53 protein-coding genes and 1 pseudogene (2 of these 54 cut by a window edge) are annotated in these 57,671 nt (G+C 39.7%); 23 read left to right on the forward strand and 31 right to left on the reverse strand.

The window, feature by feature from the left end; translation table 11 throughout:
- The 7 genes from PZE06_RS03500 to PZE06_RS03530 all read right to left on the reverse strand — a co-directional run.
- On the reverse strand, nt 1–865 hold the 5' portion of the coding sequence (locus tag PZE06_RS03500; protein ID WP_150915290.1) for an ABC transporter substrate-binding protein. 725 nt of this gene lie to the left of the window's left edge; only the first 865 of its 1,590 coding nucleotides appear in the window; its start codon is at nt 863–865; its stop codon lies off the left edge, out of view.
- Between the two features lie 128 nt (nt 866–993).
- A complete protein-coding gene (locus PZE06_RS03505) occupies nt 994–1,986 on the reverse strand; it encodes an oligopeptide/dipeptide ABC transporter ATP-binding protein (RefSeq protein ID WP_150915289.1) in 993 nt (330 codons plus the stop codon).
- Nucleotides 1,964–2,950, reverse strand: coding sequence for an ABC transporter ATP-binding protein (locus PZE06_RS03510; protein WP_150915288.1), 987 nt, complete (start codon nt 2,948–2,950; stop codon nt 1,964–1,966). The genes PZE06_RS03505 and PZE06_RS03510 overlap by 23 nt, the downstream gene beginning before the upstream one ends.
- A gap of 12 nt (nt 2,951–2,962) precedes the next feature.
- Nucleotides 2,963–3,823: an ABC transporter permease gene (locus PZE06_RS03515; protein WP_225310651.1), complete on the reverse strand. Its 861-nt coding sequence runs from the start codon at nt 3,821–3,823 to the stop codon at nt 2,963–2,965.
- Nucleotides 3,824–3,834: 11 nt separating this feature from the next.
- Nucleotides 3,835–4,803 carry an ABC transporter permease gene (locus PZE06_RS03520; protein ID WP_150915287.1) on the reverse strand — a complete coding sequence of 323 codons (969 nt, stop codon included), beginning with the start codon at nt 4,801–4,803 and terminating at the stop codon, nt 3,835–3,837.
- An 87-nt stretch (nt 4,804–4,890) separates the two neighbouring features.
- Complete coding sequence (locus PZE06_RS03525; protein WP_150915286.1) at nt 4,891–5,625, reverse strand: IclR family transcriptional regulator; 735 nt, start codon at nt 5,623–5,625, stop codon at nt 4,891–4,893.
- 569 nt (nt 5,626–6,194) lie between these two features.
- The gene (locus PZE06_RS03530; RefSeq protein WP_150915285.1) at nt 6,195–6,917 is read right to left on the reverse strand and encodes a Crp/Fnr family transcriptional regulator; all 723 of its coding nucleotides are present in this window, start codon (nt 6,915–6,917) and stop codon (nt 6,195–6,197) included.
- 234 nt (nt 6,918–7,151) lie between these two features.
- On the opposite strand from PZE06_RS03530, the gene PZE06_RS03535 reads away from it, so the two are divergent.
- From PZE06_RS03535 to PZE06_RS03580, 10 genes are all read left to right on the forward strand, one after another.
- Nucleotides 7,152–7,601 carry a c-type cytochrome gene (locus PZE06_RS03535; protein ID WP_150915284.1) on the forward strand — a complete coding sequence of 150 codons (450 nt, stop codon included), beginning with the start codon at nt 7,152–7,154 and terminating at the stop codon, nt 7,599–7,601.
- Nucleotides 7,602–7,716: 115 nt separating this feature from the next.
- The gene (nosZ, locus tag PZE06_RS03540) at nt 7,717–9,591 is read left to right on the forward strand and encodes a Sec-dependent nitrous-oxide reductase (protein ID WP_150915283.1); all 1,875 of its coding nucleotides are present in this window, start codon (nt 7,717–7,719) and stop codon (nt 9,589–9,591) included.
- Between the two features lie 230 nt (nt 9,592–9,821).
- The gene (locus PZE06_RS03545) at nt 9,822–10,388 is read left to right on the forward strand and encodes a hypothetical protein (protein ID WP_150915282.1); all 567 of its coding nucleotides are present in this window, start codon (nt 9,822–9,824) and stop codon (nt 10,386–10,388) included.
- A complete protein-coding gene (nosD, locus tag PZE06_RS03550) occupies nt 10,385–11,701 on the forward strand; it encodes a nitrous oxide reductase family maturation protein NosD (protein WP_150915281.1) in 1,317 nt (438 codons plus the stop codon). The genes PZE06_RS03545 and nosD overlap by 4 nt, the downstream gene beginning before the upstream one ends.
- 14 nt (nt 11,702–11,715) lie before the next feature.
- Nucleotides 11,716–12,513, forward strand: a complete 798-nt coding sequence (locus PZE06_RS03555) for an ABC transporter permease (RefSeq protein ID WP_150915280.1) — start codon at nt 11,716–11,718, stop codon at nt 12,511–12,513.
- A complete protein-coding gene (locus tag PZE06_RS03560) occupies nt 12,510–13,175 on the forward strand; it encodes an ABC transporter ATP-binding protein (RefSeq protein WP_150915279.1) in 666 nt (221 codons plus the stop codon). Before PZE06_RS03555 ends, PZE06_RS03560 begins: the two co-directional genes overlap by 4 nt.
- Nucleotides 13,172–14,068, forward strand: coding sequence for a FixH family protein (locus tag PZE06_RS03565; protein ID WP_150915278.1), 897 nt, complete (start codon nt 13,172–13,174; stop codon nt 14,066–14,068). Before PZE06_RS03560 ends, PZE06_RS03565 begins: the two co-directional genes overlap by 4 nt.
- Nucleotides 14,069–14,194: 126 nt before the next feature.
- Nucleotides 14,195–14,926 (forward strand): ABC transporter ATP-binding protein, encoded by a 732-nt coding sequence (locus PZE06_RS03570; protein WP_150915277.1) that lies wholly within the window; start codon nt 14,195–14,197, stop codon nt 14,924–14,926.
- On the forward strand, nt 14,923–15,948 hold the full coding sequence (locus PZE06_RS03575; protein ID WP_150915276.1) for an ABC transporter permease: 1,026 nt from the start codon (nt 14,923–14,925) through the stop codon (nt 15,946–15,948). Before PZE06_RS03570 ends, PZE06_RS03575 begins: the two co-directional genes overlap by 4 nt.
- 55 nt (nt 15,949–16,003) lie before the next feature.
- On the forward strand, nt 16,004–16,654 hold the full coding sequence (locus tag PZE06_RS03580) for a TetR/AcrR family transcriptional regulator (protein ID WP_150915275.1): 651 nt from the start codon (nt 16,004–16,006) through the stop codon (nt 16,652–16,654).
- Between the two features lie 278 nt (nt 16,655–16,932).
- Here the strand turns inward: PZE06_RS03580 and PZE06_RS03585 are convergent, their stop codons facing one another.
- From PZE06_RS03585 to PZE06_RS03595, 3 genes are all read right to left on the reverse strand, one after another.
- On the reverse strand, nt 16,933–18,009 hold the full coding sequence (locus PZE06_RS03585; protein WP_150915274.1) for a PQQ-dependent sugar dehydrogenase: 1,077 nt from the start codon (nt 18,007–18,009) through the stop codon (nt 16,933–16,935).
- A 130-nt stretch (nt 18,010–18,139) separates the two neighbouring features.
- A complete protein-coding gene (locus tag PZE06_RS03590) occupies nt 18,140–18,991 on the reverse strand; it encodes an HAD family hydrolase (protein ID WP_150915273.1) in 852 nt (283 codons plus the stop codon).
- Nucleotides 18,992–18,998: 7 nt separating this feature from the next.
- Nucleotides 18,999–19,676 (reverse strand): DNA alkylation repair protein, encoded by a 678-nt coding sequence (locus tag PZE06_RS03595; RefSeq protein ID WP_225310650.1) that lies wholly within the window; start codon nt 19,674–19,676, stop codon nt 18,999–19,001.
- 144 nt (nt 19,677–19,820) lie between these two features.
- Between PZE06_RS03595 and PZE06_RS03600 the strand changes: the two genes are divergently transcribed.
- Genes PZE06_RS03600 through PZE06_RS03610 form a run of 3 tightly spaced genes read left to right on the forward strand, consistent with a single transcriptional unit; the run spans nt 19,821 to nt 23,090 of the window.
- The gene (locus tag PZE06_RS03600; RefSeq protein ID WP_191963188.1) at nt 19,821–20,597 is read left to right on the forward strand and encodes a MerR family transcriptional regulator; all 777 of its coding nucleotides are present in this window, start codon (nt 19,821–19,823) and stop codon (nt 20,595–20,597) included.
- Nucleotides 20,566–22,356 carry an ABC transporter ATP-binding protein gene (locus PZE06_RS03605; protein ID WP_150915270.1) on the forward strand — a complete coding sequence of 597 codons (1,791 nt, stop codon included), beginning with the start codon at nt 20,566–20,568 and terminating at the stop codon, nt 22,354–22,356. The genes PZE06_RS03600 and PZE06_RS03605 overlap by 32 nt, the downstream gene beginning before the upstream one ends.
- Nucleotides 22,356–23,090 carry a CPBP family intramembrane glutamic endopeptidase gene (locus tag PZE06_RS03610; protein WP_150915302.1) on the forward strand — a complete coding sequence of 245 codons (735 nt, stop codon included), beginning with the start codon at nt 22,356–22,358 and terminating at the stop codon, nt 23,088–23,090. Before PZE06_RS03605 ends, PZE06_RS03610 begins: the two co-directional genes overlap by 1 nt.
- Before the next feature lie 45 nt (nt 23,091–23,135).
- Here the strand turns inward: PZE06_RS03610 and PZE06_RS03615 are convergent, their stop codons facing one another.
- The 10 genes and pseudogenes from PZE06_RS03615 to PZE06_RS03660 form a co-directional block, all read right to left on the reverse strand.
- Complete coding sequence (locus tag PZE06_RS03615) at nt 23,136–24,140, reverse strand: ABC transporter ATP-binding protein (RefSeq protein WP_150915269.1); 1,005 nt, start codon at nt 24,138–24,140, stop codon at nt 23,136–23,138.
- Nucleotides 24,141–24,154: 14 nt separating this feature from the next.
- Nucleotides 24,155–24,772, reverse strand: a complete 618-nt coding sequence (locus PZE06_RS03620; RefSeq protein ID WP_225310649.1) for an ABC transporter permease — start codon at nt 24,770–24,772, stop codon at nt 24,155–24,157.
- A 1-nt stretch (nt 24,773) separates the two neighbouring features.
- Complete coding sequence (locus PZE06_RS03625) at nt 24,774–24,962, reverse strand: hypothetical protein (protein ID WP_225310648.1); 189 nt, start codon at nt 24,960–24,962, stop codon at nt 24,774–24,776.
- Between the two features lie 4 nt (nt 24,963–24,966).
- Nucleotides 24,967–25,647, reverse strand: a complete 681-nt coding sequence (locus PZE06_RS03630; RefSeq protein ID WP_225315184.1) for an ABC transporter permease — start codon at nt 25,645–25,647, stop codon at nt 24,967–24,969.
- 280 nt (nt 25,648–25,927) lie between these two features.
- Nucleotides 25,928–27,019 carry a PRK06851 family protein gene (locus PZE06_RS03635; protein ID WP_150915268.1) on the reverse strand — a complete coding sequence of 364 codons (1,092 nt, stop codon included), beginning with the start codon at nt 27,017–27,019 and terminating at the stop codon, nt 25,928–25,930.
- Nucleotides 27,020–27,096: 77 nt separating this feature from the next.
- Nucleotides 27,097–27,576, reverse strand: a complete 480-nt coding sequence (gene ybaK, locus PZE06_RS03640) for a Cys-tRNA(Pro) deacylase (RefSeq protein ID WP_150915267.1) — start codon at nt 27,574–27,576, stop codon at nt 27,097–27,099.
- Between the two features lie 38 nt (nt 27,577–27,614).
- Nucleotides 27,615–28,511 (reverse strand): annotated as a pseudogene (locus PZE06_RS03645) (NAD(P)/FAD-dependent oxidoreductase).
- 65 nt (nt 28,512–28,576) lie between these two features.
- Entirely contained in the window at nt 28,577–30,310 is a 1,734-nt protein-coding gene (locus PZE06_RS03650; RefSeq protein ID WP_150915301.1) for an ABC transporter ATP-binding protein, read from the reverse strand.
- Between the two features lie 13 nt (nt 30,311–30,323).
- Nucleotides 30,324–32,045 carry an ABC transporter ATP-binding protein gene (locus PZE06_RS03655; protein WP_150915266.1) on the reverse strand — a complete coding sequence of 574 codons (1,722 nt, stop codon included), beginning with the start codon at nt 32,043–32,045 and terminating at the stop codon, nt 30,324–30,326.
- 401 nt (nt 32,046–32,446) lie between these two features.
- Entirely contained in the window at nt 32,447–32,779 is a 333-nt protein-coding gene (locus PZE06_RS03660; RefSeq protein WP_150915265.1) for a MerR family transcriptional regulator, read from the reverse strand.
- Nucleotides 32,780–33,005: 226 nt separating this feature from the next.
- Here PZE06_RS03660 and fbpA point away from each other — a divergent pair, with 226 nt between their 5' ends.
- The 3 genes from fbpA (at nt 33,006) to PZE06_RS03675 (ending at nt 35,270) form a co-directional block, all read left to right on the forward strand.
- Complete coding sequence (gene fbpA, locus PZE06_RS03665) at nt 33,006–33,179, forward strand: Fur-regulated basic protein FbpA (protein WP_150915264.1); 174 nt, start codon at nt 33,006–33,008, stop codon at nt 33,177–33,179.
- Nucleotides 33,169–33,321, forward strand: coding sequence for a hypothetical protein (locus PZE06_RS03670; RefSeq protein ID WP_191963186.1), 153 nt, complete (start codon nt 33,169–33,171; stop codon nt 33,319–33,321). Before fbpA ends, PZE06_RS03670 begins: the two co-directional genes overlap by 11 nt.
- 773 nt (nt 33,322–34,094) lie before the next feature.
- Entirely contained in the window at nt 34,095–35,270 is a 1,176-nt protein-coding gene (locus PZE06_RS03675; protein WP_150915300.1) for an MFS transporter, read from the forward strand.
- 118 nt (nt 35,271–35,388) lie between these two features.
- Here PZE06_RS03675 and PZE06_RS03680 read toward each other — a convergent pair whose 3' ends face one another.
- A complete protein-coding gene (locus PZE06_RS03680; protein WP_150915263.1) occupies nt 35,389–36,942 on the reverse strand; it encodes a BCCT family transporter in 1,554 nt (517 codons plus the stop codon).
- 213 nt (nt 36,943–37,155) lie between these two features.
- On the opposite strand from PZE06_RS03680, the gene PZE06_RS03685 reads away from it, so the two are divergent.
- Nucleotides 37,156–37,731 carry a TetR/AcrR family transcriptional regulator gene (locus PZE06_RS03685; RefSeq protein ID WP_150915262.1) on the forward strand — a complete coding sequence of 192 codons (576 nt, stop codon included), beginning with the start codon at nt 37,156–37,158 and terminating at the stop codon, nt 37,729–37,731.
- Nucleotides 37,732–37,996: 265 nt separating this feature from the next.
- Nucleotides 37,997–40,117 (forward strand): MMPL family transporter, encoded by a 2,121-nt coding sequence (locus PZE06_RS03690; protein ID WP_150915261.1) that lies wholly within the window; start codon nt 37,997–37,999, stop codon nt 40,115–40,117.
- Nucleotides 40,118–40,176: 59 nt separating this feature from the next.
- On the opposite strand, the gene msrA is transcribed toward PZE06_RS03690, so the two are convergent.
- The 3 genes from msrA to PZE06_RS03705 are packed head-to-tail and all read right to left on the reverse strand — an operon-like array spanning nt 40,177 to nt 43,443.
- Nucleotides 40,177–41,133, reverse strand: a complete 957-nt coding sequence (msrA, locus tag PZE06_RS03695) for a peptide-methionine (S)-S-oxide reductase MsrA (RefSeq protein ID WP_150915260.1) — start codon at nt 41,131–41,133, stop codon at nt 40,177–40,179.
- A gap of 11 nt (nt 41,134–41,144) precedes the next feature.
- Nucleotides 41,145–42,086 (reverse strand): aminoglycoside phosphotransferase family protein, encoded by a 942-nt coding sequence (locus tag PZE06_RS03700; RefSeq protein WP_150915259.1) that lies wholly within the window; start codon nt 42,084–42,086, stop codon nt 41,145–41,147.
- Nucleotides 42,064–43,443 carry a sigma 54-interacting transcriptional regulator gene (locus PZE06_RS03705; protein ID WP_150915258.1) on the reverse strand — a complete coding sequence of 460 codons (1,380 nt, stop codon included), beginning with the start codon at nt 43,441–43,443 and terminating at the stop codon, nt 42,064–42,066. Before PZE06_RS03705 ends, PZE06_RS03700 begins: the two co-directional genes overlap by 23 nt.
- 405 nt (nt 43,444–43,848) lie before the next feature.
- Here PZE06_RS03705 and PZE06_RS03710 point away from each other — a divergent pair, with 405 nt between their 5' ends.
- Entirely contained in the window at nt 43,849–44,772 is a 924-nt protein-coding gene (locus tag PZE06_RS03710) for a proline dehydrogenase family protein (protein ID WP_150915257.1), read from the forward strand.
- A gap of 419 nt (nt 44,773–45,191) precedes the next feature.
- Nucleotides 45,192–46,673, forward strand: coding sequence for a sodium/proline symporter PutP (gene putP, locus PZE06_RS03715; RefSeq protein WP_150915256.1), 1,482 nt, complete (start codon nt 45,192–45,194; stop codon nt 46,671–46,673).
- Nucleotides 46,674–46,714: 41 nt separating this feature from the next.
- Here putP and PZE06_RS03720 read toward each other — a convergent pair whose 3' ends face one another.
- Complete coding sequence (locus PZE06_RS03720; protein WP_225310647.1) at nt 46,715–48,475, reverse strand: methyl-accepting chemotaxis protein; 1,761 nt, start codon at nt 48,473–48,475, stop codon at nt 46,715–46,717.
- Nucleotides 48,476–48,708: 233 nt separating this feature from the next.
- Between PZE06_RS03720 and PZE06_RS03725 the strand changes: the two genes are divergently transcribed.
- The 3 genes from PZE06_RS03725 to PZE06_RS03735 all read left to right on the forward strand — a co-directional run bounded on the left by PZE06_RS03725 (nt 48,709) and on the right by PZE06_RS03735 (nt 52,821).
- On the forward strand, nt 48,709–50,448 hold the full coding sequence (locus PZE06_RS03725) for a sensor histidine kinase (RefSeq protein ID WP_150915255.1): 1,740 nt from the start codon (nt 48,709–48,711) through the stop codon (nt 50,446–50,448).
- Complete coding sequence (locus tag PZE06_RS03730) at nt 50,448–51,179, forward strand: LytR/AlgR family response regulator transcription factor (RefSeq protein ID WP_150915254.1); 732 nt, start codon at nt 50,448–50,450, stop codon at nt 51,177–51,179. The genes PZE06_RS03725 and PZE06_RS03730 overlap by 1 nt, the downstream gene beginning before the upstream one ends.
- 190 nt (nt 51,180–51,369) lie before the next feature.
- Nucleotides 51,370–52,821, forward strand: coding sequence for a carbon starvation CstA family protein (locus PZE06_RS03735; RefSeq protein WP_150915253.1), 1,452 nt, complete (start codon nt 51,370–51,372; stop codon nt 52,819–52,821).
- Between the two features lie 218 nt (nt 52,822–53,039).
- Here PZE06_RS03735 and PZE06_RS03740 read toward each other — a convergent pair whose 3' ends face one another.
- The 6 genes from PZE06_RS03740 to treC all read right to left on the reverse strand — a co-directional run.
- Nucleotides 53,040–53,336 carry a ferredoxin family protein gene (locus tag PZE06_RS03740; RefSeq protein ID WP_191963185.1) on the reverse strand — a complete coding sequence of 99 codons (297 nt, stop codon included), beginning with the start codon at nt 53,334–53,336 and terminating at the stop codon, nt 53,040–53,042.
- A complete protein-coding gene (locus tag PZE06_RS03745; protein WP_150915251.1) occupies nt 53,336–54,631 on the reverse strand; it encodes an FAD-dependent oxidoreductase in 1,296 nt (431 codons plus the stop codon). The genes PZE06_RS03740 and PZE06_RS03745 overlap by 1 nt, the downstream gene beginning before the upstream one ends.
- Nucleotides 54,624–55,649, reverse strand: a complete 1,026-nt coding sequence (locus PZE06_RS03750; protein WP_150915250.1) for an electron transfer flavoprotein subunit alpha/FixB family protein — start codon at nt 55,647–55,649, stop codon at nt 54,624–54,626. The genes PZE06_RS03745 and PZE06_RS03750 overlap by 8 nt, the downstream gene beginning before the upstream one ends.
- Nucleotides 55,649–56,476, reverse strand: coding sequence for an electron transfer flavoprotein subunit beta/FixA family protein (locus PZE06_RS03755; protein ID WP_150915249.1), 828 nt, complete (start codon nt 56,474–56,476; stop codon nt 55,649–55,651). The genes PZE06_RS03750 and PZE06_RS03755 overlap by 1 nt, the downstream gene beginning before the upstream one ends.
- Before the next feature lie 303 nt (nt 56,477–56,779).
- Entirely contained in the window at nt 56,780–57,496 is a 717-nt protein-coding gene (gene treR / locus PZE06_RS03760; protein ID WP_150915248.1) for a trehalose operon repressor, read from the reverse strand.
- 15 nt (nt 57,497–57,511) lie between these two features.
- Nucleotides 57,512–57,671, reverse strand: partial view of an alpha,alpha-phosphotrehalase gene (treC, locus tag PZE06_RS03765; protein ID WP_275791629.1) — the 3' end only. Its footprint extends 1,559 nt past the window's final position; the window shows 160 of its 1,719 coding nt (coding positions 1,560–1,719); its start codon lies beyond the right edge, outside the window — the gene reads right to left on this strand; the stop codon is at nt 57,512–57,514.

Below are 57,671 nucleotides of genomic sequence, written 5' to 3' on the forward strand. Positions count from 1 at the left end.
TGAACACTAAATATTGTCGCGAAGGCCATACCTTAGACTCCCCTTCAATATTCGGATCATTTTTCATTTTCTCAATTTCCGAACTTGGAGGAGAACCTCCAAAAACATCTACCTCACCATTGTAAAAGGCTTGTACCAATGTATTTGGATCAGGGATAATCGAAAAAACTAACCTATCTACATAAGGCACTTGCCCAAAATATTCATCATTTGGCTCTAAAGTAACATTCACACTTGTTGTGTACTCAGAAAATTTAAATGGCCCGGTTCCGATCGGTTCAATATTTGTTCCAGAATCCCAATTCTCTCCACTATAGACATGCTCAGGAAGAATAAAAGTGGCATACCAGGCTAAATACCCTAAAAATGTAGCGTCTGGATTGGACAATTTTATTACGACCGTATTGTCATCCGGAGTGCTAACCTCTTCCATACTCTTTAAGTTTGAAACTGCATAGCCATTATTATTTTTAATTGAATCTAAGGTGAATTTAACATCAGCTGAAGTAAAGTCTTTCCCATCATGCCATTTTACATTTTCATTTAAATGGAAGGTAATTTCAGTTCCATCATCATTAAATTCCCATCTTTCTGCTAAATCCGGAATGATTTCTTGGTTATTATTTAGCTTCACTAATCGGCTAAAAACATTTTGAGCAATTGGGTATAGAAAGTCATCTGCTCGAGCGTCTGGATTAAAAGTTTGCGGGTCTCCAGCGAGGCCGACAATTAATGTGTCCCCTCCACTTGAACCACTTTCAGAATTACCTTCGTTCCCTTGCGTTTCATTCGTTCCACCACTACAACCAGCGATAATTCCAACAAAAAATACGAAGCTTATAAATAGTAAAAATCTCTTCTTCATTCATCAAAACTCCTTTTAATCTGTATTTAGATGGAGAAACGCAATTTTATTCACACCTCTCCAGTTCTAACCGCCATTTTGAATTGTTTTAGATAAAAGCTTATTTTTTAAAGAATGCTTGGTTCAATCTATTCATTAATAAAAGGACAACTGACATAATGGCCATTACCAATATGTGTTGACTCTGGGTCTTCATGTTTACAGGATTCTCTACTTTGATAACATCTAGGAGCAAACCGACAGCCTGGGCCCATATTAATTGGTGTGGGCGGTTCTCCCGCTATTTGAATAATTTGTTGATTTTCAAAGGAGTCTAATTGAACGGAGTTGGAAATTAACGCACGTGTATACGGATGCTGGGGGTTATGCATGACTTCATCAGTAGGACCAGTCTCCACAATACGTCCTAAATACATTACTGCAACTCTATCGGAAATATATCGTGTTGTCGTAATATCATGACTGATAAATACCATTGCTGTATTTTCCTGTTTACATAAGTCTGCGAGCATGTTGATAATATCTGCTCTAATTGATACATCTAACATTGAAACTGGCTCATCAGCAACGACAAACATTGGTTCAAGCAACATTGAAAGCAGGATTGAAATTCGTTGCAATTGTCCACCTGATAATTCATGTGGATATCGGTGCAAGTATTCTGTCGCTGGTTTTAACCCTCCTTTTTCTAGCAAGTCGATGCACATGGCCAGCCGTTCATCCTTGCTTTTACCGATATTATGCAATTTCATCGTACTGACAAGAACTTTAGCAATTGTGTATCTTGGATCAAAAGTATCAAATGGGTTTTGAAAAATCATTTGTGCTGTTCTTCGAAATGCCAGAGGGTCTTGTTTGAATAAATTTTGAGAAGGAACTCCGTTAATGCTTATTGAACCTGACGTCGGCTCCTCCAGTTTTACTAAAATTCTCCCTAAAGTCGATTTACCACAGCCGCTTTCGCCAATAACACCTAAAATCTCACCTTTATTTAATGAAAAACTTACACCATCGACCGATTTGATATCCTGATTTCTGTGCTTTTTTCCTCTTTGTTTGTAATACTTGTACACATTTTTTACGGAAATAGCTTTATCCTCAGCTGTGATTAACGTTTGCATGTTCCATACCTCCTACAAGGTGGCAAGCCACTCGATGATTACCAGATAATAGCTCTTCAGTTGGTTTTATTTGATAACATATATCTGTTGCAAATTCACAACGATTAGCAAATATACAACCTTGAATAGGAACACTTAAATCGGGTAAAGCCCCTGCAATGCCTCGTATGTTTTTCTTTTCTCCTTTAAAAGTAGGGATAGACTTTAGAAGGCCTTGAGTATAAGGATGTAAAGGATTAACTAAAACGTCTTTTACGTATCCAAACTCCAATATATTCCCTGCATACATAACTGCTACTTTCTTACATGCTGAAGCTACCACTGACATATCATGCGTAATCATAATACGAGTTAAGTTTAGCTCCTTTTCAAGCTCTTTTATTTCAGATAAAATTTGACCTTGAGTTACCACATCTAATGCCGTTGTTGCTTCATCTAAAATCAACAATTTAGGATTGTGCATTAAGCTCAGTGCAATCGATACTCTCTGCATCATCCCACCTGACAGTTCATGAGGATAAAGTTCATATACTCGTGGCGGCAGATTCACCATTTCTAGTAATGAAATCATTTTCTCTTTAAGCTCTTTTTTGGAAATCTTGCTTTCATGTATTCTATAAATATCAGACATCTGAGTTCCTATTTTATGGACTGGGCTGAGAGCATTCATTGATTTCTGAAACACAACAGCCAAATCCCTCCACCTTATCCTCCTTATTTGTTCGTCTGTACAGTGAAATAAATTATTCCCGTCTAAAATGACCTCCCCTTCTATTCTGGCAATTCTTTTTGGTAATAATTGCAATATTGCCATTACTAATGTAGATTTACCTGATCCCGACTCTCCCACAATACCTATGGAATCCTGTTCTTCAACAGAAAGTGAAATATTGTTTACAGCTCTTGTAATCTTATCTTTTGTATGGAAGGTTACTGTGAGGTTCTTAATTTCTAAAATAGACATATTGCTCACCACCTAATTTTGATCATGAAGCTTAGGACTAAGCACACGATTAAGCCCGTCGCCAATTAAATAAAATGATAGTACAGTGAGTACAACGACAATTCCTGCAAAAGTCGATATCCACCAAGCAGATGTCATATATTCACGGCCGTTATATATAATTTGCCCCCAGCTGACTACATTGGGATCTCCAAGCCCTAAAAAGCTGAGGCTTGCCTCCGTAAGAATTGCTCCAGATATGATCATGGTTGTATTGGCTATAATCGGAAATATCCCATTAGGAATAATATGTTTTAATAGAATTTTCCATTTCTTTTCTCCAATAGAATAAGCCCCCATAATGAATGTTCTTTCTCTTAATGACATAGCCTGCGCTCTCATAAGACGCGCATTACCAACCCAACTTGTTAATCCGATAATAAGCATGACGTTTATGAGACTGCTTCCAAACAGGGCAACAACGATCAAAATCAGGAAGAAAGTCGGCATCATCAAAAATATGTTGTTTACTTCTGTTAGCAATCTATCAATTTTGCCTCCGAAAAAACCAGCTATACCGCCTAGCAATGTTCCAATAACCCCTGAAATGAGTGCGGCCACAATTCCGATCATTAATGAAGTGCGAGTGCCATAAATTATCATGCTAAATACGTCACGTCCTAGTCCATCTGTGCCGAGGTAATGGGTTGAACTTGGTGCGGCTACCATTTCATCCCCTAATGAATATGGATCATGCGTTGCGAAAACCGGAGCAAATATGGAAACAATTAATAATAGGATTAATAAAATAGCTCCTACTTTTAATTGTTTAATTTCATTAATTTTGTTTGTGTATTTTTTAAAAATATTCTGATTATTATTCTTAATCTCCAAAATAAACCACCTCACTTACTGTATCTTATTCTAGGGTCAATAAACGCATATAGAACATCAACTACAATCATCGTCACAGCCACCGATATTGAAAGCACAAGATAAATTCCCATCAATAGTGGATAATCTCTTCGTGAAATTGCATTTAGCATGAAACTTCCCATCCCTGGCCATGAAAATACAATTTCAATAATAGCTACCCCAGTAATCATGTATGCAATCGTGATTCCAAACACAGTAATGGTCGGTAAAATTGAATTTTTCAATACATATTTATTGAATATTCTGCTTTCTTTCATTCCAGTTGCTCTAAGAGTTGTGACAAAATCCTCTGACATAACTTGAATAACAGAAGAACGAGTGATCCTAAAGAAGTATGGAATACTAAGTAATGTTAGTGTAGTAGCAGGAAGGAACATATGGTGTAAAATATCTATGTAGTATGCAATTCCTGAATGATTTGCACGTAAATCAATCATTCCTGAGGTTGGAAAGATTCCTAACCAAGAAGCGAATAGTAGAATAAACATCATCCCCAACCAAAAACTCGGCATAGAATCGAATAGATAAGATAAGCCAGAAAGCAAGTTGTCCAATTTTGAACCGGGGCGTCGGGCACAATATATGCCTAATATGGTACCGATTAGCAAAGCGAATATCGCTGTTGTAAGCGTGAGCATAAGGGTAGGTCCTATTCTTTCCGCAATCATTTCACTTACGGGACGCCCGCTTAAAATGGACTCTCCTAAATCTCCACCGGCAAGGGTTCGAAGATATGTTAGAAATTGAACACCTACAGAATCATTTAAACCGTATTTCTCTCTTAATGCCTCTTCCATCTCTGGTGAAGGACTATCTTGCCCTGACAAAATACTGATAGGATCTCCTGGAGCGAGCTGTATCAGCATAAAGTTAAGGAAAATAGCAACAAAAATAATAAGTATTCCTGTAAAGCTCCTACGAATAATAAAACTCCCCACACCATTACCCCCTTTAGCCAATTCAGATAAGAAATGTACTTATTTTTCCGTTGTACGGAAAGTGTTTCCATTTTTATAGCAAATTTTTTATCCACCCAATCGAGCAGATATTTCATCAGCACATCGAATTACAGCATTGCTTAATTCGGCTATTCTTTTTTCACTTAAATCATGACTAAGAAGTCCAATACTAATGGCCCCTGCCACTTGATTATCAAACCCCTTTATTACGGCAGCGATTGAGACAGTTCCCTCTGTTTTCTCTGCAAAACTAATACTATATCCTTCACTCTTTATTTGCTTTAAGGTTTCAAAAAATTCCTTTTGCTCTTCTTTAGTCTGCAATAATTTAGCTAGTATCTCTTCTACCTTAGAAGGATCCATATGAGCCAGCATTACTTTATTAGGAGCACCAATATTCATTGGAATTCGTTCTCCAAGGTTTTCAACTATCCTCACCTTCATAGGACTATCAATTCTTTCAATTGGAAAAGAGAAATAATCGTTTGGGATACTTAGATAAACGCTTTCCTTAACCTCATAGGAAAGCCTCTCCATAATTGGCCTTGCAATTGTTCTTAAATCCATTTTTTCTAGTTGCAGCAAGCCTATTTCTAACCATCTTGGTCCAATTAAATATCTTTTAGTATCAATTGATTGTGTGATTAGCTTATGCTCTACTAAAGTCCCAATCAGCCTGTGCGTCGTACTTAATGGCAATTTTAAATTCTCCGCAATTTCGCTAATTTGCCAACCTTTTTTGCTATTGTCAGAGAGTAAAAGATAAACAATTTCTAATGCTCGATTTACCGATCTTGTCATTTTTAACCACCATATCATTTCTTATTATTTTTAGAGTATTTAGAATTTTATAAAATAATATCACTAAAAACTCTTGTGAGCAACTAAAATTTTCTAATAATTCAAAATTCGTTGTAAAGATTGAAGCTCGGCTTATTAAGTAACCCTACGCTTCCCTATTAATAGAACCCTACTTCATAACGTAACTCTATTTATTACAATCATTTTATTTCAATTAAGTTCATCTGTCTTACAATTTGTCAGGTCATCTGACACAGTTTTTTAGAATGTTATAAGCGTCATTACGCTTGAATTTTATATTGGAAATTATAAAAAAGCGAATAATAACAAGCTGTTTGACAGTGCTTGCTTTATTCGCATTTTCCTTTATCCAAATTTCCAATATCTAAACAGTGGGAGCCCAAGCGCGATTAAAACGAATCGAGATTTCTAGTCAAGGGGGCGAAATGATTGTAGGAGAATGTTCAACTTTATTTTCCAAAGGAAAAGCAACATTTCGTTTATCGAGCTTCTTGCCTCGAAATCTATGTTCTTAATGAGCACTCCCTTTCTTCAACAATCTACCGTTTCTACATTAATTTATTTTTATAAACTGCACAGAACTTACACCAATCAGTAATAATGATATGTTTTTGTTTTATATCAATTAAGCCCTCTTTTCTTAGCTTTGAAAAAACGCGACTTACACTTTCTCTTGATGTGCCAATCAGAGTAGAAAATTCCTGAATCGTTAACGGAAGTTCAATGTACATTCGATTACATCGATTGGCCCCAAATTTCTCCGCTAACCGCTCGAGCATTTTCATCGTTTTCGTATAAACATCAAGAAGGGCAATATCTCTCATAATTGAAGTAAGATCTCGGAGAGTCTCACCCATATATCGAATCATTTGCACTGCCAACTCTGGATTTAATAATAATTCTTGTTCAAAATCCTCTGTGCTAAGAAAATAGATTTCGCCAGGTTTAATCATTGTTCCTGTGGCTGGATAGGTGAGGTCGCCATAATTAAATAAACATGCTTCAGCAAAAATATCCCCTTTTTTCTTCATACAAACAATGAGTTCGTTCCCTTGTTCATTTTGTTTTGTAAGCTTCACCATGCCTGAATGGACGAAAAATACTCCTTTAGCTCTTTCGTATTCAGATATAATTTTATCGCCCTTATTAAATGACATCTTCTTGATTCGCTTATCAATTATTTGCAAAGACTGTGGCGGCAGATCTTTAAAAACCTCTACTTTACTTAAAAATTCATGAATTGCGGAAACCTCCGTGCTCTGATTTTCCATCTCAAATCCCCCCTTATAGATTTACTCCTATTCTAGAGAATCCAATTCAACAAGAATGTGTAAAATATCACATTTATTCTCTTATTTCCCGTGATATTAAAAATCGTTCATTGGAGTTTCACAAAACCTTCACAAAGAGGCTTCTTTCATGTGAAGTGAATCACACCTGACAATATCACTGACGGATAGGATAAATTTGTAATGAAAATACCACTTTGCAAAGGGGGAGAGCTTTTGAAGACATCCATTATTCACTTTGTCATAAGCGCCATCATCGGTCTTGGCCTAGGTTATCTTGTGTATGACATCATCCTCGACAGCAGTGATGAAGATACTGTGCTAACACAAGAACAAGCTACTGATCAGACTGCTGCTGTAGAAGAGGAAGATGAAGAAGTCGAAACACCCGATGTTGAAAACGTTTCCAACGAAGAGAATATACTTCAAACAAAAGGCTGCATTGGCTGCCATGCCGTGGAAGGGCTGAATCTTCAAGGTGGAGTAACCGGACCGGACTTGTCCAAAGCCTATAGTGAAGTTGAAGGGAAACACGGGAAGCCACTTCAGGAATTTTTAAAAGAGCCAACCTCTGCCGTCATGTCATCCGTGATCGGCGGGAGCCCTTTATCTGCTGAAGAAATTGACCAAATTGTCGAGGAGTTAAAAAAAGCAGCAGAACAATAATTTTTAACATCTGTACTCATCTGTGCCTCATCAAAAAACGCTTTCAAGGAAGGAATTTACATTTTTAATGAAGACTGAGCACCGAAACGATTCATAAAAAGGAAGGTGTTTTACCATGAAGAAATGGATACCTGCTGCATCCGGGCTAGCCGCCGGTTTCTTAGCCGCAACCGTATTTTTTGCTGACTTCTCTACTGGTCCTAGCGGCTCAGCAACCTCTGATTCAGCTAATAAAACGAATGCAGAGAAGGTCTATGTCCCATTTGGAGAAAAAGACGAATACTATTTATTTGCCTCCGGTGGACATTCTGGGCAAATGTTCATTTACGGAGTTCCATCGATGCGCCACATCCGCACTGTCCCGGTATTTTCACCCGATTCTGCAACTGGCTACGGCTTTGATAACCATACGAAAGAGTTAATGGGAGATTATTCGTGGGGAGATCTCCATCATCCCGCTTTCTCGGAAACTGACGGAGATTATGATGGCAAGTATATGTTCGCTACCGATGTCGCCAATAGTCGTGCTGCCGTCATGGATTTAAAAACGTTTACTGTAAAAGATATTATGAATGTTCCGAATACCTCTGGCCCGCACTGTGCTGCTTTTGTCACACAAAACACTGAGTATATGTTCCTTCCAACTCGTTTTTCTGTACCAATTGGAAGCGAATATGCAGACCTTGATAACTATAGTGAACAATACCGTGGTGTCATGTCTGCTGTAACATTTGATGAAGAGAAGGAAAAGTTGGATATTGCCTATCAAGTAGCCTTGCCACCATGGTCTTATGACTTATCTGATGCCGGTAAAAAAATGTCTGCCGATTGGGCCGTTATGACAACTTACAATACGGAAGAAGCAACAACAAATCTAGAAATTAATGCTTCTCAAGCCGATCGTGACTACATCGTATTGTTCAACTGGAAGGAGCTTGAACAGAAGATAGCCGCCGGAGAATATGACGAAGTGACAGGCCAAAAAATGATCTTCCCAGAAAAGCATAAAGGTGGTATTTACCTAGTTCCTGTTGCGAAATCACCTCATGGCGTAGACGTTACACCAGATGGGGAACACTTCATTGCTTCGGGTAAGCTTGCTCCAGCGATGACGGTTTTCTCCTTTGAAAAAGCTTTTGCTGCGATTGAGAACGGCGATTTTGACGGAGAACGTAACGGAATTCCTATTCTTAAATATGAATCTGTTATGGAACGAGAAGTTAATCCTGAAAACGCTCTTGGTCCGCTTCACACTCAATTTGATGATGAAGGGATGGCCTATACAACCATGTTTATTTCATCTGAAATTGTTAAATGGGATCCAGCTACAGGTGAAACATTAGACCGTGTTGCGGTGCAATATTCTCCTGGACATTCAGTTGCTGCTGAAGGAGATACTGTCGCACCAGATGGCAAATATATTATTGCCCTTAACAAAATAGCAAAAGACAGCTATTTATCAGTAGGGCCTTCACATCCAGAATCCATGCAGCTAATCGATTTAACAGGGGACAAAATGGAAGTGATCCAGTCGGCACCTGTCAATCCTGAGCCACATTACGCGCAAATGATAAAAGCGGATAAAATCAATACGATTACCGTATATGATAAAGACGAAAGCAATCCAAATGCAATTTATAACCAAGAAGATGCAAAGATCGTCCGCAAAGGCAATGAAGTTCACGTCTATGGGATCGCTATGCGTTCCAAATTTATTTTTGATGCTAATGCGAAACGTCCTGACGTGATTGAAGTAAATGAGGGAGATAAAGTCGTTATTCATCTTACAAATATAGACTTTGACCAGGATATCACCCATGGCTTCGCGATTAATCAATATGATTTCAATATGGAAGTTCAACCTGGACAGACCAATACGATTGAATTCACAGCAGACAAAGCAGGAACATACCCACTTTATTGTACGAACTTCTGCTCTGCCTTGCATCAAGAAATGTCAGGCTATTTCCTCGTGAAGCCGAAAAACTAAAAAAGCGAGATGTTATTAAATTCCGTTTTTTAGAATAGGTTCTGTGCTAGGTAAAACGTTTATTGGCTCATTTCGTGCGAAACATTGATTTCACTCGCCTTCACGTATACCGAAAATGAGTCAATAACCAACACTGACATATTGTATAGCCTTAAACAAAAAAGGGGCAGCATTTAAACGATTAGCGCCCCTTTTATAAAATGGGTAGTCACTAGAAAGAAGTGTTTGCAATGAAAGGAAAACAGCTTTCTCGATTCTCATCAATTTTAATGATTATCTCTGCCATATTAGTCATGTTAGCGTTGTTCTTCCCATGGTGGAGAATGGAATTTTTCGCTCCTCAATACCCCGAAGGACTAAATATTATTGTTTACCCTGATCACCTTGAAGGGGAGTTGGAGCAAATTAACGGGTTGAACCATTATATTGGCATGGCCCAGTTTAATGAGGAAAGCTTTCCAGAACTAAACTATCTTCCTTATCTCATTGGCGGGCTTTCCATACTCGTACTACTCGGCGCCTTCATTCGTAAAAAAGCTTATTTAATAAGCCTCATCGTTATTTTTCTTATTGGTGGTGCAGTCGGCGTATGGGATTTATGGGCAGCCCTTAAGGAGTATGGAACCAACTTAGATCCAATGGCTCCAATTGAAATGGAACCATTTGTCCCACCGATCATTGGAGAAAATGTCATCGCCAACTTTACAACCTATAGCCTATTAGGAATCGGTGCTTATTTAGTCATCGCAGCCTTTATTTTGCTGCTGATTCCTTTATGGAAGGATCGAAAACAATGAAAAAGCTGACGTTCTTATTCTTCATCATGTCCATCATTCTCCTTTCTGCCCCTCGTTCAAGCTTGGCGGAAGATGATCTACAACAAATGATCGATGCCCTCCACGACGGAGACACACTGGAGTTAGAAGATAAGACGTACGAAGGAAATATTATCATCAAAAAATCAATAGAGTTAATTGGGAAAAAAGGAACCGTTATAAGAGGGGATGAAAGCGGAAATGTCATTTCCATTGAAGCTCCCCATGTAAAGATTCGCAATATGACCGTGTCAGGCAGCAGTATGAATCGCAATAGCTCTGAGGAATACGCAGGAATAAAGATTTATTCTAATCATAATGTGATTGATTCAGTAACGATTAAACATTCCTTTCACGGTATTTACTTAAGTCAAGCTCATCATAATCGGATTGAAAATAGTCACATTACAGGACTTGGCAAAGGGGAGATTGCCAATCAAGGGAACGGGCTTCATATCTATTACGCAAACGATAATATTCTACAAAACAACGTGATTAAAGGTTCAAGAGATGGCATGTTCTTTGATTATGCCAACCGCAATGAAATTCTTTATAACTCCATAAGCGAAACACGCTATGGTCTTCACTATATGTATTCTGATGATAATGTTTTTGAAGGAAATACGTTTACGATGAATACCGGCGGCGCCGCCATTATGCATTCCAACGGAATTAAGCTTGAGCAAAATGAGTTTATTTTTAATTATGGACATAAGTCCTTTGGACTCCTGTTATTATCATCCCGAGACACGCTCATTCAAAATAACACCTTTTTTCTCAATCAAAGAGGACTATATATCGATCAGGCAACAGGGAGTTTAGTGAAAAATAACCGAATCATTAAGAACCAAGTTGGGATCGAATTATGGGCAAGTTCAAATGAGCAAATTTTTACCTTAAATGAAATTAATGAAAATACCATTCCTGTTGCTAGCCTTGGTGGGGAAGGGAGAAATAGCTGGAGTGAAAATGGCATCGGCAATAACTGGGGGCGCTCATTTCCTATGATCGATTTAGATCAAGACGGGATCGGTGATGAAGAGGTGCGCTATCAATCTTCACTCCATCAATTAATTGAAGATCAAGAGCTTGTTTATCTCTTTTTACAAAGTCCTGCTATCGCCGTTTATGAGAAGCTGAATCAGTTTCTCCATAAAGAGAAAACGATGTTTACCGATCCTTATCCGCTCGTGACAAAGCATGAAAGGAAACAAGCATCACTCATTCTCATTGGGGTGCTTGCCATCTCATCCGGCCTATATATTTATCGCCGTTACAAAAAGAGACTATTATAAGGGAGACATCCACTATGCATTATATTTGGAAGGAATGGAAGGAAAACATAAAAGGAAAAGGGCTTTGGCTGGCCTTTGCGCTCATTATTCTCGTTTCAATTAGTTTATTGTTCCGTTCCTCTGCTCTTTCCTTTGATCAAGGATTCTATATTCACTTGATTAATTTATTTGATGCATTCGTCTATTTCATCCCGATATTATGCCTTTTTTTAGGGGCCTTTTCCCTATTTCAGGAAAAAGAACAAAAAACATTGATCATGCTCTTAACAAGAGGAGAGCGCTTTACAGGCTTTCTATGTAAAAAAAGCGTGGCGATTCAATCGGTATTATTAGGGCCGACTGCTCTATGGTTCTTTCTCTACTTGATTCCGTTAAAATTTTATTTTCAAATAGATGGCGCTGCCTACCTTGCATTCTTGTTCACCATCACAAGTCTTATTCTCGTCTTCACCCAGCTTGGAGTCTTCGTTGGGAGCATCAGCCGCTCCAGAATGCAAATTGTTGGCTTCGTGATCGCCATCTGGTTCTATTTTTTCTTCTTACACGATTTTCTCTTATTATCATGGTTAAGTAACGTTACCTATGATAATGTGAAACTCTTTTCTAGCTTTTATTTCCTAAACCCGTTGCAAGCTGCAAGAATTTACCTTGAATCAGCATTCGGCGTTTACTCCTTTGAGCATATGTCTAAGCTACTTCAATCATTCATGTGGTTAAAGCCGTCTTTATTTTTAATCGGCAATGTTGTACTCGGAATATTGTTCTCGTTTGGAGCTGGAGTTGTTTTTCAACGAAAGGAGGGCTCACAATGATTGAAGTTGCCCATCTCTATCAATCGTTTGGAAAAAGAACAGTCCTTCAGGATGTTCACTTAAAAATAGAGAAAAATGAAATATGTGCTCTCGTTGGGCGAAACGGGGCTGGGAAATCAACTTTTATTAATAGTCTTCTCGGAATTCTTCCTAGCAAAAAGGGGACAATCAGAATCAACGGCAAGAAAAAAAGGGGTATAAGCAGCGAAATTGCTTATCTTCCAGAAAAATTCTTGCTCTATCAATCTTTAACAGGACTGGACAATATGCGGTTTTTTGCCAGAAGCATTTCTCGAACCTACGATGAGAAACGAATGGAAGAGCTCTTAAAATCCGTCAACCTTTGGGAGGAACGAAATACGATTATCGAGGAATATTCAAAGGGAATGCTGCAGCGGCTTGGACTCGCAGTGACGCTCTATCAAGATTCACAAATCCTCGTCTTAGACGAACCGACAAGCGGTCTTGATCCAATTGGAAGAAAAGAAATTTTGGATACGTTGAAGTCTTTGCAAAATAAAACGATTTTAGTATCTTCCCATCATTTAGATGAAATTAAACAGCTATGTTCACACGTCGCTTTTTTAGAGAATCAGCAAATCTGTAAATACACTGTTGCAGACTTTCTACTAACACAAAAATTAGGAGAGAATGGACCATGAAAAAATTTTTATTCGCCTTAGCCAGTTTGCTTTTCTTATTGACTGCCTGCAATAAAAGTTCTGTCGTTGTCGAGGTCGAAAAGGATTTATATTATGAAAAAGATACAGCCTCCGAGCTTGTCATTAAAATTACTGATGGTCATGATCCTGTTTCCGGTCTTAAGGTCAATGCCGTGCTCGCGATGAGCGACATGGACCACGGGCAAGTAGAAGCAGCCTTTAAAGAAATCGGAGAAGGTATTTATTCGTCAGAAGTCGAATTGCCGATGGCCGGAAAATGGGAGATTGTTTTCACGTTTGACCATAATGGAGAATCTGTTGAAAAGGTCATCACATACGATGTAAAAGAACCGAGTGGGATCGCTAAAATCAACGATGAATGGATTACAAAGGAGGATCTAGAATTTTACCAGTTTATCAACGAACTACACATTGCCATCAATCGCGAACAGGATAAAGAAAAATATGAAGGCGACGAATTAGAAGAAGCGTTAGCCTATTGGGACGGACAAGAGAAGCTAAATCAAGATCGAAATCAGCTAATAACCCAGATTATCCGCCTCCGTTCCATGGCACTCCTTGCTCTTGAAAAAGGCCATGAGGCAACACAAGAGGAAATAACCGAGCAAGTCAAACAGGTACGCACACAATATGAATCAGTCCCAGTTGCCAAAAAAATGATTCAAGGATTTGGAGAAGAGAAATTCTGGAGTAAAGAACAACAGCAATATGAACTAATTGTTCTTTCGCAAAAGGTTCAAAACGATTTGATTGCACAAGTACGAAAAGAAAATCCCGATGTCAACGAGCAGGAGATCCTCTATCTTGCCCAAAAACAATACGAAGAACTTCTTATTTCTCAAGTTAATTCATTAACAATTGAACTGTTATAAATCCTGAACTTACTCAGGGTTTATTTTTTATTTATAAAATGAGTGATTACTCACTTCACAAATCTCTTTTTATGTTTTATGATGTAAGTGAGTGATTACTCACTTTTTAAAAAGGAGTGAATAAAAATGGATGCAAATGAAGTGATCGTGTCGATCCAGGATGTGTCGAAGGCTTTTGGAAAACAGGAAGTGTTGAACAATATTTCTTTAAATGTTTACAAAGGTGAAATCTTCGGGCTATTAGGTCCATCTGGTGCTGGCAAAACAACATTAGTGAAGATGTTAACCGGATTTGATTTGCCGAATCGGGGAGAAAACTATCTTTTCCAAGAAAAAATGCCTTCCTTAAAGCTCATTGAAAAGATTGGCTACATGGCACAATCAGACGCTTTATACGGAGAATTAACAGCGAAGGAAAATCTTGAATTTTTCGGTGCTCTTTTCGGTTTAAATGGAAAAGCATTGCAAAGTAGAATTGGCAAAGTAATGGACGTTGTTGAGTTAAGTGACCATTTAAACAAAACGGTCCACCATTATTCCGGGGGAATGAAGCGAAGATTATCGCTTGCGATTGCCTTGCTCCATGAACCGGCACTGCTAATTCTTGATGAACCAACTGTAGGAATTGATCCTGTTTTACGCAAGAGTATTTGGAACGCCTTTTACAATTTAAATGAAAAGGGCACGTCAATTATTGTTACAACGCATGTTATGGGGGAAGCGGAGAAATGTCACCGTTTAGCAATGCTTCGTGATGGTCGGCTAATCGCTGTTGGCACACCCGAGCAATTAAAAGCAGAAACTAGTTCCTCTTCCATCGAAGAGGCATTTCTAGCATATGGAGGTGCTAAGGCGTGAGAGTAAGAGCACTCGTAATCCGGATTTTAAGACAAATCATTCGTGATAAAAGAACGCTTGGACTACTAATTTTTGCTCCGATTCTTATTTTAACGATGCTTCATCTTGTTTTTAACGGTGATGATTATGTGCCAAAGGTCGGGTTGGTTGATATACCTGAAGCCTTTGAAAAACAGCTAGATTTAGACGATGCGGACATTACAAAATACACAAATATCGAATCAGCTAACAAAGATATGGAAAAGCAATTGCTTGATGGCTACATTTCATTTGAAAATACTAGCCCTTCTATTGTCCTTGAAGGCAGTGATCCAAATGTCAATGGCGCTACGATCAAGTGGCTGGAAAAGGCATTTGCACCTCTGCAGCCAACTGGCTCACATGAGCTAAATGTAGCGTTTATTCACGGATCGGAAGATATGAGTCAGTTTGATTATTTTGGTCCCGTATTGCTTGGGTTTTTCATTTTCTTTTTTGTCTTCTTAATCGCCGGAGTATCCTTTCTACGAGAACGAACAACTGGCACGTTGGAACGTTTATTATCGAGTCCACTGCGGAAATCGGAAATGGTTGTCGGGTATATTATCGGTTTTGGGATCTTCACGATGATTCAAGCGACAATTATCGCCGCCTACGCTATTTATGTGTTGGGGATGCTTATGGAAGGGAGCTTTATATATGTTCTTTTAATTACGTTAACCCTTTCCTTAACAGCATTAACGTTAGGAATTTTACTATCTTCATTCGCTAATAATGAGCTGCAAATGATTCAATTTATACCCATTGTTGTCGTCCCGCAAATCTTTTTTTCAGGACTATTCAATTTGGAGACGATCTCTCCATGGTTAAATTGGATTGGTCCAATGACCCCGCTCTATTACGCAGCCGATGCTCTGCGAAATGTGATGGTCAGAGGCTATGGATGGGCAGATCTCTATATAAATATCCTTGTGCTCCTCGGTTTTTCAGCACTATTTATGTTCTTGAATATTGTCGCATTACGAAAATACCGAAAGATTTAGCATCTTATCTTATAATCCATTACAATAAGAATATCAAGTACTGAAGGAGTTTATTATGAACGGTCCAGATAATCTTATTGAGGAAATTTTTGAACAAAGCGATGAGCTCACAGAGAAACAAAAAAAAATCATTCTTGCTGCTGTTCAGGCATTTGCTGAAAAAGGGTATGCCTCTACCTCAACAAGTGAAATAGCGAAAAACGCTGGTGTTGCAGAAGGGACGATTTTTCGCCATTATAAGACAAAAAAAGATTTGCTCTATTCGATCATAGAACCGATGCTGAGAAAATTTATAGCCCCCCTTGTTATTAAAGATATGGAAAAGGTTCTCAAAAAAGAGCATGCAACGTTTGAGGACTTTTTGAGAGCGATGATCGAAAATCGCATTAAATTCCTTTCGAAAAATATGCTTTTATTTAAAATTCTTATTCAAGAAATCCCTTTTCAGCCAGAATTAAAGGAGCTCTTTAAAGAGCATATCGGAACGAAAGTAATCGAACGATTTACAGAGGTTGTTGAACACTACCAAAAGAAAGGAGAGCTTATTGATGTGCCTCCCTTCCAGATCATTCGCTTGACGGCATCGGCTATCTTCGGTTACATTATCGTCCGTAATCTCCTTTTACCAGAACTTGACTGGGATGATAAAGAGGAAATAGAACGGACGATTCAAATGATTATGCATGGGATTTCAACAAAAAAATAAACTTAAAAAGAGAGTCGACCGAAATGTTCCATCTAACAAAGCAAGGAAGATAAATTTGCTAGTGATCTCCCTTGCTTTCCCTGGTCATATAAAAAATTCGCCGCAATCGAACAGCCTTTAATAAGCCGTTTTTGCAATGATTTAAAAGAAAATTGTTTTCCCTTCTTATCTATAATGAATGATCATTCTTCAACAATGTCCTACTGCTCCATCTCCGCAACTTACAACATGAACTTTTTTGCAAAATAATCACCGATCGTTTTATGGTACCTCTTTCTTTAAATTTCACTAAGCTCAACCTTATATAAATGATCATCATTTTCTTCGGGCTTACCACGACCATCGGTATTATTGGATACAAAATAAAGGACTCCATCCTCAATCAAAATATCACGAATTCTCCCTAACCCTGTGATCACCTCGTTCGTCTCACCTGTCTCAAGATTGAACTCTCGTACAGCGTTCCCTCTCAACGTCGCAACATACAGCCTTCCTTCATAATAAGCCATTCCTGACGGTGCCCAGGTCATCTCTGCTCCAGATTGAAAAAGAGGTGATTCTATACCTGTCTGCTCTTCATCTCCGATCACCGCTGGCCACCCATAATTTCCAGAAGGTTTAATGAAGTTAATTTCATCATGTGCGGAAGGGCCGTGTTCACTAGCATACATCGTACCATCGCTAGCCCAAGCCAAGCCCTGAGGATTACGATGGCCGTAACTATATACATAGGAGTCCGCAAGAGGATTATCTTCAGGGATAGAGCCATCTAAATTGAGGCGCAAAATCTTTCCGCCTAACGACTTCACATCTTGAGCAATATCTGGATCTGTTGCAGCGTCTCCTGTCGTTGCGTACAACTTTTGATCTGGTCCTAGCTTTAAACGTCCTCCATGGTGATATTGCCCACTGGGGATTCCGTCAAGAAGTAACTTTTCTTCCTTCCACACCTCTTCCACAAGCTTTAGCGTGACAATTCGATTAAATTGTCCATCTTCATCCTTATAGGTATAGTAGGCATAAGCACGATTCGTGTTAGCAAAATCTGGCGCTAGGACAAAACCGAGCAAGCCTGCCTCCGCTGCTGTTGCTAACGTCTTCTCCAGCTCCACCTTTTGCCTTGATTGCCTATCTCCTTCAACTTTCATGACCGTTCCGTTTCGTTCACTGATATAAAACGTTTGCCCCATTTTATTAATGGACCACGGAACTTGGAGATTTTCAGCAACTACCTCTCTACCCATAGCTATAACTGCTGGCTTCCCCATTTCATCTTCATGTACTCCTTCACGCTCTTTTCCCCCAGAACATGCAGCCAAAAGCAAAACGACCAACAACAGGATTCCTTTCTTCATCGCACTCCTCCTTATTTTATCAAGACCTTTCCAAGATCATCCTAAAACACAACAGCGGGAGTTTACTCTCTTTTTGAGCTTTTTACAACTTGGTTTAGCACGATTGGCATGAAACACTTTTTACAGAACACTAATTAATAGCCTCCCAGATCGCTTTTGCTACACCACTTTCCTCATTTGTAGCTGTGACAAAATGGCATTGAGCTTTAACATAATCGTCTGCATTCCCCATAGCAACCGCTCTTCCAACCCTTTGAAACATCGATAAATCATTGTAATTGTCACCAATCGCCATCGTTTCCATGAGCGAGATTCCTTTTTCTCTTGTAAAACGATCTAAAGCAATTCCTTTTTGCGCTTCTACGCCATTAATCTCTAAATTTTCTTTCCCAGAAGAACTTAAAGCAATTCCCTCTATTTCTTTTAGCTGCGCTTCTACTTTTTGCAGTTGCTCCGGATCAAAAGAGAAAGCTAACAGTTTATAAAGATGGTAATCTTCCTGCTCAAAAATAAAATCGACACTCTCTATCGTTTTAATAAAATTCATGCGCTCTTGTAAGATCGCTTCTATTTTTTCAACCTCTGTTTTCTCATGTTTGTTAGCCGCATACTCTTTAAAAAGGCTTATGCCTCTTTCCATATCGGCTGTATAAATTCCTTTACTTGTAAAAAACTCTACATAAATATCGCTATCGGAAAGAATTTTTAATGCATCCTTTGCAAACTCTTTCTTAAGAGGATTATCAGCAACTATTTCTCCCTCTGGCGAACGCACCTCCGCTCCGTTGGCACAAATCACCGGACATTTAATCCCTGCCTCCTTTAATAAATAAATCGCCTCTGGATAGGAGCGACCTGTAGCAATGACAACTTCCACACCTTTCTCCTGCGCCGCTTTAATGGCTTTCATATTCTCTTCCGTAATTTCATGATCCTTCGTTAATAATGTTCCATCCATATCAATTGCTACGCATTTTATCATTGTTGTATCATCCTTTATCTTTTTTTATGTATTTACTTCCTTCACGGATGCTCAAACTAGATAGGGGCACCGTCTCCATTATTTTTTTAACGTACTGGGGATTTGTCTTCGAGTATTCTCTTAAAGCCCAGCCGATTGCTTTACGAATAAAGAACTCCTGCTCCGCAGCATTTTGCTTAATATATTGTAAAAGCAGCTCTTCATTTGTTTGTTCCTTATATTTTAATTGAAATAATAGAGCGGATCTCCTTAGCCATATATTATTGCTTATTGCCCAATGATCCATTTTCGATGTGATCACTTCTGGATTCCTAATAGCAATATGGCCAACAAGCTTAGGAGCAATGGTGTCGACCGTATCCCACCATGATTTTGTTGTTACCAATGTTTCCAATAGCTCTATGGAGGAAATTTCGAGCTTTTTCTTTATTTTCTCCAAATAAAATAATGCCGCATACTGATATTCCCTCTCTTCTTTCTCCCAAAGTGCGAGCACAAACTCATGCTGGAGGGGCTTCTGTAAAATGGTGGATGCCTGAAAAAAATCTTTTAGAAGTTTTTTGCGCGCTGGTGTTTTTATGCCAAGATAGGGAAATTGGTTCCGCATATACTCTTCCATTGGAATGGCCATTTTTTTATTACGATTTCGAGAAAATATTGTCTCAATCTCATTAACCCAGTCCAAGTTTGTTCCCCCCATCAACCTTGTCTTTCCTTTTCATTGTAAGAGTTTCGAGAAAGATAATCCAATAATTGAGAAAAAATGAACATGAAACTTGCAGCTAACGTTACGTTAGGACTTATGATAGTAATAGATAGGAGGATGGCAATGAATACATTTTCAATTGGAGAATTCGCCAAAAAGACCGGTTTAACAGTTAGAACTTTGCATTATTATGATGAAATTGGAATCCTCAAACCTTCATATTTGTCGGATAAAGGAAAGAGAATTTATACCGAAGAGAATTTTATTACATTGCATAAAATCATTACCTTGAAATTTCTTGGCTACTCACTCGAAGAAATTAAAGTATTTCTAAAATCCGAAAAATGGGATTTAAAGGACTCCCTTTCCATACAAAAAGAAGCGATGGTGAAGCAAAAGGAACAACTGGAACAGGTCATTAGAGCATTAGATCATGCTATATATATTGTAGATCATCATGGTGAACTAGATTCATCCATATTTATTACATTAATCAATGATATTCAGATGGAAAAAGAACATAAAAAATTCTTAAAAGGAATCCTTGACGACCAAAAAGTAGAACAAATTTTTAGTATCGATGAAAAAAGACATCTGGAAATCAACACAAATATAGTTGGATTATTAACGGATCTGAAAGAGCATTACGGAGCAGATCCGAAATCCGCAAAAGTACAACTACTAATCGACAAACTAATCGATATATTTGCTGAATTGACAGGAGGAGATCTCCACTTTCTAGAAGAAGTTACAAATGTTGAAATCAACGATGAGGACTGGGCGATTCCATTCCCTTTTCCAAAAGAGGTTGAAGAGTGGATTTCCAAAGGGATCGATATAAATCTACAGAAAAGAGGAATCACCATAAATGAAAGAAAAAAAGGAACAAATAAAAACTAATCACTTGAAAGCTTTTTGGAGGTTAATTAAGAGCTCCAACCCACCAAAAGGGATCTTTATCCTTGCCTTAGCTTTAGGGTTACTTGAAACGGCTGCAGGACTCGTGCTTCCCTTATTCACGAGATCGTTAGTCGATCAATTGGCACAATCCGCCCTTGAAATTTCACTGATTGTCCTTTTGGGTGCTGCTTTTATCGTTCAAACGATTTCATCTGGATTTTCCTATTATTTTATGACCTACATCGGAGAATCAATCGTTGCTTCGATACGGAAGCGGCTGTGGGGGCATATTATCCATTTGCCGATTCCTTATTTTGATGAACATCAATCAGGTGCAACAATGAGTCGTGTCTCTCAGGATACGAATACGGTGAAAACCTTAATCACCCAGCATTTAATTACGTTTGTTACAGGTATCATCTCCATTATCGGTGCTGTCACAATTTTATTAATTATTGATTGGAAAATGACGCTAATTATGATTATTTCTGTCCCTATTGCCATCCTCGTGATCATGCCACTCGGGCAAAAGATGTACAAAGTCTCCAAGGCAACACAGGATGAAATGGCCACCTTTACAGCCAATTTAAGTCGCGTACTGGCTGATATTCGCCTCGTCAAAGCCTATCATGCAGAAGAGGGTGAAAAGGCAAAAGGGGAGCAAGGAATTCGCCACCTTTTTCAATATGGATTAAAGGAAGCGCGTATACTTGCTGTTATTTCTCCGTTCATGACTTTTATTATGATGCTCGTACTTGTCGTTCTAATCGGATATGGCGGAGTCCGCGTTGCATCTGGAGCCTTGTCCGCAGGCTCTCTTGTCGCAATCATCATTTACATGTTTCAAATCGTTGTCCCATTTAGTCAAATGGCCACCTTTTTTACCGCTTTCCAAAAAGCAATGGGCGCAACTGAACGTATTCAAGAAATCTTGTCTATTCATCAGGAACCAACAACAGGTGTTACAGTCGGACAAGAAGCAGAACCACTTATCTTTCAAAATGTCTCATTTTCATATAAAAAAAACGAACCGATTTTAAAAAATATCTCCTTCGTCGCCCCACCTGGGAAAACAACAGCATTTGTCGGGCCAAGCGGAAGCGGAAAGACTACCATATTTGCTTTATTGGAGCGCTTTTATTTAAGTGCAGAGGGAGAAATTCGTTTGGGCGACAAGCCCATTCATCTCTTTGATTTGCATTCATGGCGAAGCCAAATTGGCTATGTCTCCCAGGAAAGTCCAATTATGTCTGGGACGATACGAGATAATATTATTTATGGGCTGGCTCGGGAGGTCTCTGATGATGAAGTGCTCCACGCCGCCAAACAAGCAAATGCAGCAGAATTTATTGAACGTCTCCCTAATGGGTTTCAAACAGAAGTGGGGGAAAGAGGCATCAAACTATCCGGAGGTCAGAGGCAGCGAATTGCTATTGCAAGGGCCTTAATCAAAAACCCTAAGATTCTCCTTCTTGATGAAGCCACTTCCAACCTTGACAGCGCATCCGAGGAACTGGTACAAAACGCACTGACACATCTCATGCAAGGGAGAACAACACTTGTTATTGCTCATCGCCTTTCAACCGTTGTTGAGGCGGAGCAAATCGTCGTCTTGGAACAAGGTGAAATCACTGGGATTGGAACCCACAACGAACTTCTACATGCCCATAGCCTATACAAAAAGCTAGCTGAACAACAATTAAGAAATGAATCACTAACTTCTGAAATTGAAAAAGTAATTAGGGAGAATGATGCTTGATGGAATTTAGCTTTTGGCTGCTTATCCTCTTTACGATCGTTTATGAGCCCATTATTGGCTTCTTTGCTTTCAAAAAATTCAAACTCGGCGTTAGAGAAAATCAGCATAGAAGGGTGAAATTTTATCAGCAGACGATGCTTGGTCTGTGGATTCCATCCATTTTCATATTCCTGCTAGCCCTGTTTACAGAACTATCTTTTCAAGATATCGGATTAACTTTTCCAGCCATTAACACAGAAAGCTTAGGACCGTTGATCACCTATTCTGTATTTGTCTTAGCAATCCTCTATTTCATCGGACTGCTATATTATTCTATCGGTTATCAATTTAGTAAAAAAATGAGATCTAAATTAAGAGAAGCCAAACAAAAGGAATGGGATAATGTCCATTTTTCAGAGATATTGCCGATTACGAATGCTGAGAAAAAGCTATGGAATTATGTTTCATTAACAGCAGGGATTACTGAAGAAGTGATATATAGAGGCTTTTTAATCTTTGCATTTTCTTATTTATTTCCTGATCTTTCGATTTGGTTTACCGTAGTATTATCTTCGCTCTTGTTTGGTTTAGCACATACCTATCAAGGAATTAAAGGAGTATTGCAAACCACAGTGGTGGGGGTTATTTTTTCCATTCTTTATATAGGTGTCGGCTCCATACTGCCACTGATGCTCCTTCATTTCTTGATCGACTATGTTGCAAAATTAGGAGACCGTCCAGAACGCATCAACTAATCATCATTGAAACGCCTGGCGCATTTAATATCGCCAGGCTTGTTATTATCCTTGCACGGTTTGCTTTTCGTTAAAGCCCTCCTGATAAATGCGACTAATAATCGATTCTATTTCTGGTTCTTCTACCGTTAAATCTTTAATATTATGTGTTTGCGAGATTTGTGTTATTAAATCGGATGCAGAAACTTCATTTCCATTAAAACGGAGCCAATAACGATTGCCTTCCTGCTTACATAATTCGCCATTTTTTACTGCAAAAGACTTATCTGCATCCTCCAGATCAACAACGAGAGTCCTCATTTTTCCAAACCTTTCCTTTACAGCGAGAATGTCCCCATCATAGACCTTTTGCCCATGATCAATCAGAACCATTCGTTGACAAAGCTTCTCAATGTCCTCCATATCATGAGTCGTTAAAATGACCGTTACTTGCTTTTCCTTATTAATCTCCTGAATAAAAGTCCTCATCTTCTCTTTGGCGACAACATCGAGCCCGATCGTTGGCTCATCCAAAAATAGAATGGGAGGATCATGGAGTAAGGACGCGGCAATATCCGCTCGCATTCGTTGTCCCAGGGACAATTGTCGTACCGGTGTATTAATAAATTCATCAAGACCAAGAATCTCTTGAAAAATGCTCATATTTTCTTTATACCGTTGGTCAGTTACCCGATAGATGGCCTTCAAAAGCTCAAATGACTCAATCGTTGGTAGATCCCACCATAACTGAGTCCGTTGCCCAAAGACAACACCGATGTTTTTTGCATTTTCTTGGCGATTTTCATACGGGACAATCCCGTTCACTGTCACTTGCCCAGCAGATGGCACCAATATTCCCGTAAGCATTTTAATCGTTGTTGACTTGCCAGCACCGTTCGGTCCGATATAACCGACCATTTCTCCCTTTTCAATCGAAAAGCTGATATCTTTTACCGCTTCTTTTTTGATAAACTCTCTTTTAACCAAGCTCTTTAATGCCCCAACTAGCCCCGTTTCACGCTTAGCAATCATAAATTCCTTTTGTAGGTTGTTTACTTCAATAATCGACATCTTCTCACATCCTTCTATGAGCCAGTGCTCTTATATCTGCTTAATCCTAACATCCAAATAAAATAGGCAAGACCAAAAAACAGCACGCCGACCAGCGGGGAAAAATACCCCATGTAATCTGGGAAATAAGGGGTTTCCTTATTTAAAATGACCGTTGTCGGAAAGTAATTCACAAATCCGAAAGGAATGACAAATGCCGTTATCCACTGGATAAACTTTGGATATATGGCCAATGGATAATAGGTTAAATTTCGCGCTGGAAACATGGCAACCCAATAAAATTGCTCCGACTTCGTGGTCCAAAATGCGAATGCCGAAATGATAACAAGAAGCCCTCCTTGAATCAACACACCACCAACGATTGCCCCAAGTAAAAAAAGGATCTTACCTATAGTCCATTCAAGCTGTAGCTGAAAGCTGACAATAGCGAACACAATGATACTAAACAGAAACTGCCCGAATGAGGCGATATCAAACTTCATCGCCATAAAATGAAAGAATGGATTAAGCGGTCGAACAAGAAAACGATCAAATGTTCCATTCAATATATATGTATCAAGACTGCGAAAATGAAAAAAGAGGATAATGCAAAATCCCCATGAGAGAATGGACAATGCAAATAAAAAAAGCATCTCAAAAAAAGTTCCAATCTCCTAATGTTTGAAATTGATAGAGCATGACCCACATCGTGACAGCCGTTCCTGTATAGGCTGTGATCATCCCGACGATCCTCATCACGAAAGCAAAGCGATACTGAAGCTGCGCTCTAATCCCCGCTGAGACAAGCTTAAAATAAAGTTTTATATATTTTGCGATTGTCATCTCTTTATCCCCCTTGAACAACCACTTTATGGGATGCCCGATTCCAGACCATTCTTAAAACGAAGTAACATACGAGTAACCAAAATAATTGAAGCCCTAAAGAGGTGAAAACTTCTCCCCCTGTCGTCTCCCCGATAAAAATCGAAATCGGCATAAAGAAAATGGCTTGGAAGGGCAAATAAACAGCGATTGTTTCCAACCAGTTTGGGAAGAACCAAAGAGGAATAACTGAACCGGAAAGAAGGGACATCGCAAAATAAAAGATATCTTCAATTCCTCCTGTTTCCACTAGAAAAAAGGTTAACAATCCAAATGTCATTTCTACACAATAGCGAATTAAAAAGCCGATACACGCAGAAATGATAAAGTACGCCCAAGTCAGCCAATTGGTCGGCAAAGCTAAGTCCAAAAAGAAAAAAATGATAAAGTATAATGGCAATAACGCGGTGATCATATAAAAGGCCACACTTCCAAAATCGGCAAATAAATACCTTAATGGCACATCAAACGGCCTCATTAATTCTAACGAAATATCTCCCGTTCTTACCTTCTCTTGAATTTCCCATAACGGAGTTCCAGCCTCGTTTTCACTCCATCTAAAAATTGACTCACTACTATGTAAGTTAGCATCGCTGTAAAGGTGACTCCGCCAGCCTCGTCCCGTCCTGCATAAAGGGCTGTCCAAATCGAACCCCACATTAATAAAAATATAATATTGGATCCTGTCCGTGACCAAACCTCAAAACGGTAAACCGATGAGCGAAGAAAAGCCTTTCTTGTGAATGTCCAATACATACTCCAACTGCTCATTCCCTGCACCCCGTAATAATTTTGATTTTTAAGACTATTTCATATTCTAACATATTCGTATAAAAAATGGCTATCTCATGAGATAGCCATTCCAGAGTAAAGACAAAGCTCAAAAGTATTAGACGACAGTTACCTTCAGGCTGATTGAATTACCTTTATTTTGCAAGCTTCTTGATTTCCGCATTGATCCTGTCTTTGTAAGAGTCTACGATCGCAAAGTCCATCGCAGCTATATAAATACTCTCCAGTTCATTTCTTAATCCCTTTGCCTCAGATAAATAAGAAATCGCCTGCTTCATCTTCTCTTGATAACTTTGTGAATAAAGCTTAATTTTATCAGCAAAAATTTCATCTGTTCCCGTCTCGATTATCGTCCCATATAAATCAATAATTTCATCCCCTTCACGGGATGGGAAATACTCATGGGGTGCAGTGCTGTCAAAGATGGCAATTCCAAGCTCGCGAAAAATTAACATATCAAGACTATGAGGATCAAAACCGCAATGATAAATCTCCACATCAATGCCCCTTGACTCTGCCTCTGCTGCCAATTTCTTTAACATGGTTGATTTCCCAGAGCCAGGTCGCCCTTTTATAAAAAAACGGTGGGCAATATCTTCAGTCAGATTTGGAACAAAATCCACAGCTCCTTCAGGCGTAGCTGCACCTAGAAAGCGATGTTTCACATCCGAGTGTTTATTTAATACCATATCGTTAAAGAATGATTCTGCCAGCTTTTCAGTTAGTTTGTTAGCCTTTTCAAAATCCATGCTGTTAATATAAATTTTCTCCCATTCATCATGAATTTTTAATGCTTCTTCAAGCGTTTCATAAGCAGAACGGAAAGCTAATTGAACCCTACTGTTGAGATCGACGATTCTCTCTTTCTTTAAAGCTAGCCTTTCTGAATCCCACGCCTCGCCAAGATTGACGTATTCCTCAACGACACCCGGTACTTTCGGCTCAATGACGTGGGGAGCTGTTCCATCGACAACTCCTATTTTAAGTTCTCGAATAATTACACCATCAATTGAATGATGATCAGAGGAACAATGTAAAAATTCCAGATCAAACCCCTTTTCTAACCATTTAGCACCAATGTTTTTCATTAATGTTGATTTTCCAGTACCTGGACCACCTTTTAAAATAAACACTCTCTCTAGCCCTGCTAGGCACTCATCAAATAAGCTGAAAAATCCGCGAGCCGTATTTCCACCTGCGAAGTAATGTTTGATCTTCCCAGCCACATAAACACATCCTTTTGATTTCTTCAGGATATTTATATGCAAAAGCAAAATAATGGGTGAGTGCCTATCTCAAAGCTTTATTCTTTAATGAGCGGAGCTAGCTTTGCTCCTGTTATCAACAGTAATTCACTTGCTTTTAGTTCCAGCTGGATTCCGATTTTCCCAGCACTCACAACGATCGTTTCCAAAGCTGACGCACTTTCGTGAATAAAAGTTGGATATGCTTTCTTCATCCCTACTGGCGAGCAGCCGCCTCTAATATACCCTGTCCATTTTTGAATATCTTTCACAGCAATCATTTCAATCTTTTTCTCTCCCGCTGCCTTGGCAGCTTTTTTTAAATCAAGTTCCTCTGCTACAGGAATGATAAAGACATAAATTCCCTTGCTTGTTCCTTGAGCGACCAATGTTTTAAAAACGCTTGTTGGCACTTTGCCAATCTTTCCGGCAACAGAAAGGCCATCTATTTTCCCATCTTTGTTCTCATAAGTCAAAAGCTCATATGCAATTTTTTTCTTATCTAAAATCCGCATCGCATTCGTTTTATTTACCTTCACTGCTATAACCTTCTTTTCTCCCATTTGCTTCTATCGTCTCAAGCTTCCAACAGCGACTTATGAATCCATATTGCCGCCTGCGAGCCCTCCCCTAATGCAATTGTCACTTGCTCGGAGTGTGCGACAACATCACCAGCCGCCCATACATGTTTAACATTGCTCATTTTCGTACGCGGATCGACTACAATATGTTTGTTCTCTAATAATTCCACACCAAGCTGCTTTGCTAACTGAGATTTCACTTCATTCGCTCCAAAAGCAATGAATCCATGATTAGCTGTTAGCTTAACTCCATTTTGCAATACAACTCCTTGAAATTGCTCCCCATCTACCAAACATTCCACAATCGGGCTTGCATAATAATCAATTTCTTTCTCCTGAAGCCTTTGAAGAAGCTTATCGTCTACCGGCCTTTGTTCATGATTAATATAGCTTAACTGCTTCGTCCAATAAGATAATGTTAAAGCCATATTAGCGCCTACATTTCCAGAACCAAGCACGAGCGCGCTCTGATCCTTTATTTCATAGCCGTCACAATCCGGGCATACGTAAACACTAGAACCAAGACATGGAATTAACGACGGAAAAGGAGGTAGTCGATCGATCACACCTGTGGCAAGTAAAAGTCTTTTTCCAAGGAAGCTATCGCCATTTTCAGTTCGAATATCGAAGCCTTCTTCTTTCTTACTCACTGCTTATACTTTACCAAGGACAAACTGTACTCCTAACCCTTCAGCTTGTTTCCTTCCGACAGTCCGCAAATGCTCTCCGCTCACGCCATCAGGGTATCCTAATAGATTATGATAGCTTCTACATAATGTAGAGCGACCAACCCCGGCATCAATAACCAGCACATGATGCCGGTATCTCCCTAATTGTATCGCTGCCTGCAAGCCTGCAATTCCTCCACCGATAATGACACAATCATATCTCAAAAAAAAATCTCCTTTCGGACAAGATTCCTTTATATCTTCCCCGAGAGAAGGGTGAATATGTCTACCTACATAACTCCTTTTTGCCGCTGCGTCTGCACCAAATCAGCATAGAAGCCATTTTGCTTCATAAGCTCCTGATCTGTTCCTTTTTCAATCACGATGCCATCCTTCAATACAAGAATTAAATCGGCATGTTGGATTGTATTTAAGCGATGCGCAATGACAAATGTTGTTCTTCCCCGCATAAGCTTGCTCAAGGCTTCTGAAATTTTTATTTCCGTAATTGTATCGATGCTGCTTGTTGCTTCATCAAGAATCAGGAGACGAGGGTCGGCAAGCATCGCTCTTGCAATTGAAAGAAGCTGCCTTTGCCCCTGGCTTAAATCGCTGCCTTCTGAAGTTAATACGGTATCATAGCCTTTTGAAAGCTTCATGATAAAATCATGGGCATTGGCCTGCTTCGCTGCTTCTTCTACCTCTTCATCTGTTGCATCAAGCTTGCCGTAACGGATATTCTCTCTCACAGTTGTGCGAAATAGTACAGAATCCTGAAGAACGAAAGCCATTTGTCTTCGCAAGCTTTTTCTTGTGATATTTTTAATGTCCGTGCCATCGACGTATATCGTTCCTTCATCAGCATCATAAAAACGCGACAAAAGAGAAAGAACGGTTGTTTTCCCTGCACCAGTTGGACCAACGAGGGCTACCGTTTGCCCTGGGTAAGCATGGAATGAAACGCTATTCAGTGTGGCTACTTCTTTCTCATAGGAGAAGGATACCTGATCAAACACAATATCTCCTGTTAAAGTAGAAATTGATTTTGCCCCTTGTTCATTCTTTCCTTCACTCTCTTCATCCATAATTTGAAAAACCCGTTCCGCTCCAGCAACAGCAGAAAGGATCATATTAAATTGATTCGCTAAATCATTTAAAGGACGAGTAAACTGTCTCGAATACGTCGTAAAAGTGACGATCACCCCGATCGAAACCGCTCCTTTTAGCGCTAAAATCCCTCCGATTCCAACAATAATCGTAAAGCTGATATTATTTAGCATGTTCATCAGCTTTGGTATGAAGCCTGAATAAGCTTGCGCCAAATAGCTGGACGTTCGGAGAGCCTCATTTTTGCTCTCAAATTCAGCCATGACCCTTTTCTCTTGAGAATACATCTTTATTATTTTTTGACCTGAGATCGTTTCTTCAATAAAACCGTTCATATCTCCAATATTTCTTTGCTGCTCCTTGAAATATCTCCCTGTTCGATTTGTAATCCACTTCATTCCAGCAAATAACACTGGGACAATCAGCAAAGTTAGCACCGTTAATAAGGGACTTAGCCATAGCATCATTACGATCGTTCCCATTAACGTTAATGTACTTGTCACTACTTGAATAACAGCACCGTTAAGCGTTCTGCTGACATTCTCCATATCATTTGTTAAGCGGCTCATCAATTCTCCATGCTGACGCTTTTGAAAGAATGAAAGCGGTAGCCTTTGGAGATGGGCAAATAATTGATTTCTCATAAAGAAAACGACATTTTGAGCTATGCCAATCATCCAATAGTTTTGAAAAAAGACAGCACCAGACTGAAGAAGATAGACAAGCATTAGCCAGATGAGCATCTGCAGCAACACACTTCCAGTCCAACCCGCGAGAACACCATCTACAGCAAGTCCCATTAAATATGGACCTGCTAAGGAAAGAACAGAACTAATCATTATCATTGTCAAAACAAGGAGAAAGAGACCCTTTTCCTTTGCAAAATAACGCCACATTCTTCGTAAAGTGCCGTTCATATTATGAGCTTTTTTACCCAACACAACCAGCCTCCTTTCCTTCTGACTGTGATGAATAAATCTTTTGATAGTAGCTGCTTTCTCTTAAAAGATCGTGATGACTTCCCTTTGCCACAAGCTCTCCTTCATGAATGAGGAAAATCGAATCCGCTTCCTTTACAGAACTAATTTTTTGAGCAATTAGAAGAATGGTACATGACTGTTTTTTTAACGTGCTAAGAATGCTCGCTTCCGTTCGCGCATCCAACGCACTTGTACTATCATCTAACAACAAAATGCTTGGTTTTCTAACAAGAGCCCTCGCGATCGAAAGCCTTTGTTTCTGCCCGCCTGAAAAATTAACTCCTCGTTGACCGATAAAAGTATCATAGCCCTTTGGCAACCCCATAATAAATTCGTGAATTTCCGCCTTTTTCGCCGCTTCCATCACTTCTTCTAAACTAGCATCCTCTTTTCCCCACCGAATGTTCTCCATAATCGTTCCGGAAAACAAATGGGCTTCTTGAGGAACTAAACCAATTTGTTGACGAAGATTTTCTATATTCAGCGATTGTATATCTTTTTGATCTATGTAAATTCTTCCTGCTGAAACCTCATATAATCGTGGAATCAACTGAAACAGCGACGATTTTCCCGAGCCTGTTTCGCCAAGAATTCCTATTGTTTCACCAGCTTTGACTGAATACGAAAGCCCCTTTAACACGAAATCATCTTGGTAGCGAAAAGAGACGTTATCAAAATCAATCTGGCCAGCAATCCTCTTACAAACAGCAGACTGATGCTTCCCTTTCTCTGTTTCTTCTTCAAGAACATCCGTGATCCTTGATGTGGAGGCTTTTGCCCGAGAGTAATTCATCATTAAAAAAGAAAACACCGTAAAGGAAAACATAATTCGCGTAGCATAATTAATAATGGCAACCAATTCCCCCGCTTGTGCAGTACCAATCCCCAGCTCTTTATGGCCAATCCAGAGAATGAGAAGCATCGCCCCATTCATTCCCAGCATCAAAATCGGCATCGTTAGCTCCATTATCCGCAATGCTTTTTTATTGTCCCCCATTAAAGAGGAATTCACTTTCTTAAAGCGCTTCTCTTCATATGTTTCTCTAGTAAACGCTTTTACGAGACGAATCCCTAATAAATTCTCACGAATGACACGATTCAATGAATCTAGTTTCCTTTGAACACGTTGAAATAGCACAACACCCTTTTTCAATAACCAAAGCGTAATCAACAACAAAACCGGTACAGTTATGAGCAAAATATGAGCAAGCTTTACATTCACCATATAAGCCATAATGATGCCGCCGATGATAAACAAAGGAGCTCTCAGCGCAATTCTTAGACCCATAAAAATAAAGTTTTGAATTTGCGTAACATCATTCGTTAATCTTGTAATCAGTGAAGACGTTGGGAATTTTTGAAATTGCTGAAACGCAAATTCCTGCACCTTTTGAAAAAGCTCCTTACGTATACCATATCCCGCTCCTTGACTGACCTGCGCCGCATAAAAAGAATTAACAATACCGCCAATAAAGGCTAGCAAAGAGGTCCCAAGCAATACACTTCCCCATAAATAGACGATGCTGAGGTCCCCAGCGACAATTCCATCATCAATGATAATGGCCATAATAACAGGCTGGTACAATTCTACCGCAAGCTCAAGGATAGTAAAAAAAAGGGCAATCCACATCGCTAATTTGTATGGTTGAATAAATTTAAACAATAACTTCATCTGTCTTCCCCCGTACATTCTCGCTGTAAAAGAAACCCAATAAAAGGAATCCGCTAGCATCTTCGATTTACCAATTTTACCAAAAATTCATTATTTTCGATACCCTTCGATTCCCTAAATTTTATGAAAGAAAAAAAGAGCTCTCCCTTTATGAAGAGAAAAGCACAAGAGGAGCGTATAATGATTGTTCTTAAATCAGTACAAAGGAAAAAACATATGCAACAATAAACGTACAGAAGCGGTGAAAATTCACGCCAATAATCCACTAACATCCCGCAACCCGATTCAAAGAAATTCGAGCTCGATATCTTATCACTAACTCCACAGATGTAAAGAAACTTTACATCCACTTCAAGCGAATTACCCTTTCCTCTTTCACCTCAGCACCTCTCCCTTAGAAACTAATTTTTCCCTTTCTGAACTCCGAATCTTGCATTGATTTGCCCTCGCAGCATTTGGTTACGAATTTTTGCATCATCCTCCTTTTTCTTATTTTTCAGCATCTCCTGTCTAATTTCATAAGTCCGTACACCTTCATCTCTCTTGTTCGCAATATCAATTAATCGCTCCACATCCGCAAAAGAATATTTGCGATTTCCTCGTTCAGTTCTTTCAGGAAAGATGAGCTTCCTTTCTTCGTAATATCTGATTTGCCTTTCCGATAAACCTGTCAACTCACTAACAACACCGATTGTAATAACCTTCCTATTCTTATATAAAGGGTCCTCTTTCATCCCTTCACCCCTCAAATTGTTTATTCCAATTATATACCGGATTTCGAAAAATCTTTAGTCTTTTGTTAGATTTTCTTACATAAAAATAAAAACATTGTAAGTTTTTTTAACAAACTAGGTGATTTAATACGCAAACCTCCATACAATGTTTCTATATAGAAAAAAAGAGGATGAAAAAGGGGAAATTGAGAAAGCCAGCGGAAAAACAAGTGAAGGGTGAGCGCTCATGCCAATGCTGAGAAATGCGGTACGTAAGAGAAGAGAGTATGTGATTTCAGCGTTAACGAGAATCGGAGCTTTCAAGCAAGAGGAACTTCAATTATTAACATTAACAGAGCTTGAAGCTGAATATAAAAAATTAGTCAATAAAATGAAGGGAGTAACCAAAAATGGCCAATAAAGAAGATGTCATTGACTTAGCTAAAAAAATCGTTGAATTAGATATATTACGGGATCAAATTTATGAGAACTTTGCCGAGGTAGCAGGAGAGCGTGCTGATGAACTGCTTCGAAAAGTCCAGAACAGTCAAAAGGTAGTGTAAAATATACAGCTGATTTTGGGGAGCACAGTAATCGTCGTGCTTCCAGCTTGTCATCAAAAGGCATCGGGAGACGATGTCTTTTGTCATGTTGGAATCGCCATAACTTTATTGCTTTCAAGGAAGCCTTCTTGTCGCTAGCGCTCCTCCTTGTCTCGGTGTTAACGCTATTTTTCCTAGGAATCAGGTATGTTCCGCTCCAACCAACTGATTTTAAGCACATTTCCAAACTGAACTTGCCCATTTTTGTATCAATGTATTTCCAATCCCATACTTTTTTGCAGGCGACCAATCCCCTTTCAATTGACCCTGCGACGAAAATATTTACCCCTCCTATAAAATCCCCTAAATATAGCTCGTATTATTTTTTATGATTTTCACTTTTTGTACATTGTACCGATAGGAAATTAATTAAAGTGATACTGACAATATCCTTCCTTAACGCAAATATATAACCATTTTCCTAAGGAAAATAGGCAACGGCAAAGCTAAAGGGGGACGATGTTCAGCAAACGAAAACCCATTTTTGCAAAATGATTATTTTTATTTATCCAAGGGTTTTTCACCCCCCTTTTTTTTGCCGTCTATAAACTAAATTCAAGTAACACCTTGCTCAGAATGGTTTCTCTTTTCTCGGCACCTCAAAAGTATTCACAATTGAATTTCTTTTTTCCACCTTTACAATGGTATAATTTATGATTGTAAGATGGTTTATTTAAAATTACTGGCACTAACAATGTTCGATTGAAAACAGAAAGCTCGGAGTGAAAATGAATTTGGAATCAAAAAAATCATTGCCTATTTTATTTATCGTTATGTTCCTTGTCATGGTCGGATTTGGCATAATTATTCCCGTGCTACCTTTTTATGCGGAGAATATCGGGGCATCGCCCACTGAACTAGGTTTATTGATGGCTGTCTACTCCATTATGCAACTTCTATTTGCACCGATGTGGGGACGTCTCTCCGATCGTATCGGTCGTAAACCAGTCATCATGATTGGCATATTAGGTTTATCCATTTCTTTTTTTCTAATGGCTCTTTCCGAACAGCTTTGGATGCTTTTCTTAGCTAGAATCCTTGGCGGTTTTCTATCTTCGGCTAATATGCCAACTGTCATGGCGTATGTAGCGGATATTACAACTGAAGAGGATAGAGGAAAAGGAATGGGAATCATCGGGGCAGCTACTGGACTTGGGTTCATTTTTGGACCTGCTATCGGCGGCATCTTTTCTGAAATTGCCTTAAGTCTCCCGTTTTTTATCGCTGCTGCCTCTTCGCTCTTTACTTTCTTTTTGGTCATCTTTGTCTTGAAAGAATCACTGACTATTGAGAATCGCAAGATGACCTCAAAGCGAAAAGGTCCATGGAAAGAAGCGATTAAGAGCCCTGTGTCCACGCTCTTCTATTTACAACTTTTTGTCTCTATCTCACTTGCAGGATTAGAGGCAACTTTTGCCTATTTCGCAGCACAAAAAGCTGACTTAGACGCTGTAAAGCTTGGCTATATTTTCATGATTATGGGACTTGCCCAAGCATTTGTCCAAGGTGGATTAATTGGAAAGATGACGAAAAAATTCGGAGAAGGATTCGTCATCCAACTGGGAATTATCATTTCTGGAATTGGCTTTGGCCTTATTCTCCTGTCCAATTCGTTTTGGACAGCCGCTCTTTATTTGACCATTTTTGGAATTGGGAATGGGTTAATCCGACCTGGAGTATCTTCTCTGCTTACGAAGAAATCAAATACTGGTCACGGGAGCACAACCGGGATGCTTTCCTCTTTTGATTCTCTTGACAGAATCATTGGTCCCCCCTTAGGTGGATGGCTCTTTTCGATCTCTATCGGACTTCCCTATGTGATCGGCATTGGTTTATCTGTCATCGCACTCTTTATGTTTTTCATCTACACAAGCAAACAAAAGAGCATCATTATGGAAGAACAGGGATAATCAAAAAAGCTATGCGTAGAGCCGTTTATAACGACTTTTCACATAGCTTTTTAAGTATCTGCCACATTTTTTTCGCTGATTCATTCTGAATGTTAGGCTGGAGATGCTTCTTTAAGCTCTATCCCTTATTCTTCTTATTTGCCGCCTTCTCTAGACGTCGAAAACGTCGTAAATCTGCTTTACGAATTGGCAACGGTTCATGTTTAAGCAGCTTCACAATCGCTATTGTCAACATTAATAACAAAAACGTAAAAGGAAGTGCAGCAATTAAGGAAGCCGTTTGCAACGCTTCAAGCCCCCCTGCATAGAGCAAAGCGGTAGCAATAGCAGACATCAAAAATCCCCAAACAAATTTCGCCAACTGCGGCGGGTGCAAACTGCCAAAGGTCGTCATGCTTGATAATATATAGGTCGCGGAATCCGCCGATGTGACTAAGAAGGTTAAGATTAGCAAAATCGACAGAACTGACATGATGGTTGATAAAGGCAGCTGATTGAATGTCATAAACAGCGCACTTGTAATATCTGCATCTACAGCTTCTGCAATTCCAGCATGATGATTTAAATCATTCCATAAAGCGGTTCCTCCAAAAGCAGCGATCCATAAACAGGCGATTAACGGAGGAATGATCATTACCCCCATAATATATTCGCGAATGGTTCTCCCCCTAGAGACGCGTGCAACAAATGCTCCCACATATGGCGACCAAGCAATCGCCCATGCCCAATAGAAAATCGTCCAATCACGGACCCATGTTCCACCTTGATAAGGCTGTAGTCGTAAACTATACTGAATAAAATTGGCAAAATAATCACCAATGGCTAATGTGAAGCTTTCTAAAATCATCAAGGTCGGACCGGCAATTAAAACAAATACAAGAAGCAGGATCGCAATGCCTAAATTTAAATTACTCAAAAAACGAATACCTTTATCCAACCCAGTTGTGGAGGAAAACATATAAGCAATAAAGATAATAAAAATAATGATGAGCTGAATTAGAAACGAATTGCCCGTTCCCCATACACTATGGAGCCCCCCTGCCATTTGCAAAACACCTAAACCTAACGAAGTAGCGATCCCCATTACTGTCGCAATTACAGATAGGGTATCGATTGAACTTTTTACAATTGGCTTCTCCCCGACGACGGGTTCAAGAGCAGTAGAAACAAGTCCATCTTTATTTTTGCGAAACTGAAGAAAGCCTATCACAAGCCCTACGATGGCAAATACCGACCATTGACTGATTCCCCAGTGAAAAAAAGAATAGCCCATCGCAATTCTCGCAGCCTCTTCTGTCTGAGGCTGCACCCCTTCAAAAGGAGTCGAGAAAAAATGGCTCATCGGCTCAGCTACTCCCCAAAAGACTAATCCTGCCCCAAACCCAGCAGAGAACAACATTCCAATCCATGTAAAGAATGGAAATTCCGGGCGTTCTTCTTCTCCGCCTAAACGGATCGCTCCATACTTACTAAAAGCCAGCCCTATTAAGAAAACGATGATAATAAAGACAGCAAGAAGATAGAACCAGCCAAAATTAACAGTCGTAAAATTGAACAATCTCCCAGCAACAGCACCGAATTTTCCAGGCGCAATCGCCCCAATAATCACGAGAATTAAAATAATTGCTGCCGAAACGGAAAATACAGGGTTTTTCCACATTTGTTTATTCATGTAAGCCCCCTCAAATAATACGATCTCCCTCTTATTTTGACCTGTTTTCCTAGATGAATTCGTATGCGACCGAACTATCGTAATAAAAAAAGTTTAAGTTAATCACAACCAATCTGATCGGTTTAAAACATACCTACCCGTATTAGCAGTGAAATAAACAATGATTTCATTGTTTATTTTCTTGCATTATAATAATGGCTAGGGGGTGACCCAATGGCACGCGACCGCAAATTCTCCACAGAAGATTTATACCATGCCACAAAACAAATTTTGCTTGAGCAAGGCTATGATGGCTTTCATTTTGGCCTTTTAGCTGAGAAATTGGATATTTCAAGAGGAGCCATTTATAAATACTTTGATAACCGGGAAGAACTTATCGTCAACTTTATGCGGCACGAAATGAAACTTTTTCTGACAGAATTAAAAAATGTTGAGCAATTTCCATCTTTTGACGAAAAATTAACGTTTTTATTAGAGCTTATTTTTAAAAATCCTGCTGTTCCAAGATTAATCGAAATCGGACAGCGTATTCCAATTCATGAGAATTTAAAAATGAAAGAAGATGTCTTCAAGTTAGAGGACCTTCGCCTTAAGATGTATCAGCATCTCCAAGAATTTATCGATCTTGGGAGAGAAGAACAAAAGTTGAATCCATCAGTACCGGATACATTAATTCTTGGATTTATCTTCCAATCCATTATGATCCCTAATCATTTTGATATTCCGCAATCAAAATGGGTTCAATCCATAAAAGAGATTCTTTGTCATGGAATTTTAAATCATCAATAGTTGACACTTGTGTTACTTTTAAAGATAATAAAAAGTAACACAAGTGTTACTTTCAAATTCACCCAAAGTGACACTTGTGTCACTTTGGGTGAATTATTCTTAAGAAGGCATTGTTAGAAATCGGTTTGATTTTTTGCTCATTTTTTCTCTCTGGCTCTTTAAACTGTGCTTAAAAGAGATAATAGACCAAGATTTCACACGAAATGGTTAAAAAATACTTAATCAACAATGTGGTTTCACAAAGCTTTTTAGAAAGGAATAGATCATGAAAACATTCATACAGGCTGTCACTGATCGCGTTACCACAAAAAAAGGAACACGGATTACCTTAACTCTTTGGCTCATCGCTACGATTGCCTTGACTTTATTTGCACCGAGCATACATGATCATCAAGTTTCAAACATAGATACTCTTCCTGATGATGCAATCTCCGTTGTTGCCCAAGAGAAAATAACACAGTATTTTAAAAACGGTGAAGGAGTACCTGCTATTTTAGTTTTCCAATCAAAAAACGAAGGTGACAACGTACACCCTTCAGACCTGACTAGTCTCTTAGATAAGATTGGTAGCGAAAAAATCCCTGGGCTCCAACAGATTGTACCGTTATCAGCTCTGCCGCCTCAAGCAACAGCTGAATTTTTTTCAAAGGATGAAACAACCGCCTTAATTCCTCTGACCTTTGATTCTTCTTTAGAGACAAAAGAAATGCAAAAATCGATTGCACATATTAATCAAATCGTAAAGGATTCATCCGAGCTCATTCTTTATGTAACAGGACCAGCTGGAATAGCAGCTGATACCCTTGATTTATTTTCCCGTGCTGATTTAGTGCTGATCTTTGCAACAATCGGAATCATTTTAGTTTTATTAATCGTTATCTATCGTTCACCTTTATTAGCCTTAATCCCATTACTCGGAGCTGTTTTTGTCTATCAAATTGTGACACAAACGCTTGGAATCATGGGCAATGGTGGACTCGAGATAAGCAGCCAGACGATATCGATCATGTCGATTCTATTATTTGCCGCAGTGATTGATTATTCTTTATTTGTTTTCTCTCGTTACCGCGAGGAATTAAAAACCTATGAGAACAAATATGAAGCTATGCAAGCAGCCATGAAAGAAACAGGAATGCCCGTTTTCTTTTCCGGTGGAACCGTGCTAGCAGCCATGCTTGTATTATTTTTTGCGCAATCAGGGGACTATCGTAACTTTGCCCCGACTTTTGCAACAGCCATGGTCATTATCATGATTGCATCGATAACGCTTATCCCAGCTTTATTTACGTTATTCGGCAGAAAGTCATTCTGGCCTAAAATCCCTAAAGTAGGTGAGCCCAATACTCAAACGCACTCATTTTGGGGAAAAATCAGCCGATTTGTGACCAATAAGCCAAAGCTCTCTGTAGCAGTTATCAGTCTCATTCTTCTAATCTCTGCCAGTAATATATTCAACTTAAAATATGAATTTGACACGATGAAATCATTCCCAGACGATATGCCTTCTCGTCAGGGCTACGAAATTCTAGAAGATAAGTTCGAAAAAGGGGATCTTGCCCCTACAACTGTTTTATTTGAATCTACGAATCCATTAACAACCGAGCAAATTGAGGCATTAAAAGACATATTGGCGGCACAAGAGCTTGTCAGCAATATCCGTGTCAACGGAGTAACAGACGACAAGACAGCCGTTCATTATAACCTGACATTTGAAGGAAATCCTTACGCGACCAAAACGATGAACACTTTGGAAAAAATGATCGAAATAAGCAACGAATTCGTCTCTGATAGCCAGTTAACAGGGAAACTTTATTTTGCTGGTGAGACCGCATCAAAAGTTGATGACAGAAAAATCAACGATCGCGACGTCATCCTCATTGTTTTGTTGGAAACCATTCTTATCTTTGTCATGCTCATCTTCTTAACAAAATCGGTGAAGATGCCGTTTTATATGATGGGCACTATATTGATTTCCTTCCTTGCCGCTTTAGGACTCGGTACATTTTTGAGCACGCTATTATTTGATATCGGTTCAATCAGCGACCGCGTCCCACTGTACTCTTTTGTTTTCTTAGTTGCATTGGGGATTGACTATAATATCATTCTCGTATCAAGGTTCCAAGAGGAACGAAAGAAGCACCCCGTTCAAGAAGCAGTAAAAATCGCCGTTGCCAATACAGGTGGTGTCATTTCATCAGCCGGATTAATCCTAGCGGCAACTTTTGCCGTCTTAATGACCCAGCCGATTGAACTACTATTTGTTTTTGGCTTCATTGTTGCAGTCGGCATCTTGTTAGATACGTTCTTAATCCGTGGAATATTATTACCAGGGTTAATCGTATTGGTGGAGAAGGATAAAGCGGATAGCAGGCCAACCGAAAATTAAACAATAAACAAGGTCAACCACCGTTTTCTCGTTGACCTTGTTTTATTACTATCTAGTTTTCACTCAAAAAGCCTCATATATCGGCCGTATCCTTCTTCGTAAAGCTTATCTTTCGGAATAAATTTCAATGCGGCTGAGTTTATGCAATATCTTGCTCGGTCCGGACCTGGGCCGTCATCAAAGACATGACCGAGATGGGAATCGGAAGTTTTCGAGCGGACTTCAATTCTCCTCATACCGTGAGACGTATCAAACTTTTCTTCCAAGTCCATGCGACGGATTGGCCTCGTAAAGCTGGGCCAGCCGCAGCCTGCATCATATTTATCGAGGGAACAAAATAAAGGTTCTCCCGATATGATATCGACATAAATACCCTCCTCTTCCATATTCCAATATTCATTTTGAAAAGGTGGCTCTGTCCCATTGTTTCTTGTCACTTCATACTGAATCGGAGTTAAAAGCTTGCGGAGCTCTTCATCTGACGGTATCTTCCTCCAGTTTTCACGAATAAACTTGGCGCGTCCAGAGCCTTCTTTATACAAATTATAATGAAAAGGATTCTTCTTGTAATAACCCTGATGCTTCTCTTCAGCCGGATAAAAAGGAGCTGCAGGTAAAATTGCCGTGACAAAGGGGTTCGAAAAACGTCCGCTAGCTTCAAGCCTTTCTTTTGATTTCTCCGCAGCAATTCTCTGCTTCTCATGATGGTAAAATATCGCTGTACGATATGATGCGCCACGATCGTTGAATTGCCCTCCCTCATCCGTTGGATCGATTTGTTGCCAATAGATCTCTAACAGTTTTTCATAAGTCATTACTGTTGGATCAAAGGTAATTTGCACAGCTTCATAATGTCCTGTCGTTCCAGAACACACTTCTTCATAGGTTGGATTCTCTTTATGTCCACCTGTATAACCCGAAATCACTTCTTTAATTCCTGGTTGCTCATCAAAGGGAGAAACCATGCACCAAAAACAACCACCAGCAAAGGTTGCCTTTTCCCATTGCTCCACCATGCCCATCCTCCTTACTTTCTTAACCACTCATGAAACCACCATGTATATTGATAGGTTTGCTTCCAGCTCTGATCGCCTTCTTCCATACTCCAAAAGGCTGACAATGCTGTCATCGCTAGTCCCGCTTTTAATAGTCGTTTCCGCTCCAATGACAACCCGCGGGACAGTACTTCAACTCTCTTCCATAACACTCTCTTCGGATCTTTCTTTTCCTGCAGATGGTTCATTAGAAATGAAACGACATCAAAATAAGGATCGCCAATAACTCCCTTCGGATCAATCGCCATCCATCCTCTCTCCTCTGCAAAAAGAATATTTTCATGATGAAGGTCTCCATGGAGCAGTTGCAGACCGTCGGTTGTATCGTTAATCTCCCCAAAAAAGTTCTCAGCTAATTGCAAAATTTCTTCCGAAAACTGGCCAGTCTGATACTCTTGCATTTTCCTGCATCTCGATAGCTGGGAAGCCCATTGATGAATCATAGGAAAAAGAGACTCCTTCGGCACTTCGCGACGAATCGCTTTCCAAACGTTCATAAATTGCTCTAGCGCTTGTTCTTCATCCCCTAACTCTGCAAGCATCGTCCCTGGAGCCAATTTTTCCAAAAGAATGACGCCATTCTCCACATCTGCTTTTAATAACTTACAGCAGCCGTTTCCATCATAAAGCTGCAATGCTCTCATTTCATTTTCCAAATCATGACTCGAAAGGGCCACTTTTAAAATCGTTGGCACACCGTTTTCATCTAACACATTTAACACATAATGATAAGATAAATTTGAAACCGGCCCCAATGGGGTTAGATTCCACTTTGCCAAGTAACCATTGACACGTTCTTCAAGGGTGTCTATCCATCGTGCTCCTTCTTCTTTAAAGGCTCGTGTCATTTTTTCCCGAAATGAAGGTGGAATATACATTTGCTCTCTCCCATCATTTTTCAAATACAATTCCATACTTTCTCATCTTTTTATATAAAGTCGCCCGTGACATGCCAAGCCTTTTTGCTGTAATGCTTTTATTCCCAAATGTACTTTGCAAAGTCTCCAATATCCGTTCCTTTTCCAATCTTTCTTTCTCAGCTGCAAGGGAGGCCACTTGTAAATCAAGATGTACGGAAGGCTCTTTCCCAACATGAAGTACTTGATATAGATCTGTCTCGGTAATTTCACCACTTTCGTTTAACACGACGAGCCTTTCCATTAAATTTCGCAGCTCACGAATATTGCCTGGCCAATCATAGTCAAGCAATACCGCCAAAGCATTCTGCCCAATCGTATAGTCCTGTTTTTGATATTTATAGGAGAATTCCTCAAGAAAATCATAAACAAGCAACGGTATATCCTCTTTCCTTTCCCGTAATGGCGGAATGTTTACGGAGAACACGTTTAAGCGATAATATAGATCTGAGCGAAAAGCACCTTCAGCAACCATCTTTTCTAAAATTCGATTTGTAGCAGCAATCACTCTAATATCAACCTGTTTCGGGGTTAATCCTCCAATTCGGTAAACTTCTCTATCCTGCAGAACCCGCAGTAGCTTTACTTGCATATCAAGAGGGAGTTCGCCTACTTCATCTAAAAAGAGAGTTCCTCCATTTGCCAGTTCCAATTTTCCGGGCTTTCCTCCTCTTGACGCCCCCGTATAAGCACCTGATTCATAACCAAAGAGTTCGCTTTCAAACAACGCATTCGGAATCGCTCCGCAATTGATCGGAATGAATGGTTTTTCCTTTCTATCGCTTTTCTCATGAATGGCATGGGCAAATAGCTCTTTGCCAACACCGCTCTCGCCGCTAATCAGAATCGGTGCATCTGATTTTGCCATTTTCTTCGCTTGATGAATCAACTGCTGGATTGAGCTATGGACGCCCTTAATTTTTGTAAACGGATCATCATGCTGTTGATTCATATGCTGCCTTAATTGCTGTAATTCCTTTGACGCCGATGATAGTTTTTCATTTAAATGAATCGTCGACGTAATATCTTTTTCAATCGACAAACTACCCATGACTTCATTTTCTTCATTGCGAAGCAGGGTCGTACTAATAAGCACATGTTTGTCAGACCTTGGCATATGGTAAACATCCCGGACAGGCTTACCTGTTGCCAAAACCTTTAAGTGCATCACATCCTCTTGCTGAAAAAAGTCGCGGATGTTTTTCCCGATGATTTCTTCTTTTTTAATTTGATACGTTCTTTCAGCCGCCTCGTTCCAGTACACTAACTCCCCCTTTGTATTAACAACTGAAATCGCTTCCTCCAAAGACGACAATATTGCCTGCAACGTTTGTAGAGCAAACCGATCTTCCATGTATATCGACCCACCTTTTTATAGAGGACTGTTTAACTATTGAACATCCATTTTGTATAAAAAAGATACAGCTATAAACACTTTTGTTAACCAAACAATACAATCTCGTAAACAACATGTAAAGAATATTTTTATAAATGAATTAATTCCTTGATAGCGTACTTCAAGTTAAAAAGCAAAAATTCAGAAGACTCCACCTTTTAGGATACCTGCAAAACACGAAGCGATAGCCGTTTTAGCGCTATTCTTTTTATTCCTCCTTATTCATAATAAATGGAGCTTAAATATCTATTTTTTATATTTTTAATGTTGGCATGTTTTTTGCATTGTTATAAAAAACCAGCGTTTATTGTTAATCAAGGAATTGCTTAGTTTTGGAAACTATATATAATGGGGGAAAATTGTATGTTGTCGACAGTTTCTAAAAATTTTTTTCTCTATGTATCTCAGCACAAAGGGTTGAATAAAGCAGCTCGAAAATGGGGGCTGAAGTTCGGTGCAGCACAAGTGGTAGCGGGCGTAACGATCGATCATGCCATTCAAACTGTACAAGAGCTTAATAACAAAGGAATCTTATGTACATTGGACCATTTAGGAGAATTTGTTCATAGCACTGAAGAGGCCTTGCAGGCAACCGAATACAATGTCCGCACGCTAGAAGCAATTGGAAAAGCAGGGGTAAAAAGCCATTTATCTGTCAAAATGACTCAGCTTGGACTTGATATTGATCGGGAATTTTGTGTAAAAAATATGTGCCAAATTCTTGATGCCGCTAAAAGAACAAATAATTTTGTAAGAATTGATATGGAAGATTATGCTCATTGTCAAATAACGTTAGACATTTTACGCGAGCTCCGCGAAGTGTATGGCTTTGATAATGTCGGTACGGTCATCCAGGCATACTTACACCGCGCCCACAATGATGTAAAGAATCTAAAGGGAATTTCTTTGCGACTTGTAAAAGGAGCCTACAAAGAAGACCCTGCCGTTGCTTATCAAGATAAAAAAGAAATTGATGGGAATTACATGAAGATTATTAAAGAACACTTGCAAAGCGGGAGCTACACAGCCATCGCTTCACATGACCATCATATTATCGCAAAGGTTAAAAAATTTGCAGAGGATAACCATATTTCACGTGATCAATTTGAATTTCAAATGCTCTACGGTTTTCGCGAAGAGCTCCAGGAAAGCCTTGTTAAAGAAGGATATAAGATGCGTGTCTATGTTCCATTCGGTGATGATTGGTTCGGTTATTTTATGCGCCGCTTAGCAGAAAGACCACAGAATGTCGGATTTGCTCTAAGAGGCTTTTTCTCTAAAAAATAATTCTGCGGACTTTCGAATTGCCGCCCTTTTTAAAAGGTTTATCCTGCACACCTCGACAGAATTCCGGCTTACAGCAGAACGAAGAAAGCTCTAACTCGATGAAACGTTATCCCTCGTTTTATCGAGTCAGAGCGAAAATAGCCTGATCAACAGTATTGTTTACATCGCTCTATGATGATTGGCTTAATTGAGGAAAATCATCCCTCGTCTCAGTCATATTGAAAAATGCACCGATTTGATCAAATGAAGTAAAAACCCTAATACCACCAATCTTTAGCATGACAGCAAGAAGAATAATCGTTTAGTGCTAGATTGCATATGTATAAATACTGTTAAAATTTTTTTAATTTTTAGTTTGTTATTCTTTTCAAAATAGAGTAATATTTTATCGAAATAACTATTTACAAGGGGGAAAGTGCATGGATTTTGCGTTACTTATTTCAATTGTCATCTATATGATTGGCATGCTCTGGATCGGTTTCTATGCCTATAGAAAGACATCCAATTTAACCGATTACATGCTCGGCGGACGAACGCTCGGCCCAGCGGTTACGGCATTAAGCGCCGGAGCCTCTGATATGAGCGGTTGGTTATTATTAGGGCTCCCTGGAGCTATTTATGCGACGGGCATTAGCGGTTCATGGATCGCGATTGGACTCGCACTTGGAGCATGGGCAAACTGGATTTATGTAGCACCTCGTCTTAGAACCTTTACAGAAAAAGCAAATAACTCTATTACCATCCCGGCTTTCTTAGAAAACCGTTTTGGCGATCACTCTAAAATTCTACGAATTATTTCTGGCCTTGTTATCTTAATTTTCTTTACTTTCTATGTTTCGTCAGGAATGGTCTCCGGAGGGGTATTGTTCCAAAGTATGTTTGGTCTGGACTATACAACGGGACTATGGATTGTCGCTGCTGTAGTCGTTGCCTATACATTATTTGGCGGATTCCTAGCTGTAAGCTTGACAGACTTTGTTCAAGGACTCATCATGTTTATCGCCCTTATTCTCGTACCTCTTGTTACATGGATTCAGGTAAGTGGAGACGGTCCAATTGAAACCGTTCGTTCTATTGATCCAGCTCTCCTCAATATTTTCCAAGGTACAAGCTTTTTAGGAATTATTTCTTTATTTGCGTGGGGTTTAGGTTATTTTGGCCAACCGCATATTATCGTTCGCTTTATGGCAATTAAATCCGTTAAAGAGATTAAAAAAGCAAGGCGTATCGGAATGGGCTGGATGATCTTTTCCATGCTCGGCGCCATCGTTACCGGATTTCTTGGCATCACATATTTTGCTACAAAAGGCGAAGGTTTAGATGATCCAGAGACCGTCTTTATTCTATTAGGCGATGTACTGTTCCATCCGATTATTACCGGTTTCTTAATTGCAGCTATTCTAGCAGCTATCATGAGCACAATTTCATCGCAGTTGTTAGTTTCATCGAGCTCACTTACAGAAGATATTTATAAAACCTTCTTCCGCCGTTCTGCCACAGATAAAGAACTCGTTTTCATTGGAAGAATTTCAGTACTTGTTGTTTCCCTTGTGGCACTCGCCATTTCATGGGAAAAAAATTCAACTATTCTTGATCTAGTCGGATATGCTTGGGCAGGCTTTGGAGCCGCTTTCGGACCACTTATTCTATTTAGCCTCTATTGGAGAAGAATGACGAGATGGGGAGCACTAGCTGGAATGGTTGTTGGGGCAGCAACGGTCATTATTTGGGCAAATGTCGGGTTATCTAAAACTCTGTATGAAATGATTCCAGGCTTTGCTTTTAGCTCAATTGCCATCTATGTTGTCAGCTTATTGACTAAGCCGCCTTATGCTATTGTTGAACAGTTTGATGAATTTGAAAATGAATTTAAGAGCGACGACTCCTCCATTCAAGCTTAAACCAATCACTCAAGGGACGTTTCCCTTGAGTGATTGACTTTCTAAGCTTCATGGACTTTCTCAGCGCTTGACTGTCCTTCAAACTGAAATCTGTTTGCCATTTCAGTGAGAGTTTGTGACAATTGGTGAAGCTTCTTGCCAATTTGATTGGTGTTCTCCATTTGCTCAATTTGATCTTCACTAACAGAAAGCATTTCTTCTGAGCTTGCTAACGTTTCTTGTGAAATGGAGGTAAAGCTTACAGTTGCTTGCTCAAGCTTTGGTAAAAAACCTGCCAATTGCGATAATTCTTGCTTCATTCCTTGTAAACGGCTGCTCTCCTCACCAATTTCCTTCATTAGTTCATCGAAAGAATCTCTTGAAGCACTTGCCATTTTCAAGTTCATATTAATCTTCGCTAGCATTTGATCAAATTCTTTCGTTGCACCAATCGTAATATTCTCCATTTTTCCAATCGCATTGGCGATATCCTCTGTCGCCCTCGAGGATTGTTCTGCCAATTTACGAACCTCCTGAGCAACAACCGCAAACCCTTTACCTGCTTCTCCAGCTCTAACCGCTTCAATCGATGCATTAAGTGCAAGTAGCTTTGTTTGTTCCGATATGCCACTCACTAAACCAACCAGCTTTGTAATCGAACTTGAAAATTGCTTTACTTCCGTAATCGTACCAGTCAAATGTTCAAAATCCTCCTCAAACTGATAGATCATCGAAATGAGTTCCTTAATATTTACTTCACCGTCTTCAGCGGTTTGATTCATTTTATTTGAACTAGCAAAGATCTCTTCCATTTTCGCAATCATCGCTTCCATTAATTGTTTCATTTCTTTGAAGCTATTGGCATTATCCTCTGAACTGCTAGCAGTTTGTTCCGCACCATTTTTTACTAAATCAATGGCAGAGACGAGATGATGACTGGAATCAAGAGTTTGCTCAGACGATTTCATTAAATCTCCACCCGTTTGCGATAACTCTTTTGTCGTTACCTGCAGTTCATGAATGATGCCGCTCATATGATCAATCATAGAATGATAGCTTTTTTGCAATGAAGTTATTTCAGGAACGGTTGTTTTGATTCCACTTGTCATTTTAAATTTACCGTCTCGAACCTCGCGCATCGTGTTGCGAAGAATATTAAGAGGTTTTGTAACAGTACGAACAAGCAATAAAATGATAACAGTCGTTACTAACACGCTTATCCCGATCCCAACTAAAGTTACATAGACCATTTTTTGAACAGGCTGCAAATAGGAGCTCGTCGGAATCAACATTACGTAGATGCCTCCTATTTCATCCAACTGTCGAAAAGTAATCGTATATTCCTTATTATTAATGGACCTATGTAAGAGCCCATTTTCCAGTTCTGTTATCTCTTGTAACAGTTTTGGAGAAAGAGTAGGAAGGCTCTTTTCACTGACCTTGAACGGAATGGCTGTGCCATCTACTATGTACATAACCTCTGACTCAATGCCCTCTCTCTTAAGAACGTCTTGTTGAGAACGAACACTACTTTCTAGCTGCTGCATGAAATAAGTATCATCACTAATATAGACAAATTTCAAATTTTCAGCGATATAACCGATCAATTCTGTTTCTCTTTCTAATCGCTTTTCAATTGTATCCATCGTAATATCTTTCGCCTTCATATAGGATGTGAACCCAACTCCTACAACTGCAACAATTAATAATGAGACAAACAGAAGAAATAGTCTCATCCCCAAAGTCAGCTTTTGCATGAATTTTGCCAGCCATTCCTGCATTTTCGGCAAGGATGCTAATGCTTTAAATCTTTTTTTCTTCAAAAGGACTCCTCCTAATACAGTACTATTTTCCTATAACAAAAATTATACAGCCCCTTTGTAAACGCTATGTTAAGAGGAAAGGGGGTTTTTTTAAGTTCCTGTAAAGAAGTCCTTTTATCATAAAGCTACAGCATTCTACAAACAAAAATTCTCAAAAATATTATAATACTGCTATAATTAACACTACCAATATATAGTTATGGAGCACACGTAATACATAAAGGGGTATGTTTATGTTTGAATTGTTGATCACGATGGTGGAGCGCCTCGGCATTCTCGTGATGATTGCCTTTATTCTAACAAGATTTCGCTTTTCTCGAGATATGATTTACCAGGAACAGCTTCATCGCAAACAACAAATAACCGCGATCCTTTTCTTTGGTTTTTTTGGTATCATCGGAACCTATTCCGGATTAACATTAAGCGTTAACAGTCTCCAATTTGACCCTTGGGCTACAGAGCTTACCGCTGACGAAGCCATTGCTAATTCCCGTGTCGTCGGTATCGTTATCGCCGGGCTTCTCGGAGGGTATAAGGTGGGGATTGGAGCTGGGCTGATAGCTGGAATTCACCGTTTCACCTTAGGTGGATTCACTGCTATTTCATGTGGGCTTGCAGCGATTGTCGCTGGCATTATTTCAGGTGCCTTCCATAAGAGAAACAAACGACTCCACTTACAATCAGCCTTCCTTATCGGCGCCACTGCAGAAGCGATACAAATGATGATCATTTTACTCTTAGCTCGCCCTTTTGATAAAGCGGCAACACTTGTTGAAATCATCGGTCTTCCTATGATCATAGCAAACGGTCTTGGAAGTGCGCTCTTTCTCTTAATTATAAAAAGTGTTGTGAACGAAGAGGAAAAAGCAGGAGCAATCCTTGCTCAAAAAACGTTAAGAATTGCTGATAAAACACTGGCTTATTTACGAAAAGGGCTAACCTTTGATTCGGCACGAACAGTCTGCCAGATCCTCCATAAAGAGATCAATACGAGTGCCGTCGCCATCACGAATACAACGGATATCCTCGCCCATGTGGGGCAAGGGGAAGACCATCACCGTGCCCATAGTCCCATTCAGACACAAATTACGATCGACACCATTCAAAGAGGTGAAATCATTGCCGCTAACAAGGAAATGATTCACTGTCGCGTCAAAGGCTGCCCACTTGGTGCGGCCGTAGTAGCCCCCTTAAAGCAGCGAGGAAAAACAATTGGTACACTGAAATTATACTTTCGCTCTGAAAAAGAAGTTACTCCTGTCATTATGGAGCTCATTAGCGGTCTAAGCACTCTGCTAAGCAATCAGCTCGAGATTGCTGATGCGGACAATGCTTATCATTTAGCAAAGGAAGCAGAAATCAAGGCACTGCAGGCACAAATAAGCCCACATTTTCTTTTTAATTCATTAAATACCATACTTTCTCTCGTGCGGATAGATCCCGATAAAGCAAGGAAACTACTCGTTTCTTTATCGAAGTTTATTCGAAAAAATCTCGCAAGCACAACAGATCAACTAACAACACTTGAGCAAGAGCTAAAACATGTAAAGGCATATCTTGCGATCGAAGAAGTCAGGTTTTCAAATAAATTAAAGGTTTTCTATCATATTGATGACGATGTGTTAACCCAATCTATCCCGCCTTTAACACTACAACCGATCGTCGAAAATGCGATTAAGCATGGGATGAAAGATAAGGACAATAATTGTCTTTTAGAAATTACGATCAAGCAGCAGGGGCAGGGTAGCTTCATTCAAATAAAAGATAATGGCGTTGGAATGAGCAAAGAGAGAGCAGAACAGGTCTGCAAACAGCCAATTATTTCGGAAAGCGGAACCGGTCTTGCTCTATATAATGTAAATCGTCGGCTAACGATTATGTTCGGAGAAACAGCCGCGCTACAAATTAAAAGTGAAATCGATGGCGGCACGGAAATTTCTTTTTCCTTGCCAACTGATAAGGTGGAATATTAATGGATAGAATAATACGCACACTTATTGTTGACGATGAACCCTACAGCCGTGATGAGCTGGGACATTTATTAAACGCCTTTCCTTCCATAAAAATTGTTGGAGAAGCCGACTCTGGGGAGGCAGCCATCATGAAGGCGATACAGCTGCAGCCCGATGCCGTTTTCCTTGATGTCGAAATGCCAAAAATGAATGGGATGAAAGCAGCAGAAGCGCTACTCGAACTAAAGAAAGTTCCATTAGTCGTCTTCGCAACTGCCTACCCTCAATTTGCAGCGGAGGCTTTTCGTTATCAAGCGGTTGACTATTTATTAAAGCCTTATGATGAAGAACAACTGGAGGAGACGGTCAAAAGAATTGAAAAAATTATTTTTGGAGAGAGGGAGCAAGATCCCATTAAACCCTTAGGCAAACTGGCTGTGGAAGCAGATGGAGAAATTTATTACATTGAACCACAGGATATTCAATATATCGTTCGTGAAGAGAATATCACGAAACTTATAACAAAGCAAAAAGAGTATGAAACAAAGATGGCATTAAAAGATTTGGAATCTCGCCTCCTTCCTCACGGCTTTTTTCGAATTCATAAAAGCTTTCTCGTCAACTTAGATGATGTTGTCCGCTTAACACCTTGGTTCAACGGTGCATTTCAACTAGAGATTACAGGTCGAAAAGAACTGCTGCCCGTTAGTCGAAATTATGTCAAAGCATTACGTGCTAGATTAGAAATTTAATGTTCAGCCTCGAAAGGGTTACAGCGGATGCATGATAACCCTTTCATTTTACATCATAATATCAAATTTCTACCTCTCAGTGAAAAATCCCCCTTTTATTCTATTTCATTTTTTATACTAGAAGCAGATCACTAAGGACTTATTGTTCAAGATTTTATGAAATCGCTTTATTTTTAAGGGGGAAAAGCGAATGATTACATTTTTAACGGGAATAGCCCTTTTAATTGTCGGTTATTTCACATATGGAAAGTTTGTTGAAAAAGTATTTGGAGTCAAGGATGAGCGGGCGACACCAGCTTATGTTAACAGCGATGGTGTCGACTATGTGCCGATGAGCACACCGAAAAACTCGTTGATCCAACTTTTAAATATTGCTGGAACCGGACCCATTTTCGGGCCAATTATGGGAGCGCTTTACGGACCGGTTGCTTTCATTTGGATCGTTATTGGCTGTATTTTTGCCGGTGCTGTTCATGACTATTTGACAGGGATGATTTCGATTCGCAACCGCGGCGCCCATTTGCCTGAGCTTGCCAGCAAGTTTTTAGGAAAAGCAATGAAGCACGTCGTAAATGCCTTTGCTGTATTACTTCTTTTATTAGTCGGAACGGTGTTCGTCTCAACACCAGCAAGCCTGCTCCATGTTCTCATGGATGGGAAAATTGCTTTAGGAGTTATTATCGGAGCGATTTTCTTATACTATATTTTAGCTACATTATTGCCAGTTGATAAAATTATTGGTCGTTTTTATCCTTATTTCGGAGCATTACTTGTCATCAGTGCTGTTGGCGTTGGTGTTACATTAGTCGCGACAGGTGCTCCAATTCCAGAATTATCACTGTCCAATTTTCATCCTGACAATGCTCCTATCTTCCCATTAATCTTCTTTACGATTACATGTGGCGCATTATCAGGCTTCCATGCAACACAAACACCTATTATTTCCCGTACAACACAAAGGGAAAAACAAGGACGCAAAATTTTCTATGGAATGATGATTGCAGAAGGAATTATTGCGATGATTTGGGCCGCAGCAGCCATGAGTTTATTTGATGGCTACAATGGCTTAAACGAAGTATTAGCTGCAGGCGGACCAGGAGCAGTCGTAAGCGATGTCTCGATTGCCATGTTAGGAGCAATCGGCGGAACACTTGCTATTCTTGGGGTCGTGATACTACCGATTACATCAGGTGACACAGCCTTCCGCAGTGCTCGTATGATCATTGCTGAGTATTTAAACATCGCGCAAAAGAAATTATCAAAACGTTTATTAATCGCCGTGCCTTTATTCGTTGTATCTGTCATTCTTACCCAAATTGATTTCAATATTTTATGGAGATACTTTAGCTGGGCCAACCAAGCAACAGCGGTCATTGCCTTATTTGTGGGTGCGATGTACTTGTACATTGCCAAAAAGAATTACTTCATCCCACTTATCCCAGGCGCCTTCATGCTTGTCATGGTCATTACGTATATCCTTAATGCGCAAATTGGATTCAGAATGTCCGTAAGCGCTTCTTGGATTGGTGGTTTTATCGGAACAGCCATCCTCATGGTGCTATTCTTCATCACAGCTAGAAGAAATAGAGTATACAATATTGCGCTCGAAGAAGATATTTCCGACTGGAAGCAGAGTGCTTAAGTTTCATTCAGCAAAAATCGCATGCGCGGCTAACTCCGCATGCGATTTTTTATGTGATTGAACAGTTTTTCCGGAATTACGAGGTATTTTTCCGGAATCAAATCGATTTTTCCGGAATTATCTATATTTTTTCCGAAATCAACTTTATTTTTTCCGGAATTACATAATTTCAGAGGAGAGAGCTTCATTTCGGTGTAGATTTTTCATTTTAAAGGCGCCTATCCCAAGCGAAAAACTATCCCGTGCCCACCCTTTGGATATTCCCATTTAATATTTTGGTGAGGACAGCCAATGCGACAGCTCCCACATTCATGACAGCCCTCGTAACCGACATGCATGCGGATGTCCTCCCATTTATAAATCTCAGCTGGACAAAAAATCGTACAAATTTTATCGGGACATTTCGTCAAGCAGATCTCTTCATCCTTCACATGGAGATGCGATTTGGTATCAGCATTAAAACGAACAAGATACTGTTTCTCTTCAATCGTTTGATACTTTTTCTGTTCACTCATTACTTGACCACCTTCCAAGCCCGGTACATATCACGAGCCATCTTCATTTTTTCCTTTGGCGTGCCAAGATCCTTCCAAATTTTCTTTTGTTTTTCCCATTTCGATTGCCCGTCAACCGTAAACATTTGGCTAGCAGCTTTATTGAGCATCGGAATATATTGATCGAAGTAATGAGGGTTTCGATCAAAATGATGGGTTGAATCCTTATATTTTTTCATGTCTTGACCGACAAACCCTTCTAGTAATCGAACTCGATAATGATCGAGTGCTTTTTCAGAGAAATCCCCCGCTTCTTTCGCTAAAAGGATCGTTTCCGCCGCTAGTCTGCCCGAAGTCATTGCCAAATTCGAACCTTCCCGATGAATCGCATTGACTAATTGGGAAGCATCGCCAATGACGATAACCCCGTCACCAACAATTCTCCCCATCGAGTGATAGCCACCTTCCGGGATAAGGTGAGCTAAATATTCCTGAGGTTCGCTTCCTTGAATGAGAGTACGAATCATTGGATGAGCTTTCACATATTCGAGGAGCTCATATGGTTTAATTTTATGTTTAATTAAACCTGATAAAAGCGTGCCGACCCCGATGCTTAAGGTGTCTTTGTTCGTGTATAGGAATCCGGTACCCAAAATTCCCTTTGTCGCGTCTCCAAACAGTTCAATCGTACAGCCTTGATTATCCTCCAAATTAAAGCGATCCTCGATCACCTTTTTATCAAGCTTCAGGATTTCCATTGTCGCTAACGCAACTTCATCTGGTCGATATTCCTTGTGGAAACCAAGTGACTGGGCTAAAAGTGAGTTAACCCCATCTGCAAGTACAACTACGTCCGCATACACATCCCCATTCGGACGATCTGTCCGAACGCCTACGACTTTGCCGTTCTCAACAATACATTCGAGTACAACGGTTTCATTTATAAGAATTGCTCCTTGTTGTACAGCTTTATCAGCAAACCATTGGTCAAATTTCGCCCGCAAAACCGTGAAATTATTATAGGGTTCCTTTCCCCATTCCATCCCTTTATAGCTAAAAGTAACTGCTGATTCCTTATCCATCATCATAAATCTCTGTTCCACAATCGGGCGCTCGAGCGGAGCCTCCTTATAAAATTCAGGAATAATATCCTCCATCATTTTCCGATAGAGAACTCCACCCATAACATTCTTTGAACCAGGGTATTCCCCTCTTTCCAAGAGCAGGACATGCGCTCCCCCCTTTGCTAAATCATGTGCACACGAAGTCCCTGCCGGTCCAGCCCCAACAACAATAGCATCAAACTTCTCAGACATGGCTAACCCCCTCTTTTGACATTACCTCTTGAAATCTATCTATTAAAAGTGGAACAATTTCAAATGCATCCCCAACGATTCCGTAGTGACATGATTCGAAAATGGGTGCCTGCGGATCTTTATTAATCGCGATAATAAGGCTTGAATTCTTCATCCCTACAATATGTTGAATCGCTCCAGAGATACCGATCGCTATATAGATTTTAGGGGTTACCGTAACCCCTGTTTGCCCTACTTGATGAGCATGTTCAACCCACCCTGCTTCTACCACATCCCGGCTCGCTCCAACAGCTCCACCTAACGTCTCTGCCAATTGGTGGACCAATTGAAATCCTTCTGCACTTCCTAGTCCCTTTCCACCAGCAACAATAATATCTGCTTCATCAATTCGCACCTTTTTTGTTGTTTCTTTCACAATCTCCAATACTTTTGTGCGGATATCCTCTTCTTGCAATAAGATGCTCTCCTCTACTACCCGCCCTAATCTCCCAGATTCAGGAGGTAGCGCTTTCATAACTTTTGCCCTCACAGTAGCCATTTGCGGACGATATTTCTTACATAAAATGGTCGCCATAATATTTCCACCAAAAGCAGGTCGACTTGCGAGCAATAGCCCAGTATCCTCCTCCACATCCAACTCGGTAGTATCTGCCGTCAAACCTGTTGGCAAATCGGTTGCCACTGCGCTCGCCAAATCCTTCCCTGTCGAAGTTGCGCCGTAAAGAATAATTTCCGGCTTATATTTTGCTGAACAATCCAACAAGGCTTTCATAAAAGACTCTGTACGGTAATGTTTAAAAATAGGATCATCATAAACGTATGCTAAATCCGCCCCATATTCAAAGAGCGTCTTGGCAAGATGCTTAATATGATCGCCAATGAGCACACCTGCTAGCTCAACTCCCCTTTTATCAGCTAGCCTTCTCCCTGCCCCTAGCAACTCAAGTGATACTGGAGCAATGGCACCATCCTTTTCCTCAATAAACACCCAAACACCTTGATAATCTTGGAAATCCATTATGATTCCCCCTTTGTCATAAACAATTCTTTCTTCTCGAGCAGAACGGAAAGCAATTGCTCCACTTGCTCCTGGCGGTTTCCTTCCAGCATCGTGCCGCCCTCTGGTTTTGGCGGTGCCCAAACCTTTGAAACGATTGTTGGCGAGCCCTTCAATCCTAATTGTTTAATATCCACGTCTTCTAAATCATCAACAGACCAAATATATGGATTGTATTTTGCTGCCTTCAGCATATTTGGAAACGGGGCATATGGCACTTCATTAATGGTTTTTTCAACAGAAAATAAGCAGGGTAACGTTGATTGAACCACTTCATAACCATCTTCCAATTTCCGCTGAACTATCGCCTTTCCTTCTTGTTTGTTAATCTCGATCACTTTATTGACAGAGGTAAGTGGAGGAATATCGAGGCGTCTTGCAATTCCAGGTCCGACTTGTCCAGTATCACCATCAATTGACATTTTTCCACAAATAATTAAATCAACAGGATTCTCTTTTGAAATTTTGTTTAACGCCTTCGTTAATGCATAACTGGTCGCGAGCGTATCTGCCCCGGCAAACCTCCGATCTGTAATCAAATAGCCTTCATCAGCACCTATTTCAATGCATTTTTTAATCGCTTTCACCGCAGGCGGCGGTCCCATCGTTAAGACGGATACGGTCCCCCCATACCGCTCCCTTAAACGCACAGCCTCTTCCACTGCATGGGCGTCATACGGATTTAAAATTGCCGGCGCCGTTCTCCTATCCATTGTGTTCGTTTTCGGATTCATTTTAATTATTTTCGTATCTGGAACCTGCTTAATACATGCTACAATATGCAGCATTCCATTCCCCCCTCTTTTCACTTTTGCCATTGTTACAAAGTCATTTTAAGCATGTTTACTTTTACTATATTAAGTTGCAAGTGTATAAATTCGAATATTCCGATAATTATTTATAAAAAGCTTCTTTTAATCCTAATGTTCGGTAAAACGATTTTTGGCCCACTTCGTGCGAAACTAAGGTTTCATACGAAATGAGCCAAAAAGCTACACCGGCATAAAAAAGAAGATTCTCTAGTTCGATAAAGGACCAAATGGACTCTTTTATTGTTTAAGAGATCTTCATTTTAATCGCGCACTATTTTTTTATACGTGATTTCGTCTTGCAAAATCAACAAATCTAAATTTATCTGGACGATGTCGTGATTCCGTATATTGAAACAAACTAGCATCTTCTAAATAGACATAGTTTTTAATGATGACAACATTGTGGAAGCCATCTAGATCCAGCAGCCTCCTGTCTTCCTCTGTCGGCTCCTCAACGATGATTTCCTTTTTTGCAAAGCTTATATTTAGCTGTAAATCATTTTCAAGATATTCATAGATTGAGTTTTCACAGACTTCCTTTGTCAGCTCGGGAACAAATTTTTTACTTAAATAATCCTTATCTAAAATAACATTTTCTCCATCAATCTCTCGCACGCGGAAAACTTGCCAAACAAAGTCCTTGCTTGAAAGGGAGAGTTGGCTTTGAATATGCTGCTCCGGCCTTACTAACGACAGTTCATGAACGATGGTCCGGTGCTTTTTCCCCATTTTCGTTGTTAATTCCTTAAAGCTAGTCAGGCCGGAAACAGGGAAATCCACCTTTTTACTTTTAATCACGATGGAGCCCTTGCCTCTAATCTTTTGAATATAGCCATTTTGTGATAGCAGATTTAACGCCTTCCGAATGGTTTCCCTTGAAGTATTATAATGATCCTTCAACTCATGCTCTGAAGGCAAAAGAGAATTAAAGGCGAGTTCCCCCGCCTCTATTTTCTCAACAATATCGTTATGAATCATTAAATACTTATTCATCATGATAAAAACTCCAATTTACTTTTTTAAATAGTAGATAATCGATTCATACGGACGCAGTGTAAATCCTTTCAGCTCCTGTGATGAATTAGGATAGTTTGAAAGGAGAATTTCACTTACATAGCCCTCGATGTCCACATGCTCTGGTAACGTAAACTCCACCTCATTTGCATAGAAG

The organism is Robertmurraya sp. DFI.2.37, assembly GCF_029211245.1.
GTDB lineage: Bacteria > Bacillota > Bacilli > Bacillales > Cytobacillaceae > Robertmurraya > Robertmurraya methanolica_A.

Coding starts and splice junctions, on each gene's coding strand:
- PZE06_RS03505 (WP_150915289.1), bottom strand. CDS start 1,986: ATGCAAACGTTAATCACAGCTGAGGATAAAGCTATTTCCGTAAAAAAT.
- PZE06_RS03510 (WP_150915288.1), bottom strand. CDS start 2,950: ATGTCTATTTTAGAAATTAAGAACCTCACAGTAACCTTCCATACAAAA.
- PZE06_RS03525 (WP_150915286.1), bottom strand. CDS start 5,625: ATGACAAGATCGGTAAATCGAGCATTAGAAATTGTTTATCTTTTACTC.
- PZE06_RS03530 (WP_150915285.1), bottom strand. CDS start 6,917: ATGGAAAATCAGAGCACGGAGGTTTCCGCAATTCATGAATTTTTAAGT.
- nosZ (WP_150915283.1), top strand. CDS start 7,717: ATGAAGAAATGGATACCTGCTGCATCCGGGCTAGCCGCCGGTTTCTTA.
- PZE06_RS03545 (WP_150915282.1), top strand. CDS start 9,822: ATGAAAGGAAAACAGCTTTCTCGATTCTCATCAATTTTAATGATTATC.
- nosD (WP_150915281.1), top strand. CDS start 10,385: ATGAAAAAGCTGACGTTCTTATTCTTCATCATGTCCATCATTCTCCTT.
- PZE06_RS03555 (WP_150915280.1), top strand. CDS start 11,716: ATGCATTATATTTGGAAGGAATGGAAGGAAAACATAAAAGGAAAAGGG.
- PZE06_RS03560 (WP_150915279.1), top strand. CDS start 12,510: ATGATTGAAGTTGCCCATCTCTATCAATCGTTTGGAAAAAGAACAGTC.
- PZE06_RS03565 (WP_150915278.1), top strand. CDS start 13,172: ATGAAAAAATTTTTATTCGCCTTAGCCAGTTTGCTTTTCTTATTGACT.
- PZE06_RS03570 (WP_150915277.1), top strand. CDS start 14,195: ATGGATGCAAATGAAGTGATCGTGTCGATCCAGGATGTGTCGAAGGCT.
- PZE06_RS03580 (WP_150915275.1), top strand. CDS start 16,004: ATGAACGGTCCAGATAATCTTATTGAGGAAATTTTTGAACAAAGCGAT.
- PZE06_RS03585 (WP_150915274.1), bottom strand. CDS start 18,009: ATGAAGAAAGGAATCCTGTTGTTGGTCGTTTTGCTTTTGGCTGCATGT.
- PZE06_RS03590 (WP_150915273.1), bottom strand. CDS start 18,991: ATGATAAAATGCGTAGCAATTGATATGGATGGAACATTATTAACGAAG.
- PZE06_RS03600 (WP_191963188.1), top strand. CDS start 19,821: ATGAATACATTTTCAATTGGAGAATTCGCCAAAAAGACCGGTTTAACA.
- PZE06_RS03605 (WP_150915270.1), top strand. CDS start 20,566: ATGAAAGAAAAAAAGGAACAAATAAAAACTAATCACTTGAAAGCTTTT.
- PZE06_RS03610 (WP_150915302.1), top strand. CDS start 22,356: ATGGAATTTAGCTTTTGGCTGCTTATCCTCTTTACGATCGTTTATGAG.
- PZE06_RS03615 (WP_150915269.1), bottom strand. CDS start 24,140: ATGTCGATTATTGAAGTAAACAACCTACAAAAGGAATTTATGATTGCT.
- PZE06_RS03620 (WP_225310649.1), bottom strand. CDS start 24,772: ATGCTTTTTTTATTTGCATTGTCCATTCTCTCATGGGGATTTTGCATT.
- PZE06_RS03625 (WP_225310648.1), bottom strand. CDS start 24,962: ATGACAATCGCAAAATATATAAAACTTTATTTTAAGCTTGTCTCAGCG.
- PZE06_RS03650 (WP_150915301.1), bottom strand. CDS start 30,310: ATGAACGGCACTTTACGAAGAATGTGGCGTTATTTTGCAAAGGAAAAG.
- PZE06_RS03655 (WP_150915266.1), bottom strand. CDS start 32,045: ATGAAGTTATTGTTTAAATTTATTCAACCATACAAATTAGCGATGTGG.
- PZE06_RS03660 (WP_150915265.1), bottom strand. CDS start 32,779: ATGAAAGAGGACCCTTTATATAAGAATAGGAAGGTTATTACAATCGGT.
- fbpA (WP_150915264.1), top strand. CDS start 33,006: ATGCCAATGCTGAGAAATGCGGTACGTAAGAGAAGAGAGTATGTGATT.
- PZE06_RS03670 (WP_191963186.1), top strand. CDS start 33,169: ATGGCCAATAAAGAAGATGTCATTGACTTAGCTAAAAAAATCGTTGAA.
- PZE06_RS03680 (WP_150915263.1), bottom strand. CDS start 36,942: ATGAATAAACAAATGTGGAAAAACCCTGTATTTTCCGTTTCGGCAGCA.
- PZE06_RS03685 (WP_150915262.1), top strand. CDS start 37,156: ATGGCACGCGACCGCAAATTCTCCACAGAAGATTTATACCATGCCACA.
- PZE06_RS03690 (WP_150915261.1), top strand. CDS start 37,997: ATGAAAACATTCATACAGGCTGTCACTGATCGCGTTACCACAAAAAAA.
- msrA (WP_150915260.1), bottom strand. CDS start 41,133: ATGGTGGAGCAATGGGAAAAGGCAACCTTTGCTGGTGGTTGTTTTTGG.
- PZE06_RS03700 (WP_150915259.1), bottom strand. CDS start 42,086: ATGGAATTGTATTTGAAAAATGATGGGAGAGAGCAAATGTATATTCCA.
- PZE06_RS03705 (WP_150915258.1), bottom strand. CDS start 43,443: ATGGAAGATCGGTTTGCTCTACAAACGTTGCAGGCAATATTGTCGTCT.
- PZE06_RS03710 (WP_150915257.1), top strand. CDS start 43,849: ATGTTGTCGACAGTTTCTAAAAATTTTTTTCTCTATGTATCTCAGCAC.
- putP (WP_150915256.1), top strand. CDS start 45,192: ATGGATTTTGCGTTACTTATTTCAATTGTCATCTATATGATTGGCATG.
- PZE06_RS03725 (WP_150915255.1), top strand. CDS start 48,709: ATGTTTGAATTGTTGATCACGATGGTGGAGCGCCTCGGCATTCTCGTG.
- PZE06_RS03730 (WP_150915254.1), top strand. CDS start 50,448: ATGGATAGAATAATACGCACACTTATTGTTGACGATGAACCCTACAGC.
- PZE06_RS03735 (WP_150915253.1), top strand. CDS start 51,370: ATGATTACATTTTTAACGGGAATAGCCCTTTTAATTGTCGGTTATTTC.
- PZE06_RS03740 (WP_191963185.1), bottom strand. CDS start 53,336: ATGAGTGAACAGAAAAAGTATCAAACGATTGAAGAGAAACAGTATCTT.
- PZE06_RS03745 (WP_150915251.1), bottom strand. CDS start 54,631: ATGTCTGAGAAGTTTGATGCTATTGTTGTTGGGGCTGGACCGGCAGGG.
- PZE06_RS03750 (WP_150915250.1), bottom strand. CDS start 55,649: ATGGATTTCCAAGATTATCAAGGTGTTTGGGTGTTTATTGAGGAAAAG.
- PZE06_RS03755 (WP_150915249.1), bottom strand. CDS start 56,476: ATGCTGCATATTGTAGCATGTATTAAGCAGGTTCCAGATACGAAAATA.
- treR (WP_150915248.1), bottom strand. CDS start 57,496: ATGATGAATAAGTATTTAATGATTCATAACGATATTGTTGAGAAAATA.